Genomic DNA, 56,653 nt, shown 5'->3' with positions numbered 1-56,653 from the left:
AATGGTTTTTTTACGTATTCATCTGCTCCGCTTTGAAGCGCTGCTAATTCATCTTCACTTTCACTTTTCGCCGTAAGCATTAATACTTTTACGCTTGAATTCTTTTTTATTTCCTGACAGACAGTAATGCCACTATGTTTCGGCATCATCCAATCTAAAATAGCTAAATCAATTTTCTCATCATAAAATATTTGAAGTGCTTCCTCTCCATCTTTCGCTAATAACACTTCGAAGCCTTCTTTTTCAAAATAAGCTTTTAAAATCCTTAACATATCTTGTTCATCATCTGCAATTAATACTTTCATGAATGATCCTCCATTGCTTTTAAACAAAAACCAATTGTATTATACAACTTCTTTGTTACATAAATGTGACAGAAAAATATTTGAACTTTTTAAGGGTATAGTAAAGACGAGGTGTTGTATTATGATTAAAAAAATTGGGGTCATTACTCTTCTTTGTTTCTTATTATCGACAAACGTGTTCGCAAATAGTAATCAACAAATTGAAGTATTTGATTGCCAAAAAGAAATGGTCGTTCAAAAACAATCTTTAGATTCAGCTATTCAAAAAGAAGCTGTTCAATATGCTAAATCCATTACTGGCCCGTTCAAAAATTTAAATGTCGTTCCAAAAGATGGTCACATGATAAAAATCCCTTTATCTAAACCAGTTTCTATTACAAATCAATGGCTACAAACAACAATTGATGAAGTACTTATTCTTCTACCACTTAACGAAAAACCTTATATTATGCTTTACGACGATGAAAATAATCCACATTTCTATTATGTAAAAGGTGATCCGAAGGGATTATTGAAGAAAATGAATGTAAAAACATAATTGAATAAAAAAGAGATCTCATAAGCTTATCTTTAGAAGGTGAGGTCTCTTTTTATAGCATCATTTCGGTAAATGAAATTAAAATTCCACTTTACAAATATAGGAACTCGAGACTAACAAAATATTGTTTTGACAGCCTTTTCTATAATACTTTATAGTGACTAGATCCTTGATATAATTCCCCTTTCACAAATCCATTTGCAGTATAAAATGCATCGCCTTGCTTTGTATCTGTATGTAAAACAACTACTTTAAAATTCTTTTCCGCATAAAATAATAGTTGGTTTAATAACAACTTCCCTAGTCCTATACGACGATAATTCTTTAAAATATAAAATCTCCTTAATCGGCCAATCTTATTATTTTCTGTATAAGGATCCTCATTCAACCCTCCTATTCCAATTAACTTTTCCCCTTGAAAAATACCATATAAACATTCACCAGTTTTATTAAATGTGTTTATTTTATTTTCATATTCACTTATTAGTTTTATTAGGAAATTAAATCCTTCTTCTTTGCTTTCCTGAACAAGGTAATTGTGTTCGTATATCATTAAATCTTCAATTTGTTGAATATGTATATCTTTCAAATAAATTCCCCCTTAATATGAAAATACATAAAAATGCTCAAGAATTATTTATTCTGAGCATTTTTATGGTTATTATTTTATTCAATTCGTAGCATGCGTATTTTGCACTTTAGGTAAAATGCCCTTAAGCTCCATTAAATCATCTATTACTATATCCGCCTGAACAAGTTCATCTTCTTGTGCAAAATCAAAATTACATCCAATCGCAAATAAACCATTATCTTTGGCTGCGTTTATATCAGATAAACGATCCCCAACTACAGCTGCTTCTTTTATATCATATTTGTTCAAAATACTTTTTACTAAGTCGCTTTTATTAAGCGAGTTTATTTGTTCAATACTAAATGTTTCAGTAACCCATTGGTCTAAAGCATAATAAGATACGATTGCTCGTAAATATTCAGTTAAACCATTACTTGCAATATAAATTGAACAATTATTTTCTTTTATATATGTAAAAATCTCTTTTACATTCGGATATAAAGCACCTTTTCCACTCTTAATGTTTTCAATTAATCTTTCTAAAAAATATGCATCAGTTTGTTCTCTTACTTCAATAGAATGATTCGGTAATAAAGTTTCCCAAACTTTCGGTAAAGGCACACCCATGATTTCACGGTATTTTTCAATAGGTGTTACCGTATCCCATAATTGAAGGGTTCTTAAGTGATCAAATGTATCATCTAACGATAATTCTAAAATTTTATCTGTTTGAAATAACGTTCCATCCATATCAAAAATGAATGCTTGTAACATTTCATTCCCTCCTTTTGAACTATAAGTTTTACTCGATATATTTTTCAACATCTCAACGATAATTTCTGAACAATAGTTTGCGGCCGTTTTCGCGAAGTCATCATAAGAAATTTGTGCTTCATCGTCTGCACTGTCAGAAATACATCGTATTACGAGAAACGGTACTTCATTTATGTAAGCAACATGTCCTATTGCTGCACCTTCCATCTCTGTACAATGCGGTGCATATTCATCTATTAATTTCGCTTTTAGTTTTGAATCTTCAACAAAACATTCACCGCTTACGATTCTTCCTTCATGAACCCCAATATGTAAACTACTACTATTGCATGCAGTACGTGCTAACTCCATTAATTTCTTACTTGCGTGAAATTCCTCTTGGAACGGGAATAAGTTTTTCATTTGAGTCTTACTTACATCATGATGAGTTACGTTAGTTGAAATAACTACATCGCCAACTTTTACATCTGGATGTAGCCCGCCAGCAACACCGGTATTGATGATAGCATCTACATCAAATTTATGAATTAACGTTTGCGTACATGCGGCTGCATTAACTTTTCCTACACCACATCTTGTAACAATTATTTCTGTTCCCATGAATTCACCAATGTAAAAAGGCATTCCCGCAATTATTTGTTCTTCTTGTACAACTAATTTTTCTAAAAGTAAGTCTATTTCAATTTGCATTGCTCCGATAATTCCGATTCTGTTCATGAATGTACTCTCCTTTATTAATTACTCCCTTTAATTCTTTCAGACATAACCGACAATAAAAATTTCGGAAGTACGATTTGTCTCTTTAATCTTTTCGGCTGTGAGAGTAATCTATATAACCATTCAGTTCCTGTATCCCTCATAATTTTCGGTGCTCTTTTTACAGTACCAGATATTATATCGATCATACCTCCGATACCTATAGATAGTGGAATGTTTAATGTTTGTATGTTTTCATAGATGAATTCTTCTTGTTTCGGTGAACCTAGTCCTACTAACAGTAAGTGCGGCTTGAATTGCTTTATTTTCATTTTTACCTCTTCTATTTGCTCACCATTTACAAATCCATGCTGTCCTTTAAACTGTGCTCCTGGAAACTGCTCATTTAATTTTTCTAATGCCTTTTTATTACTTTCTGGAGCAGCTCCAAAAAGAAAGACGCGGTATCTATTATCGTTACAATATTTTATTAAATCGTGAGTGATATCTGCCCCTGTGACGCGTTCTTTCAGCGTTCCTTTTAATATTTTCGAGCCAATTATGACACCAATTCCATCCGCTGTTATTAAATCCGCAGATAGTAACATCTTTTTAAACTGTTTAGATTTAGCCGTACTTTCCTTTGCAGACATAACAATTTCAGGATTTGCAGTTACTACAAATCTTGGTTTCTCTTGTTTTTCATGTAGCCAACCTTTTAATAAACTTATAGCTTTTGCATATTCTAAAGTTGAAAAAGGTATTCCCTTTATAAGTTGGTGATCCACTATACTCTCCCCTTACATAAGTTGCAAATATTCATCAATATCTTTAGAAATTTGTTTAAAGGCTTTATCCCAAAATTCATAGCTCATTATATCTATTTCAAAATGTTTTTTCATAAGTTCTTCCACTGGAGCTTTTCCTGTTTCTCGTAAAAACTCTTTATATTTCAAGTGAAAAGTACTTTTCCTTTCTTTCGCTATTTCTAATAAACTAAAACTAACTAAATAGCCAAATGTGTATGGATAATTATAAAAAGGAACATCTGCTATATAAAATTGAATATATTTCACCCAAACAAACGGCTGATATTCTAATAATGCATTCCCGTATGCTTTTTTTTGCGCTGCTATAGATAATTTCTCAATTTCATCAGCACTTAAAGGACTTTCTTTACATTTCTCGTAAAAGTTCTTCTCAAATTCGTACGATGCTCGAATTGCCATTACATAATTAAAACAGTTTCTTATTTTCCAACTAAGCAATGACTTTTTCATATCTATACTATCTGTTGTTTGAATTAGATAATTTACAAGCACCGTTTCAAAGAAAATAGATGCTGATTCAGCTGTACTCATTGGCAAATAATCATCTAAAAAAGAAGAGGATTGTTCAAAACTCATATTATAAAAATGCCAAGCATGTCCTAGTTCGTGGGCAAGTACTCTTACACTATCGATACTTCCGTCGTAACGCATTGAGATTCGAGATTCTTTCTCACTGAAAAAAGGAGCACAAAATCCACCTGGTGATTTATTCTCTCTCGGCTCTGCATCTACCCAACCACTTACTATCGCATGACTTGCAAATTCTGCTAATTCTTCATCTATATTTTTTAATGCATCATATATGTTTTGTACTGCTACTGAAAAAGGAATAATAACCTCATTATTCTCCTTTACTGTCATAAGTTCATGCCATGTAATCGAAGCTCTGCCTTTCTTATACACATTTAAAGCACTAACTAATTTATCTAGATTTTCTTCTGTCGCATTCCATATTTGTAATAATACAGTTTCTGAAATACCATTCGCATGAAGGGACCTTGCTAAAATCTCTATATCTTCTAATTCATTACCCTTTGTATTACGCAATCTTCCTATTTGATTTAATACAGTAGCAAAAATTTCTTTCTCCTTATGTAAAGCACATGTTAATGACTCGAATACTTCTAGTCTTTCCTTTTCATTATCACTATTCATTGCAACATGATTTGCTTGTCCAAATGATAATTGCTTATTATTGTGCTCTATTTCTATCCTATTCCTTAATTGTATGTACATATTTTCCCACGCATTTAGTTCATCTTTTATTAGCCTAGTATTATCAGTAATTTCCACTTCACTTTGCTGCATGACTTGCTGCACTTCACTTTTTAATTCCTTTACTTTCACAGTCAATCTAGTATTATCCGATGCAACACTTTCTTCAGCCGATCGACAGTACAAATAGTATTCTGCTTTTTCAATAGCTTGTATAAGTTTTGAAAGAAGACCTATATCTTTTGTTACAAAATATTGTTCTTTCAACTCCAATATTGGTACTAGAATATCCCCCTTTGAATACAATCGATCTAAATCCCACGTAGCAACTTCATTCATTTTTATAGCCGCCTCCTATTTTTACAAATAGTTACAGATATTTCTCCCTACACAATTATATATGAAATAGAAAAATTTTCATATCTTTAAATATTTAGATTTCTATACAAACATTCTTATTTATGCCCTTTGCTTACACTACTGAAACGCACATAACATAAACAGATAAATGCTACTGCCACTGGAATCAATATTACTCCTCCAATAAAAGGATAAACTACTACGCAACATGTAAAAGCTACTATAGAAAAAAATTTACCTAACTTATTCTTTATTAATTTCATCCCAGCCGCAGTACCTACTATATATGTAACAATTCCTAACGAATTCGGTATTAATACAATTTTATCTATACTAATATGAAAAACGAAACTTATTAGCAAACCTATTATTGCAATACAACCTACAACTTTTACTGCATTTGTTGGTGTTTCTCTTTTTTTATTAATATATCCTAAATAAAGAGGTGCAATTTCTTCTCTCCCTAGTGAATAACCTAAGCGACCCATACTTGCAATAAAGGCATTTGTCGTCCCTAAACAAATGATAAAAGCTAAAAATCCAATTACCCATGCAAATTGGTCACCTAAAGTTTGCTTGATTACAAGCACGAGAGCTGTAGTATTATCAGCATTTATATGATAAGATTTCGTTCCAATTACTGATAATGCAATACCAACATATAAAACTCCAATAATAACAATTGCAAATCCCGTAGATAAAATAATATTTCTTTTTCTAGGTGTTTTAAATTCTGGAGCTAAACTTGCAATAGCTTCCCAGCCGAAAAAAGACCAAAAAATTAATAATGATGCCTCTAAAATTGGATTTATTTCTTGCATAGAAATATGTACATTTATATTCTTCATTTCAATATAAGATAGCGAACTAATAATAGTTACGATTAAAATAAAGAAAGTTAATACACCAATACATACTTGAAACCACCCACTCATTTTTAACCCATATAAATTAAAAACAATTGAAGTACTTAAAATAATAAGCGCTATAATGTAAGAAAAATATGATGATAAATTAAACACTCTCACTATATACATTCCACCAGTCATTGAGACTACGATTTGCCCAACGCTACCTGCAATAAAAAAACACCATCCTATAATAGCACCTATCTTTTTACCGAAAGCTTTTTCTGCAAAAGTAGCTATTCCACCAGCACTTGGATGCTCTATCGATAAAAATGCGAATGTGAATGCAAGTGGAATACTAAGTAATATCATAACAAGCCAAGAAACAATTGCATTCCCCTCTGCTACACTCGCTGTCATACCAGGTAATATAAGAATTCCTGATCCTAGAACCGCTCCGACGTATAAGGCTGTTCCCTTTTTAATAGAAATTGTTTCACCAAAATGATTAGACATTACATGCACCTCCATTTATATTTTAATTATAGAAAGTTATCATTCTATTCAATATACAAAAGTGTATGTAATTTAACATTAGATTTTATATTATGTATTTATTTCAGAAATTTAATTTCAATTTTGCAAAGGAGCATAATTCATGGATGAAATTGACAAGAAAATTACGTTATTACTACAAGAAGATGCGAGAATGACGATTACAGAAATGACTGAGCACTTACACCTCAGCCGCCCTAGTGTTACCGAAAGGCTAAAGAGATTACAAGATACTGGAATAATCGAGAAATATACTGCACGGATATCATTAGATGCAGTAGGAAAATCAATTCAAGCATTTTTAAGAATTGAAAATCTAAAGATTCCTTGTAAAAAATTTGAGGAGAAAATCTACGAAGAATATAGAATACTCGAATGTCATCGAGTAACAGGTGAAAGTAGCTATTATTTAAAGGTAGCGGTTCACTCTATGAAAGAATTAGAGGAATTAATTGATATCGTTATACCATTTGGAACTGTCAAAACTTCGATGATTTTATCTTCACCGATACCATATCGACCGATTATTACAGATTAATAAGAAAAAAGGATTGATCAAAAGATCAATCCTTTACTCGACTTCATTTAAGAAAAACAACGTTATAACACCCGGTCCTGTATGTGCTCCGATTGCTGCACCAATTGTATTTACAATAAATACTTCACAGCCAAATCTATCAGTAATTAATGCTTTTAAAGCTTCAGCTGTTTCTAAGTCATCACCATGAGTCATTGCGATGGTTTGACCTTTAAGGTCTTTTCCGCGCTCTTCCATAATATCTACAATTCGGCTTAGTACTTTCTTTTTTCCTCTTACCTTTTCAAGTGGTACAAGCTTTCCTTCTTCCACGTTTAAGATCGGCTTAATGTTTAGTAAACCACCGATAAATCCTGCGACTTTACTTAAACGTCCACCTCTCACTAAGTACTGTAAATCAGCTACAGTGAAGATATGTTCCATATGATTCATTAGAAAATCAACACGTTTTAAAATATCTTCTTTTGATGCACCGTTTTTCGCCATTTTAGCAGCTTCTAATACGACAAGCCCTTGACCGAGCGAGGCACATTTCGTATCGATAATTTCTAAATCTAAGTTAGCATATGTTTCTTTTACTTCCTCTTTAATGAGAACTGATGATTGATATGTACCAGACAGTTCAGATGAAAAAGCTAAATATATACAAGGATTACCTTCTTTTGCATAAGAAACAAATTTTTCTTGGAAAGTTTCAAGGGAAGGCAATGACGTTCTATAAACAGCGCCTTCTCTCATATTTTGCAATAATGTAACTGACTCTAATGTAACTCCATCTAAATACTCTGTTTCTGCTTCATCATAAACACGGAGTGGAATTAAATCAATATCATATGCTTGCAGCAATTCTACCGGTAAATCCGCCGCACTATCCGTAATGATTTTAACACCCATTTTTAAACCTCTATTCTGTTATAAATATTAAAAATATAAAATAAAAATAGTACTTTTAAATTATATACGTAAAACTTAAATGAAGAAAGGAAAACACTTTATATTGTATGCACTATTCTTCAAAACTTGAACTGTTAATGAAAGTAATGTCATTTAAACCACTTTTTTATTTTTATTTTTTCTATAACACGAATAATTTTGTGAGTTTTTGTATTTAATTCTTTAATTTTATTTAACCATTTAAAATCTATACTTTTTAAAATTTAAAAGCCAAATCCAATAATAAAGGAAATGGCTTTTAGATTTTTATACAATAACCAAACTTTATTTTCCATCAGATTGTTTGTATTATTATTTTGGCGATATTGAATATTAGTCCAGTTATGATAAATATTTATAGCCTGTACTACATTCTCCTATAAGAAACACTGTATCTAAAAAAGGGGTTAAACATTTTATAAAATATTTAATTTTACTAGTAAAGCTAATAAAATTTGGAGAAGAATTTGAACATTTACTGCTATGTCTGTATCCGTAGTCGTAACCGTAACATTTCTAGAATTTCTAATAACAGTTTCTTGTTTATTAACTTGTTTAATAGATGATTTTTGAAACAATTCTTGCGCTACACGGTCAGCTTTTTCACTATCTGCTATAGAAATACTTATTATAACCACGATAGCTGCTTGTAATGCCGCTTGAATAGATAACGCAGCTTTTGTATCTGTAGTAGTAACTTCTACATCTGCTGAATCGACAATTGTAATTGATTCTTCAGAAATTTGGTAAGTTTTACTTTCTTGCGCAGCTGTTTCTGAAACACTAGCATTTTTAAAAGATGGATGAGGATTTGAGTAATCTAATGCACTCCACTTTTTATTTTCATTTGAATGACATTTTTTGTCCATATGTTCACCCCCTTTCAATCTAAATAATTATTAACTTGTGATTGTATTTCTGAAACAATATTTTTAATTTGCTGCTTTTTTTCTGGTGATAAATCTTTTAACTTTTCTTCACTTATCCCATGCCTATTCAAAATATCTGAGAGTAAAAGGTCTATGATTATATTCTTTTGATCCTTATCAAATTTAAAGGAAGAAAATTTGTTTAAATCATCCATTTACAATATTCACTCCAATCAATTTTCTGCAAAGATTTTAAATAACTACAAGCATTATATGTTTTTTAATACAAATTGCTTGGACAAGTAACTGAATATTATCTTTTCAACGTTCTTACTAATAAAATAAAAAAGCTGGCTTCTAATAAGAAGTCAGCTTTCCTTCACTTCACATAAATATAAGTTTCATTTACTGTTAAATAATGTATTTAACCTTTACTCTTGTTTTCCACACTTACTTTCCCATTAATCTTGAATATTAGTTCAGTCATAATAAGAAGTCCAAGCTTGTACCACATATTACAACAAAAAACATTTACTTAGAGTAAACCCTTATCGCTAAATATAAACAAGTTAGAAACCTTATAAAATGTTTAATTTAACTAGTAAAGCTAATAAAATTTGAAGGAGAATTTGAATATTCACTGCAATATCTGTATCAGTAGTTGTTACGGTTACGTTTCTAGAATTTTTAATGATTGTTTTTTGTCTATTAATTTGTTTAATAGATGATTTTTGAAATAATTCTTGTGTTATTTTATCTGCTTTTTCACTATCTGCTATAGAAATACTTACTACAACCACAATAGCTGCTTGTAATGCCGCTTGGATAGATAGTGCAGCTTTTGTATCTGTAGTAGTAACTTGTACATCTGCTGAATCAACTATTTCAATATATTCCTCAGAAACTTGATCAATCTCATCTGTTTGTATAGCTTCTTCAAAAAAATTAGCATTTTTACTAAACGAATAAGAATTTAATGGTTCTGAATCCTGTTTTTTTGGTTCAGAATACCGATTTAATGGATCCCGTTTTTTCTTTCTTCTACAAACTTCACAATCACACATAAAACCACTCCTTTTAGTCTAAAAAGTTGGCAATATTAAAATATTGACTAACTACTAGCATCTTATGTATTTTCAAAAAATTTGTTTGGACAAGTAACTTAATCTTCTATTTTATTTCTACTTCTTTTTTAATAAAAGAAAGCTGCCTTCTAATAAGAAGACAGCTTTCTTTGTGACGAGTCTAGTCTAGATTTCATACAATATAATTGTTCCTTTCTTATAACCTGAGCTCGTCACTTTAGTTATAAAAATGTGAGTATATCCTATAACCTTTTTTAGGGATCATCCATAATTTATTTCATAAAAAGTGCTTTATTTTACTGAAAGGTGGTTGCGGAAACAACCTCCTTTTTATTCGGAACAAAATAAAAATTTTATATAAAAGGCCCATAATTAAATACACTTAACTTCATATGATATATTGCATCCTTTCTTTTTAGAATGAGTAGTCGTTACTGAAGGGCACTTTTCGAAGTGCTCTTATTTTTAAATCCCTTTTCTTTTTCAGGAGGTTTTTTTTGCTAAATTCTAATACGATTTTTATCACTCAGGCTGGTGATTATTATATTTCCTTACTAGTTCCAATAATATATTAGCTACACCAATTAAAATAAACCTATAAACTCTATACGCTTAAATAATAATGCGTTACCAAACACACGAACTAGTTTTACACTAAATTCACAAGGTTCTTATCCTCTTTTAGTTGAAGTTATCATTTGAATACCAGCAAATCCACAACTTCAACTAATAAATTTTGCAAATGTGCTATATCAAAGTTCTTTTGATATAGCATCTTATGTTTTATATAATAAAGATAGTGCTAGTATTCCGAAGGAGGATGTCTATGAGTATCCAAATGGCTACATCTAATGATTTAGAATGGATTAATAATCAATATGACTCAATAGGATTTGTACGAAGTGATTTAAAAAGAGATAAAGTTGCAATTATTACATACAACAATGAGTATGCAGGTATTGGACGATTAGTCCAAATAGATGAAGATACTCTAGAAATGGGTGGAATTTATATTCTTCCTCAATTTAGAGGGCTACAATTAGCTGGGGATCTTGTTTCATTTTTAGTAGAAACTGCGAAGAAATTACAAGTTCCAAATGTATATTGTCTTCCTTTTGAGGAATTAGAAAACTTTTATAAGAAATATGGCTATACTGAGGTCGATACTACGAAAGAAGTTGTTCATCCAATTATTCTACAAAAATATAATTGGTGTTTGGATCATTATGAAAAGCATGTTTTATTATTTAAGTTGTAAAGGTACCTAAAGTGAGTATATATAAATATTAATTATACTTTTCCGCATAGATAATAACCCTACTTTATTTGGTCTACATCAGCTTCTACAAGATATACTATTACTACTTACGCTATCTTTTTCCTTAACCTTACTTTTGTATAAAAGATTAGTTTGTTTAAAATTACCTTAAATCGTATTTAAATAAACTAATCAAAACGCGAATTCCTATATAATACAATTAAGTAATTAAAAGGAGCGTTATTTATGATAGATGTAGTAAGACTCGTTATCTTTACTGTAGTTGCAATTGGTGCCATTATTAACATATACATAGAATTAAAAAAACCTAAAAAAAGTATATTCTCAATCGTTTTTTTATCAGTACTCTTAATTGGATCCTCAGGGTTAATTAAAAATATTTTATCTCAACTTTTATAGTAGATTGATTAAAAATCAACCTCCCGTCAATAATGTAAGTAACATGATTGTATCTCTCCATTCCCCCTTTGGAGAGGAGCAGTTAGCTTTTGCTAACTGCTCTTTTATTTGAAAATACGATTTCATCTATTATCCACAAAATAAGTATCATATGCCTTATCAAAAACATATCCTAGTTTTTCAGCTAGTTTTGCAGATGTAGTATTCGCTGCATCCCAGTTTGGGTATATCTCTTTTTCTAAACAGTCCAAGATTAGTGCTGCACTAACTATAGTCGCTAACCCTTTTCTTCTATGATTGTGATCAGTCGCTACTTCAATTTCAATGCCATTATCATAAATGCTATATGATGATGCACCGCATACAACTTCTCCTTTATACAAAATACAATACCCTATACCTCGGTTTAGATAATCTTCTACTGATTGAAATTGACTTGTAAAATCTTTAGAGACTTTATGTAATGTAGGGTTATTTACGATATGTTCATCTATTCTTCTTAACTCGTATCCTTTTGGAAGCGCTGATATAAAAGATTGTAATTTTGAACGATTAAAAACTTCTGTATTACGTTTGAATTTATAGCGTAAAAACTTATCTATTTTTCTTCCGTAACATGTTTCTAAACGCTTTTTCCACTCTTCACTATTTACGATTACTAACATTCTATCAGGAATGTTACGTACTAATTCTTCTGTTTCTTTCGCATTTGAATCCCCAGCATAAAATGTGAAAATCCCTATCGTAACTTGCGCTACTGTTGGATTTTCAAGATTATTTACCCAAGCGGTACCCATATGTCCTTGTAAATAAGAAAGTAAAACAACGTTATTGAAATCTTCGAACATAGTAACTAATTTTTCTTTTGTATGTATATTCGCTTCATATATCATTTACATTCCTGCTTTCTTTAGAACTAATGCACTTCTACTCTTTTCTACATATAAGCAAACGTCTACTACATTCCATATAATTATAAATTATTCATAAATATAAAATTATTATAACATTTAATCAAAAAGCAAATGACTTTCTAGTGTATAGGTTTACGGATAATATACTTAATAATAATAATTCACAATCTATAATCTTTTATTATGTAAAAACCCTCAACATTAGTTTAAGGGTTCATTTAAATATATATGTTATAACTCATTCTTATAAACAAATGATTCTGTTGCCCCGTTTTTATATACTTTAGTCACTTGAACAACTGATGTGTACGTATTATCGTCATTCGATATCATCTTTCTCATCTCTTCTATCTCGGTATTACCAGCTCCACTCTCTATTTTCAAACAGTTCGAAATGTTGAGGTATCCACTCGATGCGAAAAGAATAATAAACGTAAGATCTGGGAAATTAATGAACAGTAGCCCAAACTTTAAAGGATTCTCCGCCGTATCAGATAGTACGAATCGGAAACTTAATAATTCAGGCACTTGAACAAAATCTTTAGAAACAATTGCTTCACCTATTATAGTAATTTGCTTTACTACATTTCCCATCTCATCTATAAACTTAGTACAACTAGGTGCATCAATTGTTTTTGCTTGCAGTGATAAATTCAATTCTGAATTGTGAAAGTCAAAAAAGAGTGTGCTTCCCTCTGTTAAACATTGCGGACAAACGTTTCCAAGTAGACTAAAATCCTCTTCAATAAATTTGACTTTCGTTTTACAACTACAAACTTTTCCTATTCGAATTGCATCAATCTTAGAGCAATCTACAAAAATAACCTCATCGTCCTCTTGTACGAAGGATACGACACCATTCTTCTTATTAAATGAAAGAAAATAAGATACAACAATTTCGTTTCCGGCAATTACAATACTCTCAACTTTTGTAAAAGACTCTAGACTTCGCAAAAATTCACAAATACTATTTTGGCAACATCGATCATTTCGTTTCGGCTCACAACCCACTTACACTCCATCCCTTCTCTATATGTTTTATCTCATACACATAATATGAGCGGGATATGAGAAAAGCTTGGACAATATAACTTTAACGTAGGAATATAGCTACCTACTCATCTCATTAATAATGAAATTACGCCAATAATGAGTAATAACGTATAAATTTCCCTATAAATACATATAACAATTTCATCTTTCATAAAAAAAACGTTATAATGAAGTGTAGCCTCTACGATTACGTTATAAAGGAGATTAAAACAATGGCTAAAATTAAAGTATACCAAGCAAAAGAAGAAAATATGGAAGCAGTAAAAAATATCATTGATGTTGAAGAACAAAATCCAACTGCTGAAAACTTACAAAATCTATACGCATGTGTATTAGATACTGAAGATATGGCATTGCCTGAATCATACATTGAAGAAGATATCTTAATTGATTCTATTGAAGTTATGGTTAACGCTTCTCAAAGCAAAATAAGAGACCTAGGTGCTTACGATGTAATCGAAGTTCAAAACAAAGGTAAGAAAACACAAATTTTATTATTAGCAGACGAAGAATACGAAATCATCGAAGGCTAATCTAAATCCGTACATACGAAAAAGCTCCTTTCCAATTGGAAGGGAGCTTTTTCATTACGCTTTAGATGTTTCGCTCTTTTTATTCTTTTGTTGTTTCTTAATTACCATGCGCTCATTTCCCATAAAGAAAATAAATATGAATGCTAAACCAGCTGGTACCAATGCCCACATAAATGTTTGGACAATTGAGCTAGAAAGAGCATCAATAATTTTATCTAATATTTGCGGTGGAATTTGAGATCTTGCCGCTTCTGATAGAATAGCTCTTGAATCTCCTAAAGCGTTTGTATTCATTCCTCCGCTCATACCCTTAAATGCTTCTTCTAATTGATCTTGGAAACCTGTTCTTTGGATCATTCCGAAGATTGTAATACCAAGCGTCATGCCTAATGAACGAATAAAGTTACTCGTTGAAGTCGCAGACCCTCGCTGTTCCATACCAAAGTTGTGGATAGCCGCCATACTTAGTACAGAGAATGAGAAACCAACCCCAAATCCGATAATAATCATATACACTGTTAATAATGCACGACTTGTTTCTGGCGTTAATGTACTTAATAAGAATAGTCCTATTAGCATAATAACAGCAGAAATAATCATAATGTTTCTGTAGCTAAGCTTCGTCGTTAAAAATCCACCTAATTGCGCTGTTACAACTGATCCTAACATCATCGGTAATAGTAGTAATCCTGAGTTTGTTGCGGTACCACCGTATACACCTTGAATGAATAACGGTATGTACACAGTTGCTGACATAAACGCAGCACCATAACATAATGCAATAATTGTACTCATTCCGAATAAGCGCTTCTTAAACATCTCAAATGATATGATTGGCTCTTCTACTTTTCGTTCAATAAAAATAAATGCAACAATTAAAATAGCGAATGCACCAAATAAACTTAAAATAAAGCTAGAATCCCAGTCATACTTTTGTCCGCCAAGCTCTAAAGCAAACATTAAACAAACTACTGCACCAACTAAAGTAATTGCACCAAACCAGTCAATTTTTTGCTTTCTATGAACTCGTGACTCTTTATAAAAGAATATAATAAAAATAAGTGCTAAAATGCCAAGCGGTAAGTTAATGTAAAATACCCAGTGCCAGCTAATATAATCTGTAATATACGCGCCAAGCAACGGTCCAAAAATACTCGATAAACCAAATACTGCTCCGAATAAACCGCCCATTTTCCCGCGCTTTTCAGGAGGGAAAATATCAAAAACGATAGTAAACGCGATCGGCACTAATGCCCCGCCGCCAATACCTTGAATGGCACGATAAATACCTAACTGTGTAATATTTTCAGCAGTACCACAAAGTGCCGAACCAATCATAAAAACGATTAAACCAAAAATAAAGAATCTCTTTCTACCATACATATCTGATAGTTTACCGAATATCGGCATGCCTGCCATTTCTGCGACCATATAGGCAGAAACGACCCATACAAAGTTTTCAAGACCTCCTAAGTCACCAACAATTGTTCCCATCGCTGTTACGACAATGGTATTATCCATTGATGCCATTAAAATACCTAGCAATAAGCCCGCCACAACAAAGCCGAGCTTATTATTCTTCTCAACCATAACCTTGCTCTCCCTCGTACTACTTATATTTGTTTATGTTCTTTAACGACTGCATTACCCTTTTGATTAAAACTAGTATGATATTCTACAACACTAATTTCACACCCAGGGCCAATTGTAACGTTGTTTCCTCTCACTACTTCAGCAATCGTATGTTCTAAATAAATATCATCTCCTTCCACAATTGAAGTTTGGAGGTTTCCAACATGACTAATAAAAGGAAGAAATCTCGCTTTTTTACGAATCGTAATGTTTTTACCACCAATTTCTCTTACCTTACTTCCTTCATAACGAAGTGAGATTTGAATATTTTCAGCATTAAGTAATCCATCACTTTCAAGACCACCAGTTAATGATAAATCTTCTACTTCAATATTTCCCCTCACATTTAAAGCACCTTTTACATCGACATAATCACCTGAAAACTTCCCCGCAATATCTATCATACCTCTAACTTTTGTTTTTTCAATATGTGCATCACCATGAATTTGTGTATTACCGTATACTTTTACATATTCTGCATCTACATTTCCTTGTACTTCACTATCTCCATACACAACATAATTTTTCACTTTCATATTACCCCGTACATCACTCGTGCCGTACGTTTTAAATTCATTACAGCTCATATCATTAGAAATCGTTCCTTCCCCGCGAATCTTCACTTTATTATAATCTCCGCCTGCTGAATTACCGGAACCATTTACTGTGAGACTATGTGGATGTTCCATATTGCTTTCTCCCTCCCATTAAACCTGCTTAATTTCTTTTACATTTGCGCTTTTATCAACAGTCAGAACACCTGTATATTCAATGAGTTCAATCTCACAGTTCGGTCCTACTGTAATATTGTTTCCTCTTACCGTTCTTATGTGAGCATAATCAATATCAATATTGTCACCTTCTAATAGTTCAGATTCTAACTGCAAGCCAAATACTGTTTTAAATAGCCTACTTAATGTACCTGATCTATGTCTTACTTTAATCGTTTGACCACCAATTTCTTTCGCGCGACATGTACCGTGAATATTAATATTTATTTCATCAGCACTTAATAATCCTCCAATTGTAAATTGTCCTTCTGAAGAAAAAGTATCCACTTCACAATTACCGTCAATTGTTGCTTGACCATTAACTTTGAATTCTTCACCTGTGACATTTCCACCTATCGTACCTTTTCCTGCAATTTTCAAACTGTTTGCCTTTACATTTTGCGTAATTGTAGCTTTTCCATCAATTCGCATCGTTTCAGCATGAACTGTGCCATCAACTTTACCAGATCCGCTAATTCGTGCTCTGCTACTTTTCAAGTCGCCAGTAACTGTACCGTAACCGTTACATTCAAATTGCTCACATTCAACATTTCCATTCACAGTTCCTTTTCCGTTTAATTGCACTTTATGAAACTCGCCGCCATTCGATGAACCGTAACCATTTATAATCAAATTATCTGTACGCATACTTTCTCCTCCACTACAACAATTTAGTTTTTAATGCTTCGGTATATTTCATAATCGCTTCGCGTAAAACGATTTTGGTGCCTTTTTCAAAAATTAAGTCGTCCACGTTTGAAACTAAGAAACATGTAGAAACCCCTAACTTTCGGACAATAATTAAGTCACACGTTTTATGTTTCATTGCTTCATAATTTCCACTTAAAACTTGCAAGACCATTTTTCCTTCTTCTAAACTAATCTCTCCCGATTGTAGTAATTCTTCTAACATGTACACATAAAGAATATCTACAAATTGAAACTCCGCTGTTTTATTCGTTTGTTCTATGAAAAATTGTAAAACTGGTTCTGATGCAATCCCCTTACGTAAAATGTCTTCCTTTGTTAAAAGAATTTCCCTCACACTCGGCGAAAACATATTGGCCAGTTCATCAAGTGATAGATCCTCTTTCATCGTTTGAATTTTATCAATACGCTCTAATATCTTTTCTTTCGGAAAAAATGTTTCCTGACCCGTGAATGTAGACTTTCGTACAAACCAATCTTCCGGTATTAAATTTTTTCTTTTCCACCTATATAATTGTCCGTATGAAATACCAGTAAGTTCTAATAAATCTTTTTTTGAAATTAAATCTGTACTCAACTGTATAACACTCCTTCCTGATAACAATGTAACATAACACTGTTACGCTGTAAATAGACTTTTATCACGAGTAGCGTAACAATGTGTAAAACAACCCTGTTTCACACAAAAAAACAGGGTTCTCACACATCTTATAAAATGCGTAAAAACCCTTATATATCAACATGTAAACCATATTTCATAAAAATCAATCCACCCTTGTGAATTAATCATTATATTTTGTACTTTTTCATGAGAAGTTACTTGTTGTTTGTTACGGTATAAAGGAATTATATGAATTTGACGTAACAAAGTGTCTTCAATATCGCGTAACAGTGTAACTCTTTTCTCTACTTGTTCTTGTTTAAAATAAGAGGACAATGATTCATGAAAGTCCAGGCTACCTTGCCCATGAATAAAACTGTTTTTTGTAAGAAACATATATAGTAAACTATCTTCTATTCGTTCGCTAATTGTTGCGCTATCATGCATCATGTCCGCCTTTTGTATCGTACTTATTTCTAACAGCTCTTCTATTTTAAGAAAATTATTTTCTACACGAACCCCGTACTTCGCACACTCTTTTTGTATCCATTGTGCATCTTCAACGTGATCTCGTCCTGTAAATGTATAAAGTTGTAGCACTTCATTATGATACGTACTTCTCTTAATTAAACTTTCGATATCTTCCTCAATTTCTACTATGCTTTCATTTGCTAATATTAGTTTCTTTGCCACTTCTCCACGTTCTCCGCCGAGTTCTTGAACGATTTTATCGCCATGAATAATTTTATATAGCGCTTTCCGAAAAAGTTCATCTTGCATTGGCCCTTCTTTTACAAGATTACATGTTACATATGTCACGTTCGATTCAAGCCGTGAAAGTTCTTTATTGAGATTTTCTTTATCTTTATACTGCGCCTTTACTAACACGTCATAAGTATTTACATTTTGCTCCACATTCAATAGTTCAATTCGGTCAAGAAAAGGTCTTTCACGATAATATAAATCATGTACTTCTAATGCAAATAAATGTGTATTCTTCTCTCGTAATATAAAAGGCCCTGTACCTATGAAGTTTCCTGCTTCATCTTCAATTACGATAGAACACTGTTCTGCGCTTAGCGTATGTAAAAACATCCTATTTACCGTATGTAATTGAATTTCAACAACAAATTCATCCACTGCACGGAAACTTTCAACATGTTGCAACATCCATGCGTGTGGGTTGTTTTCAGCTTTCATAAATCGATTCAATGAATGTATAACATGATGTGCAGTAAGTCGTTTTCCATTATGAAGACGAACACCTTTTCGCAAATAAAAAGTCCATACCTTTTCAGCATCATTATATTCCCATTGAAAAGCAAGCCTTGGTTCTATAAAATTTGTTTCCTCATTTACATATACGAGTGTATCAAAAAGATGTTTAACCATATGACATTCTGAGCGCATCGTAGCGTAAACCGGATCTAAAGCGATGTCCAGGTTCATTTGTACTTGCAAACGAAGTACGTCTTTTCTTCCTTCAGATGTCCGTTCTATTTGATGACCAAATATAGAATCTACCCAAGTTTCATACTCTTTCTTTATTGATGGAAATTGTGAGCTGTAGCGTTCTACAAATGAGATTCCACTTTTCACATCTCCTTTTTTCGTTAATTCTTTTCCTCTTTCTAAAATTAGTGGAACTGGTTGCTTTTGAAATATTAATTTAGAACGATTCCCTCTCCCACGACCTGGAAACCAAGTGATCCAATGTAACTCTTCTAATTTTTTTATAATTAATTTACTATTACGCTCTGTACAAAATAATGTTTCTGCTATCATTTGTACGGTTACTTCTAATCGTTCTCCTTCTCGTCTCCCTTTACCGTAGACACACCATAGTTCAATATATTGATCTAAAATAAACATCATACTCCCCCTAAAAGGTGAAAAATAACCCCTTTTATTTCTACCCTTTTTCTCTTTCTCCTTTCATCTTATCATTTCAATATAGAAAGGAGGAATTAATATTGACCAATCTCTTACTACGTTATAACAAACCAATTATTATAAGAATGTGCGGCGAATTATTAACCCGAACAACAGAATCCATGTTAGCCATCATTATGATTATTTACGTTGATAAAATGTTAAACGGTAATATCATAATAACTATGCTAATTTTCGGATTACAACCACTTTCAGACATTGTATTTACACTTATTGCTGGGGGAGTTACTGATAAATATGGACGAAAAAAAATTATGTTACTCGGCTTATTACTACAAGGTATTGCAATTGGTAGCTTCGTCTTTGCTCAATCTGTTTTTATATTTGCATTATTATACGTCATAAATGGGGTTGGCCGCTCCTTATATATTCCCGCTCAACGGGCACAAATTGCTGATTTAACAAAACAAGGACAGCAAGCGGAAATCTTCTCTCTTCTGCAAACGATGGGAGCAATAGGTACTCTAATCGGTCCTTTAATTGGTACTATTTTTTATAAGACTCACCCTGAATATGTATTTATAGTGCAAAGCATTACACTTATAGCATATGCAGTCGTTGTTTGGACGCAGCTTCCAGAAACTGCTCCGGCAATGACAACACCAACACAAAAGCTTGAAATATCATCTCCAAAGCAATTTGTACACAAACATTACGCCGTATTTGGACTAATGATTACTACAATTCCTATTAGCTTTTTTTATGCACAAACTGAAACAAATTATCTTATTTTCGTGAAACATACACTTCCGGATTTCGATCGCATACTCGTTTTTATTACAACATGCAAAGCTCTTATGGAAATCACTCTACAAGTTTTCCTTGTAAAATGGTCTGAACAATTTTCTATGGCGAAAATCATACTTATTGCTTACACCTGCTTTACGATAGCTGCAATTGGCTATGGATTTTCAGCAACAATCTTGTCATTATTTTTCACATTACTCTTTTTAGTCATTGGAGAAAGTGTTGCTTTCAACCATTTGCTTCGATTCGTTTCAGAAATCGCTCCTACAGATAAACGTGGATTGTATTTTTCAATTTACGGGTTACATTGGGATGTATCTCGAACGTGCGGTCCTGTTATCGGTGCGGTTTTATTAAGTAAACTAAACGGTAGTATGCTATTTTATATTTGTGCTTGTTTCTTAACAATTGGAGGCATTATTCAAGTTCTTTTTGTTCGAAATTTAGAGCGTAAGAAAAAAAGAAAAGATATTCAAAAAGATGTTTTAGAGCATCCCCATCATATTTTATAAAAGGAAGTTTCTTATTTACACAAAAAAAAGATGTCACATGGTCATCGATTTCGACTTTTGTGACATCCTTTTTATTATCCTACCCTGCCATTTTATTAATACTATCCTCAGGTGAAAATACCGAAATATGATTTACCTTACCAGTCGATTTTGGAATAATGAATTTTAACTCAAACTGATTGTTTACTTTATATACATATATTTTATCTTCACCATTTCCTTTAACTGAAGTTGGTTTTCCTAATGCTTTTTCTATTTCTTGTAATGTAATTGATTTTAGTTCTGCATGATAGGAGCGTACATCAAAAACTTGTGATCCTTTATTAAAACCGAAGGAAACATTTTTATTTGTATAGGTAGCGTACATTCCATTTCCTGCTTGTTCCGTTTTATCTGCTTTCCCCCACGCTTTTTCTATTTCTTCAATATCTCCTGTATGCGCTGCAAACGGAGCGTTAGGTACTTTTCCTTCTTTCGATAGTTCAAACAATTCTTTAACGTGGTTAATTGATTTTTGATTGATTACTGTATCTTTCGAGCGTGAATCTGTACCTGATTTTGTTGATCCTTCATTATTTGATTTTGCATCAGATTCTTTCTTTTCTTCAGCAGAATTATTATGTTCATTTTTACTATTTTCTGATGTTCGGCTTGTTTCCTTTTGTTCATCGGTCCCTTTACATGCTGCTAATGCAAATAGGCACATAAAAGCGAGAAATAACATAGCTATCTTTACATACACTCTCATATATTTCAGCCTCCTATTGTAATCCTATTCATTTTGATAGCCAATCCATTACGCTACTTTTCAAATTATATTTGTTCCAAAAAGTAAATGCTTCACTTTCTCCTAGTGCTTGTACAACATCCTCTACAAAAGCTGTTCCTAAAAAATAACCAAGTCGGTTGTATCCAAAGTATTGTCCGCCAGATAACCGGAACCACTCTTTCTCTTTTTCGAACGTCCATCCTTCTATGTAATCTGCCAAAAAACGTTTCTTTATATGTTCTTCATTTTCTATATAGCATTGTAACCATCGTTCACCTTCATTGTTATATGAGTAATACACTGATTCATTTAAACCTTTCACAATTTGCTTTGATACATATGTTGCAACACCTTCACGATACAAATTAACTGCCGCATCGGTCCACTCCGCTTTCTCCCAATCCATTCCATTATTTTGTAACATAACATTATGATATATATGCCCTATTTCGTGAGCAACAATAACACGAAGATGCTTCAAATCTGGAGATAATTTTTCTACCGCAAAAAATATATCTCCAATGATCGCCCTCTCTACGAATGCATTAGATCCAAAAGCTCCAACAAATATGTGGAATTTCATATTTACATCAAAGCTATATTTATTACGATATTCATTCGTTATCTCTTGAATAATAGTCGGTAATGTTTCTGCAATGATACAAATATCTTCTATTTTTGCGGGATATTGTTTTATGGCATTAGAAAGACCTTCATTCGTATTAGGACAATGATACTTAAAGTATTCTTCAAATATCTCTGGATGCGAAGTGAAATATTGATTGAGGACTGCTAATTCTACGTCGTTGCTTTCCCATAATTTTAAAAAACTTGGAATTGTATTGTTTATCATTTTTCCCCATCTCCCTATATATCCCTTCTCGCCAATTACACTACAATCCTGCCTTAAAAATAGAAAAAGCAACAAAGAAAAATGAGCTTTCTTTGTTGCTTTTTCTGTTTAGTCAAACCATCTATCACCATCAGAAATCCATTTACCATTATGTAAATCATAACATTCATTATCATCATGAAAACTAACGTAAGAAGGTAATGTAACATTCATACCACCAGCTTTATTCCAGCAAGTCGCAAACCATTCTACTATAGTCTTCGTTTCAATTTCAGATAACTTCTCATCATTTTTTTCGTAAAAATCCCAAAATTCATCAGATTCTTCATCACTGAACGTATAATATGTAATGTCATCCATTACATTATAGCTACCAGAAAAAATTCCTTTATCAGTCCCTTCATAAAAAACTTCATTCGCTTCTCCATCCATTGAAAACATAACGATAGACAATTCAAATGACTGAACAAAAACAGTAAAATCTAATAAATCTATTTCTTTATAATAATTAAGCTGTGTTGTTACTTTTAACCTTTCGATCAAATCAGAGGATTTTGCTTCTAATCCTTTTATTAAAGAATTTTTATAGTTCTCAATCGTAAACAAATACTTCACTTCCTATTCATATCATATGTTTATCAAGATATATAAAAATTATAGCAAAGGTTTTGTATATTTTGCTTGAGAAAATGAAAAAAGCTGCCCAAAAAGGACAGCTTTACATATGTATTTTTACACTTCGATTGACTTTCCATCTTCAACAATATGATAAAGTAAGTGAGCTAAATGATGGATTGGACCATACTCTTCCTCTTCTTCATCTGTTTCACCTTGGAATTCAAGATCGTTTAAATATAATGCTAAGAATTGATAGTATAGTTTTAAATCAAATCCGTAGCACGCAGTTGGCTCTTCATGATCCCCTTCATATTGTAGCATTAAGTATTGATCATTTCCTTCTGCATCTTCTGCATCAAAGAATACGAAGAATCCAACGTTTGTATCTAAATCAAATAGATGACGAGTACCTTTTTCTGTTGCTTTGTTGAAGTCCTCTTCACTTAATTTATGTACTGTTGTCGCTTTCGCATTATCTTCTTGATGGAAATTTACTGTAAATGTTTTCAATGCTGACACCTCCTGATTGTATAATACTAGCATAACATATAAAAAGGACTGCTTACAAATGTAAACAGTCCTTATATTCATTTTCGCATTGCTCGCAATAAGAAGCTTACGATGAAGATTAAAATAATCGCACCAATTAAAGCTGGAATAATTGCATATCCGCCTATTACTGGGCCGAAACTACCAAGTAATTTCCCACCAATCCAAGAACCAATAATACCAGCAATAATATTACCAATTACACCGCCTGGTACATCTCTGCCAGTAATTAAACTAGCTAACCATCCTAATATACCACCAACGATTAAAGACCAAATCATATGATAACCTCCTTTATATTTCACCAATCAAAATATAATTAGAAACAATTGCTTACCATTAGTTATGCTACATTTTTCATAAGTTATTCATACAGCTCAACTATTAGATTATTTCAAAATAATGAACAACTAGTTTTTGGATTAGTGGTGGAAACCCTTCATATTTCTCCTATTATGGGCAATCAGGCTTCAATATTGTACGCATAAACTCTTCTTTAAATGCAGGATAGTTAAAACCAACCGCAATTCTTTGTATTGGCCGATCATCAAACCTTGTTGGCTCAGCTATTTTTCTAAAGTCAGCCACACTTTCTCCTCTTGTTACGTCATTTGTCGTACTAATCCAAACTGCAGATTTTTTATATTCAAAAATATCATCATTTATAAATGAAATGAACGGAAGTAAATCGTGAATCGGGCTTCCAGCAATACCAGGGTATTCTTTTTTATAAAAATTCTCATAATAAAAATCAATCATTGGTTTAATAAGCTTTGCCTGCCCTGTTCCTTCTTTATTAATAATACCCACCATTTCAGGCGTAATTAGGGCCTGTTGCGTTACATTTAATGGATAAATAGTCGCATTCTTTGCGTACTTCATTACAATATTTGCAGCAATTGGATCTCCATAAAAATTTGCTTCCGATACAGGAGTAACGTTACCAGGAAATAAAAACGCACCGCCCATAATATAATACGAACATATTTTATCCATTACATTTGGATATAATAAAAATAATGTTGCCAATGTTGTTAATCGTCCTGTCGCTACGATAATAATATCTTCTGGACAAGGCTCAATTAATTTAATTAATTCACAAAAATTTTCCCGTTTACAAATCCTCATTTCAGGTGGAATAATGGGGCCTAGGCCGTGCTCTCCATGAATTTCAGGAAAAAACAAAGGTTCTTCAGCTGTCATCGGTCTTGCTGCACCCTCAATGATCTTTACTTCTGTAGCATAGTATCTTTCTAAAAAGTACACATTTTCTGTTACGATTTCTCGCGATACATTTCCATATTCAGCAACAATACCTATAATATCTAATTTACATGTTTTATTTGCATAAATTAACGCCACAGCATCGTCAATACCAAAGTCTCCAAAAAAGATGATTTTCTTATTAACTATCCTCACCCCTCTTCAGCATAATCTACTATTATTATTATGTAAAAAAGACAAGGCTGTGAAACAGTGCAAACTAAAAAAGCCGCCTATTTATTGGCGACTTCAATCTTTTTATAAGATAAATATGCTAGTACATTCTTACTTGAATCGTATTTTGGATTATTTCCTTTTCTCGGTTCTCTCATATGTGTTTTTTCAAATCCAGGAATATCTGGCATTTTCTCCATAAATTCAAGCATTTCTTCTTCAGTTCCTTCAATACGTACGCGAATCATTATTACTTTTCCTCTATTCTCATTTTCTCAGTACTAAGTATATCGTACTTTGAAAAGACTGCAAGAAATTTATCTTTTTAATGTCGCACTTTTTCTACATATAAACAATGCCATTTCAGTATAAAACGATATAATTTTATTATTTTCATATTGAATGTTAAAGAATTCTTGCATTTCAAGTGATGTTTTCATCATACATTCTGTTAACTTCTCTCGTTTTTGCAAAGGTACATTCATCATATCGCACCACCAGTCAAATTCAAATTTCTTGTCAAAGGTAAGACATGACTGCATTTGCAAATTATTTTTTTCTAACAAGGTAATCCATTCTGTTTTTTTCAACGCTCGTTCATGACTCGGATCCCGTTTTTTTTCTATAAAATTATAAAATGTATCGTATTCATTATTTTCCGGTGAAACATTATCTATTAAAATAAACAATCCATTATCTTCTAACGTCCGATTTACTTCATAAACAAACTGATCTGGATTCGTAAAATGATGTGCTGCAATTCGGCATGTTATCACATCAAATGAACGATCAGAAAACGGTAAACTTTCAGCATTTCCAGCGACAAAAGATACATTTTCATGTCCATTACTTATAATAAAGTTTTTCGCATTCTCTAACATTTTTTCTGTTAAGTCTAAGGCAACTACTTCTTGAAACAATGGAGCTAATACATTCGCAACATGTCCTCCGCCAGTAGCAATATCAAGAAGACGATTATTATGACGAGACTCAACTTGTTGAACTACATATTGTAAATCCTGTCCTTTAGCATGAATTTTACTTTTTACATACTTCTCCGCATTATTACCAAACTGTTGTTTCACAAGCTCTTCTTTATTCATTTTATCATCTTCTTTCTATTGTTATTGACATATAGAATTCATATAATAATTAAAGTTCTCTTTATGTATTTTCAAATCCTCTTTTCAGCTCACTTCTTATCATGCTGTCCTACATCATATCTATTTTCCGTTTTAATATTAACCAAAAAAGGTTACGGGAACTAGTCCCCTAACCTAACTAAATATCCATTACATTTTTACTTTTTCATCTACATCTATATAGTATAAATCCTCTTTCAACTTCATAATAATGTCTACTTCGTTATAAGTAGCCTCACGAGCATGTAAACCAAATTGATCCATGCCAATCCATATCCATCCAGGTGTATGATATAGAACATCTATGTTAAAATAATCTAATTTAGCAAGCTCCGATTTAATAAATTTATCTTTATTAGCGATTTGTTTATTTATTAAACCATATTCTTTTCCATTTTCCAATAGCGATATAATCTTCCCTACAATCGGATGTTCACGAACAATAAAGTGATATTCCTTTTCCTCTATCTTTACAACAATCAAACAAGAATTAGATAAATTAGTCCCTAAATTCGACATAGTTATTTATTCACCCCCTTTATTCGATTTATAAACATAATAACAAATGAATATTCAAATAAAATTAATATAATGTAAAAAATAAAAAAGCTGACTTCCCTTTAGAAATCAGCCTTTATAGTTTGATCATCTATATACTTTTACAAACTATTATAATGTTTCTTTTTCCTCATCCTTTCCAGAAACTAAATTCCCAATAGCATCTGCTGTTACTTCCACCACAAATTCACAAATACCTGCTACCACTTCTCCAATCACTTCATCCATTTTTTTACCCCCTTATTTTATGTAACCTATTTGTAGTATAGAAGAGATTGGTTATTTTTAACTATCGGAAAACGTGACAACAACATTACAGTTTTGTAAGCTTTTTTATTTTGTTTCACTTCAATCCTTTGAAACTTCAAGTATGATTCACATACTTATAGGCCATCATAATATTAAGTAAATACTAATTTCGCTAGAGGAGGCGTGTAAAATTTACTACGTAAAATTAATTAAAGGTCAATCATTCTATGCTTTTGATCATCGTTTCTTAATGTCTGAAGAAGAAGAGGTTTCCGAGAAAGTTTATAATTACTTACGTCGCAATGAATTTTTCGAAGTACGTAAAGAAGAATATTCAGCCTAAGTACAAAAGCACCAAGAAAACCATCACTGTATTGTGATATTTTCTTGATGCTTTTTTGTGAATTACTCCTTTTCAACAATTAATGTCGACTCTATTAAAATATTCTATTATTTGTCCAAGCTATTTCATTGCTATTTTCATACTTTAGTATATGAGGAGGTGACGAATATGACTCATATCATTGATTACCAAGCTACTCAACCTATAAGTAAAACGGGTGAAACCACTTTTGCAATCCCAGCTTCTCCAAATAAAGCAATTCTAGCAAATTTGAAAGTAAGAATTTCAAGTAGAGATTCACGTAATAATCGAGTAGAATTAATCGCTACAATTGGTGTAGAAGGTATATCTGGAACTTCACAAGTTTTATTCCGAATTTTCCGTGATAACTTCGAAATTTTCAATGCACAAGCAGGTATTGAATCTACAGATTCTGAGCAATTCTACACTCAAACATTTCAAGCTATAGATCAAAATGTTAGCAGTGGAACACACCAATATTCATTAACTGTAGAAAACCTTACTAGTGGTGCAAGCGCAGAAGTTGTTGGTCCTCTATCTTTTAGCGCTTTAGCTATTGGACAAGAGCGTAAATGCTGCTAAGTGAATCTAATGTTTAATTTTGCAATTGAGAAAAGCGAGACATAGTTATATGTTCTTGCTTTTTTTATTTTTTTGATATTTATCCCTACTATTCGTTATGTTTTAATCATTTAGTATTTACATTTTAATTTACATTTTAATTTGCTTATTTTATCAATTAACGAATCGATTTTTTGACAAATCAAAAAGATTGAAATCCGCTGATGAAACACGTAATATAGACTCTGACTCTTAAAAAGTTCGTTACTAATAATACATAAAATAAGGAGGTTTTATATACGAGTTTTTCATTTTAAAAGACGGAGAGGTTTTATATTATGTGGCGTAATAAAAATGTTTGGATTGTATTAATCGGGGAGTTTATTGCTGGTTTAGGGTTATGGCTTGGTATTCTTGGTAACCTTGAATTTATGCAAAAATATGTCCCTTCTGATTTTATGAAATCAGTTATATTATTTATCGGATTATTAGCAGGTGTTCTCGTAGGGCCTATGGCTGGTCGCATTATTGATCAGTATGAAAAGAAAAAAGTTCTTCTTTACGCCGGGTTTGGTCGTGTTATTAGTGTTATTTTTATGTTTTTCGCTATCCAATTTGAAAGTATTGCCTTTATGATTGCATTTATGGTTGCTCTTCAAATTTCAGCAGCATTTTATTTCCCTGCATTACAATCTGTAATCCCACTCATCGTACGCGAGCATGAATTATTACAAATGAACGGTGTACATATGAATGTAGGTACAATCGCTCGTATTGCAGGTACTTCACTAGGTGGAATTCTTTTAGTTGTAATGAGTTTACAGTATATGTATGCCTTCTCAATGGCAGCGTACGCTTTATTATTCCTCTCAACTTTCTTCCTACAATTCGAAGATAAGAAATCAACAACACCAAGTAAACAAGCGGCAAAAGATAATAGCTTTATGGAAGTATTTCGTATTTTAAAAGGAATTCCGATTGCTTTCACAGCACTTATATTAAGTATTATCCCTCTATTATTTATAGCCGGATTTAATTTAATGGTAATCAATATTAGCGAAATGCAACATGATCCAACGATTAAAGGCTTTATATATACAATTGAAGGTATCGCATTTATGTTAGGTGCCTTCGTTATTAAACGTTTATCTGACCATTTCAAACCTGAAAAATTATTATATTTCTTCGCAGTTTGTACCGCTTTTGCACATCTATCATTGTTCTTTAGCGATATAAAATGGATGTCTCTTACATCATTTGGTTTATTTGGTTTTAGTGTCGGTTGCTTCTTCCCTATTATGTCGACAATTTTCCAAACGAAAGTGGAAAAAAGCTATCACGGCCGTCTATTCTCATTCCGTAATATGTTTGAAAGAGTTATGTTCCAAATCGTTTTACTCGGTACTGGTTTCTTCTTAGATACGATTGGTTTACAGTACATGGTCTTAATTTTCGGTGTCATTTCATTATTAATCATTTTCATTTCATTATCTAAACAGAAACAATATGAAAAACAGCCTTCGCAATCTGCGAATTTATAACATAAACAAAAAGCATGGATTTAGTAGTACTAGATTAACCCATGCTTTTTGTTATATATAATTTTATTTAATACACTTATTGAAATTATTTAAAGGAGTACCTATTTTACTTTCGAATATAATATATAAATAAGGTATATAGGAGGCGCAAAATGTCTGATGGCATTCAGTTATTTATTATCCTTTTTGTTGTATTCGTTATGTTTAGCATCATTAACTTTTTAGCAATTTCCCTATCTCAACATAGCTTTAAAAGAAGAGTTGTGGCAGGCTTCATATTTTTACTGCTAACGCCTATTATTTTTTTGACAATTACGGCACTCACTTCTATATTGGATAACGCTGGTTTTGGAGCAATTAACCTAACCTCTTCTATTGTAAATGTATACATTTTAAACGGCATTGTCATTCTTCTCTCCGCTTCATTTACCCTCAAAAAACAAAATATAAGATAACACACTATGCATGAATCGGGATTACATTCGATTCATGCCTTTTTATTTTAAAAACTCTACCTACTCCAATTTTTATCCCACTTTAATGGGCAGTAAGACCCCCACTGATTAAAGTTTCACTTTATATGAAATTAAATAATTCTTTATAAAAATTTAAACTTTATTTATTACAATATTCGTATCGCATTCGCACGTTTATCGAAAATGAAAAGAAAGGAGTACAAAATGAAAAAGGTTCTATTCATTATTACATTATTCATTATACTACTCAGTGGATGTAGCAATAATGACATATACGGTACTTGGGAAGTCATTGATAACAAAAACGGTCTTTGTCCTGTATCGTATAAATTTGAAACAGTTGTAAAAGAAGAAAAGAAAGAAAAAATTATTCAATATTTAGTAGAGATGCAAACAACAAAGAAAAAAGAAGATTTATACAAAGGCTCATTTGTTAAGGATTCTAATGTATATCACATTGATTATGGTAACTCATTTACATCGGATCAAACTTTAAAGGTTGTGGATGGCAAATTAAGCGTATACTTTTATGCAGTTGAAAAATTATGTACATATAAAAAGAAATGATTGCTCTTCATTTAAAACGCAGAAAATATTTTCTGCGTTATTTTTATCCTTCCTCTAAATTTGTCAATCGTTTTAATTTTCGTAAAAAAATGATAAAATGTACTCATGTGTTTTCAGAATAATTAAAAACGCAGAAAGAAAACACTGTTTTTAGGAGGGGTTTTGATGACTTACACGTTAGCAACTAGAATGAAAGCATTCCAATCTTCTATATTTAGTGAATTAGGGGCTTATAAAAAAGAAAAAATTGCAGCAGGTCACAAAATGATTGATTTAAGTATCGGGAATCCTGATATGCCACCTGCTGACTTTGTAAGAGAAGAAATGGTACATACAGCCAATCAAAAAGAAAGCTATGGATACACATTAAGTGGTATTCAAGAATTTCACGAAGCTGTAACTGAATATTACAACAACACTCATAATGTTATATTAAATGCCGATAAAGAAGTTTTATTATTAATGGGGTCACAGGACGGACTCGTTCATTTACCTATGGTTTATGCGAATCCGGGAGATATTATATTAGTTCCTGATCCAGGATATACAGCTTATGAAACAGGAATTCAAATGGCTGGAGCAACATCTTACTACATGCCTTTAAAGAAAGATAATGATTTCTTACCTGACTTAGAGCTAATTCCTGAAGAAATTGCAGATAAAGCGAAGATGATGATTTTAAACTTCCCAGGGAATCCAGTTCCAGCAATGGCTCATGAAGATTTCTTTAAAGAGGTAATTGCATTCGCGAAAAAGCATAACATTATTGTTGTCCATGATTTTGCTTATGCTGAATTTTATTTTGATGGTAATAAACCAATTAGCTTCCTCTCTGTGCCTGGTGCTAAAGAAGTTGGCGTAGAAATTAACTCTTTGTCAAAAAGTTATAGTTTGGCAGGTAGTCGTATTGGATATATGATTGGAAATGAAGAAATTGTTCGTGCACTTACTCAGTTTAAATCCAATACAGATTACGGAGTGTTTTTACCAATTCAAAAAGCGGCATGTGCTGCACTAAAAAATGGTGCTGCTTTTTGTGAGAAAAACCGCTGTATTTATCAAGAACGTAGAGATACTTTAATCGATGGGTTCAAAACATTTGGCTGGAATGTCGATAAACCAGCTGGTAGTATGTTCGTTTGGGCTGAAATTCCGAACGGCTGGACTTCTATAGATTTCGCATATGCATTAATGGATCGTGCGAATGTCGTTGTTACGCCAGGTCATGCATTTGGACCTCACGGAGAAGGCTTTGTACGTATTGCACTCGTTCAAGATAAAAAAGTGCTACAACAAGTGGTTGAAAACATTAGAAATAGTGGTATTTTTTCTCTTGAAAAAGTAAATGAATTAGTTAAAAATTAATGGTAACTCCCCTGTTTAACTGTAGCAGGGGTATTATTTATTGGAGGTATTTTCATATGCACATTGAAGACACTCTTCCTCATCGTTATCCATTTTTAATGGTTGATAAAGTAACAAATGTAAAACATGGTGAATCCGTTACGGGATATAAACTCATTACAAATAATGAATGGTTTATAAATGATAGTCAAAAACATATGCCTCATATGTTAATTGTAGAAGCACTTGCTCAGCTTAGTGCATTTGTACATACGAGTGACTCTGAAGGACTAGGCTTTCTCTCCTCTTTAGATGGGGTTGTATTCCAAGGAAAAGCATATCCCGGTGATAAACTTGATTTACATTATGAGCTATCTCGCAATCGCCGAGGTTTTATTCTAGGTAAAGGCACCGCAACTGTTAATAATCAGCCGATTGTAACGATAGAAAAACTATTAATATATCAAGCTGATTAGAGTGTTCCTTACATTAGTTGAGAGTATGATTTAACACGAAAGCATATTACGTAGTTAGGAGCAGGTAAATGGAAAGTACGATCGGTATCGATGCTGGAGGAACATTAACGAAAATTGCTTATTTGAACGAAAAAATGCAATTAGCTTTTGAAAAGTTTTATTCAAATGAACAAAATAAAATAATAAATTGGCTTAAGCAAAACACTGGTAAAAAACAAATATGTATTACAGGTGGTAAAGCAAAACAATTACAGCAACTACTTTCACCCTCATATAAAATAGTAGAACTAAACGAATTTGAAGCTACTCTTATAGGCGTCCGCTACATGTTAAAAGAAGAGAAATATGCTGTAAACAACTTTATTTTAACAAATATCGGCACAGGTACTTCTATTCATTACGTTTATAATGACAAATATATTCGAGCTGGTGGAACTGGTGTTGGCGGTGGTACTATTATGGGACTTTCAAAATTATTAACAAATCTAGATCATTTTGAAGATGTGATCCCTTTAACAAAAGTAGGTTCTAGAAAAGAATTAGATATTACAGTTGGTGATATTTATGGCGGTATTCTCTCCCCTATTGATAATAGTTTAACTGCAAGCAATTTTGGTAAAGCCGCTACTATAGAATCAAATTATAATAGCTCAGATATACTTGCTACTGTACAAGGACTCGTCGGTGAAGTCGTTACTGCATTAAGCCTTCAATTCGCCGAAACAAAAAACATTGACCATATTATTTATATTGGTTCGACTCTATGTAATAACATACATCTTCAAAATATTATTAGTAGCTACACAAAATATCAAAATAAAATACCTATTTTTTTACAAGATGGTGGTAATAGCGGTGCGATTGGAGCTTTACTTCATGTTACGAATAAAAAAAGCTGACTTTTGTCAGCTTTTTGAAATGCGGATTTTATACGCTAAAACAGTCTCTACATGTGAGATTTTATCTTTGTTACTGTAAAAATCAACTAGTTCCCCAGCTAGAGGTGATTGTTGACGTAAAATTCGTTAGCTGTAGTAAAAAAACTATTTTCTTACCTTTTTTTAATAAAATTTCAATAATTCATTTATAAATACACTAACTCAATTATCAATTTACTACAGCTTTTTTGCGTAATATACAGAAAGGAAGTTAAATTCTATATGTAATAATATTGGGAAAACAATTGATAGTGTGGAATCCGTAATCATACCATGTATTATTCCCCCTAAAAATGCGAACAGCATAAATTTTATACTAGTCTGATTAAATTTGTAATATTGTAAGTGAGATACAGCAAATAGAAAGGAAGATATTAGAATTGGTAGCGTAACTGGTATGTAAGCTATTTCAAAATTAGAGAGGATCGGGAATGCGTTGTTAAGTATTGGTATAATCATCCCTCTAAAAATTACTTCTTCAAAAATAGGATACATAATTACAAAGTTTAAGATATTCTTTTTCCCAATTGGATTATATCCTGAGTATCGTGAAATGACAATATTCGTTATCAAAGCAATCAAGATTAATACAACAATTGATTCATAGTGAATTGGTAAACGGAATACATAATTATCTACATAAAAATAACTAATTATCGTCAGTATTGTCCCCCATATATAAATAATCTCATTTTCTATCTTGCGGTACAACGTTTTTCCAATAATAATGCCAACTGTAATATCAACAATTTTATATGAAAAAGCTAATAAAACAGCAAGTACTAACGCAATAAAGTAGCTCATATCGACTCATTACCTCCTCTCAAAAAGAACTATTTTCAGTTCATGTATTTGATTTACCACATTACCATACATTTCTTTCATTCACCATAAAATTTTACCATATAGTGGTGATTTTGAGAGGGAAAATTAGTTACATAGCATATAATGATTTCATAAAAACAAAGACTTCTCAATAGAGAAGTCTTTGTTTTTACACTGTATGATTACTATTCCCCCGCAAAACTTTCCTAAACTTTATAAAACAAGCAATTCTCCAAGGAATAATATACGAGACAGCAATAACATAAAATAATAAACCAATTGTTTGTTGATCTAAGTCTACAATATATTTCCTTGAACCATACCTTAAAACGACAAGTGCAATAAAAGTAATTAAGAAAGCAGCACTTTTTTTCGTATAAATATTCCCATCATCTCTTCGTTCATAATTTGTTAATACTATAAGCGGCACAGCGAAAAGTACCCCAATGAATACCGCTATAACTACTTGTAATATAGCTGGATGTACGGGACCAAAAAACCATACAACACCTGGTGTTAAAAATAATAATGGCCATAAAATACGTTTTCCTGATCCCTTTATTGGCTTATGCATGGAACGATAACGACGCCAGAATATTAATAGTGCAATGCCTAAAAAGACTGTAATGAGTGAAGATGTGTCTCCCATTTCCTATCCTTCTCTCTATAGTAATCTAATAATATTTCAAATCGTTTTTTCAAATGATACTTTACGAATAAATATACTACTAGTTATGATATAAAGAACAGTTAATCCAATTGAAATAACAGTAAAATACGGTATATCTACTAAAGATCCATCACTCGTAAATAATAAACCGGTTACCCCCGCTTCTCCATAAAGTACACTATTTGTTGATAAGAAAAGGGTCCCACCAATCATAAGACCGATCCACTGAAATCGTTGTTTAAAAACTACTACCACTTGAAAGAAACATGCTGTTGTAACATAAAATAAAAATTGCAAAATAAATTGTTGCACCGATTGCTCCCAAAAACTAACATTTACTAAATTATATTTTATATCTTGTAAAAGCATAACTTGAAGAAATGAAAATAATGCAGATTGCAATACGATATAACAAATTGCCCCGATAAAATATTGTATTCTCGTTACACCGAATGAAATAGCTAAACGAAAAAGCTCATCTTGAATGATGAAAACACTCCCTACTATAAATAACATAATTGCTATTGAAGGATTATTTATAATTTCGGGTAAATAACCAATGTTCACTCCATTTAAATGAGCAGCATTTAAAGCCCCTTTTATTAATAAAGCTACAATCCAAAATATTAAAATTGCTTTATAATGAAAATTAATATGTAACTTTAACTGCTTCATTAATATCGTCATTTCACTTCACCACCAGTTATGTGAATAAATAATTTTTGTAATGTTATTCCATCAACTACTAATCCTAATTTTTCAATAGAGTCATAATCTTCATTAGACAATTCTTCCCATATAACAGCAATACCCTTATTTCCATAAACTTCTCGATTTAATACTTTTTTATTGATCAAGAACTCGTCCACTTTATCCTTTTGGCCTGAAATAATCTGAACTTGTTGTAATAAATCTTCCACCAATGATTGAACAACTAATCTTCCTTCTTTTATGATTATCACATCTTCAATCACATGAGTTACTTCTTCTACTAAATGTGTGGATAATATAATAGTTCGTGGATACTCACCGTAATCTTCTAGGAGTAGACTATAAAATAATTCACGATGCGCTGCGTCTAAACCTGTAGTTGGTTCATCAAAAATTGTAATTGGTGCCCTGCTTGCTAATCCTTGAATAATTCCAACAACTGTTTGCATACCGTGTGATAGCTTATGATATTTCATTTTCGTATTAAGCTGAAATTTATCAGCGAGTTTTTCAGCATACTTTCCATCCCAGTTTTTATAAAACATGCTACACATCTTAAAAATATCTTTTACTTTATAACTGAAATGTGCTTCTTCTTTCACTCTAACAAAACAAATATTTTGCATTGCTTTACTATTTTCAAAAACATTTTCACCAAATATTGATATGCTACCACTACTTGAAATAATTTGGCCTGCAAGTAAATTTAATAGTGTCGTTTTTCCCGCTCCGTTTCTACCGAGCAAACCATATATTTTATGCTCTTCCAATGAAATCGTTACTTCATTTACTGCTACTTTCTTTTTATATTTTTTCGTTATATCTTTCGTCTCAAGAGCAATCATTCCTCTTTCCCCTCCCTCGTAATTTTTTGAATCATATCCATCAATTCATCTTTGGATATTTCTAATACTTTTGCTTCTTCCCACACTTTCGGTAAATATTCGGTCATAAAAGTATTTTGTCTTTTTTTTAGTACGACTTCTTTCGCTCCTTTTGCAACAAACATTCCGATCCCTCTCTTTTTATATAGAATCCCTTCGTCAACTAATACATTTACCCCTTTAGCTGCAGTAGCTGGATTAATTTGTAACATCTTCGCAAATTGATTTGTTGATGGAACTTGTTCTTCTTCAAGCAATATGTCTTTTAAAATATCAGATTCAATCGTTTCTGCAATTTGTAAGTATATTAATTTATTTTGCTCCAGAGTAGGTTTCACAATTTCACCACCTTAGTTCGGTTCATAGGTTCATTACTTATGTAATTAACCATATCACATAAATATATTCATTTCCATAAATTTCTTTTACAAAAAAAGAGAGTCATTCGTTTAAGAATGGCTCTCTTTCTAAAATTTCGAAGTTTCAACTCTTGTTCTCAAATTCTTTTCATTTATACCATTTTGACAAAAGTTAAATGGTTGTCCTTTTATTGACTTTGTACGATCTACTATTTGCCCTAAATGATAACTTGTGTGCTCCACTAAATGTAATAAACTATGAAGTTCAATATGTCTTTTTTCTTCCCATGCTTGTATATATGCTTTTCCCCATCCATCAAATACCTTTTCAACGTACTGTAGCAAAACTTCAGTATGTTGTCGCTTTGTTGGAAAATACTCCTCGATTCCCTTTTCAAAAACTATATTTGGATTTTTATAACGACTAGTATTTCTCTGCATATGTTCACAAATATGCAGTACGATTCCACCAATTGAATTAACAGACTCCCCTTGTTTCCATAAATCATCTTCACTAACGAACTGAATTGCCTGTACTAACTTAGGTAAATAATGAGCCTGCATTCTATGATAAGAAATTTTGTATACTAACTCCATCTTTGTCCCTCCAATTATTTCGACCACTTTACTGGATATTTAACAAATAAAGATTTTCGGAAATCTTTATCATTCACAAGCCTATTAATTTTTTCGTTATTATCATTAAGGAACTTTACTACTTTCTTTTTATCCCATATATTATCTTCTTTTGGAAAATCATTAAAATTTTCATACAAGATTGGTAGTATTTCTTCTCTTTTCATCGTAAACTTTTTATTTTCTACTTGGAAATCAAAAGCTTTTGCATTTGGTACTAAAATCGCTAGATAAATAGCATTAAAGAGAAAATTCTTCTTTATTGTATCCTTACCATCAAACCAATACGTCTCAACCATGTCTTCTGTAAGAGGGCCACTCCCTTTTGCACCATAGTTCACCTTTATACTTTCATTCTCTATACTTACACTTTGAAATGTTTCACCACCGGGTAAATGATTAACAATTGCAACTACATCTGAGTTATTCCCAACGTATGTCCCCGCATATTTCTTAAACTCACCAGGTTCAACATCGGATATTTCTTTTATTCTTTCTCCTCTAGAACAAGCAGTAATACATAAAAAAATTGTTAGCATAACAACTACATTACGATGCATATATTTCATTTAGCATCCCCCATTTTTATCGATATTTCGTTAATTACAATACACCTTCTCAAAACCCTTTAAAATATACGCATTTTAATCAAAATTAAAAATTTTCATTTTTTATGTTTACAATTATCCATTAATTGTATATACTTACTAACGTAAGAAAAATATTCTAAAAGGAGGTCGAAGGAAATGATGAAATTACAATTACATGCTTTAACTTTAGCGTTAACTGCACCTGTGTTTTCTGGACAATTAAATATGAATTCGACCACCCTAATGGAGAATTGAAAATCGTACATTATTTCGATTAATTCATAAATTCGCCACAGGAGGTCGTATACTTTCCTGTGGCTTTTTCACGCCTGGCCATAGGAGAACTATATCTTCCTGTGGCTTTTTTGTGCGATTTTTTAGTCTCTTACATTATTTTTTAAAGAAAGGAGCAACATTCGATGACTATTAGCGTATTGTTTTTAAGTATTACGATTCAAAGAAATAAAATTTCTAAAGATGAAATGTTTCATAATGAGCAAATAGAAAAAGCTATGAATGATGTTAAGGAGCGCCAAGCACTTTATTGTGATCACATGTAATTCCTTTTCGAAAGGAGGAATTCATTTATGACTTTTCATATTTTCTTTTTTACGACTGTACTTCAGAAAAACACTTTAACTGAAGCTGAGATCCATCGTAAACAACAAATAAAACAACTGACTGATAAAATGACTGACATTAAAAGTTCATATTATACGCATATGTATTAAAAATATATTTTTAAGGAGAACTACCTTCATGAAATTTAAAGCATTCTTTTTAACTATCACCATTCAAAAACGTAAACTTTCTCACAACGAAATTTTACGTGAACAACACATTCAATCCATTATGGACGAAGTAAAAGAGCGTCAAGCTTCTTATTACAGCCGTCTTTTCTAATAAACTTATAAAGGGGTTTTATCTAATGAAATTTAAAGCATTCTTTTTAACTATCACCATTCAAAAACGTAAACTTTCACAGAAAGAGATTTTGCGTGAGCAACACATTCAAACTATTATGGACGAAGTAAAAGAACGTCAAGCTTCTTATTACAGCCGTCTTTTCTAATAAACTTATAAAGGGGTTTTATCTAATGAAATTTAAAGTATTCTTTTTAACGATCACAATTCAAAAAACTAAGTTCTCGGACAGTGAAATATTGCATGACCATCAAATTAATAAAGCTATGGAAGATGTAAAAGAACGTCAAAGTCACTACTGTAGCCATCTATAATTCCTTTCGAAAGGAGGAATGTATCATGAAGTTTCATCTTTTCTTCTTAACAATTACAATCCAGAAAGAAATTTTTTCTGAAGATGAATTAAAACAAGAGCAACAATACAAAAAGATTATGGACGAAATTCGAGATCGTAGAAGCAAATACTACACTCACCTATAATCCTTTAAAATATAAAACTTGAAAGGAGTCGATTATGATGTTGATAGCACGTTGTAAGGAAATGATTTGGATAGTTCAGAGGGATTCCACATAGTTTTATTGGAGCTATATCATACAACTTTAACGTTATATTTGATATGTAATAAATACACAATAAAATTGTATTTGTACAATTTTTAAATTTGATTAATAAACAAAAAGATACACCACTTAAAAAGCGGTGTATCTTTCTCAACATATACTATTTTCGATTACTTCGTTTCGTCTTAAACAATCTCACTAAGTTCGATACAACTGTTTTCGTTACTGCATACACTGGCACCGCCAAGATCATTCCGATAATTCCCGCAAAGTTACCTACCCCTAAAATTAAAATAATAATTGTTAACGGATGGATATTTAATTTTGAACTCATAATACGCGGTGAAATGATGTTACTTTCAAACTGTTGTACAATTGTTACGATAATAATTACGTACAACGCTTGCATCGGAGATACAAACAAACCTACAATAACAGCTGGTGCTGCACCGATAAATGGACCTAAGTTAGGAATTATATTTGTAAATGCAGCTATAATTCCTAAAACAAAAGCGTACGGTAAATCGATAATTAAATAACCGATAAAAGTAAAAGCACCTACAAATATACAAACAAGCGCTTGCCCTTGAATATATGCAGATAATGTTTCGTTCGTTTCCTTAATGATACGAAGCCCTTCTTCACGGTATGACTCTGGTAATAAACTTACTGCTTTTCCTGGAAACGCATGTCCATCTTTAAACATATAAAATAAAATGAACGGTACTGTAAAAATAACTAATGCGACGTTCGTTATGATACCAAATAAAGCCGTTGCACTCGACGTAATTGTGTTTGGTATATCCTTTAAATATTCAATTGCATTTTTTTCAATTGTTTCAATGGAAACATAGTTTTGTGTAGATAACCATTCAAACAATCTATGATGGGATAAATCTTGTATGTATAGTTTTCCCTCTTTTATATAGCCTGGCATATTTTTCACTAAATCCATTAGCTGTTGTGAGATCGTTGGAACAACTACCCCAACGCCAACTGCAGTTAATGTTATGATAAAAAGATATAACAGTAAAATCGCTAAATTTCTAGGTACTTTTTTCTCCTCTAAAAAGACTAACACCGGATTAAATATGAAGTATAAAAATAACGCGATTAAGATTGGGAAAAACAGCGTTGATATGAAGATACCAATCGGTTGAAATAGAAACGATATTTTTGTGCAAATAAATATGATCGCTACAACCATTAGCACTTCTAATGTCCAAAAGTGCACTTTCGATTTCAAAAAAACGTCCTCCTTTAAACTAGCACTTCTCTTCATTGTACCAAAATAAGTAACAATTTCACATAATATTTTCCTTTACAATATTCCAAAATGCCAATAAATACACTACAATGAGATTACATACAAATTTGCAGGTAAAGGTGATAAAAATGACACAATGCATCATTTGCAGAAAAGATACGAAAGAACTTAGTGAACAATATGTCATCCCAGAAATATTATGTGGATATTATTTCACAAACTCAATTTGTGATACTTGTCATGAACAAATGACAACAAATATTGATCGCCCCTTAATTCGGCATAAATTAAGTCAGTTCAAGATTGAGCACATGAAAAAACAGATTGACTCCCCACTCTATACGAATGAGCATGGTGAGGAACTTGCAGCGGCTGAGACGGATGTTGTTGAAGTAAGTGACGAAATACTTTATTCCAATGCATTAATTATGAAACTATGTAAAAAGCACGATATTTCACTACATAATGAAATTTGGAAAGAAGAACGTGTAACGAAAGTAGCTAGCTCTATTCAACGTGAATTACTTTTAGATAACCGTAAGTATAAAATGAGTGTATTAAAAATGGCTTATACTTTCGCTGTACAAGCAGTCGATGGCTATTTTGAAGATCAAGATGCGATTGATATTTCTAGCATCCTATCAAATGCCGACTTCATGGAATTAAAAGAAAAGAGCATTGTTCGTGATTTAAGCAAAAGTTCTTTATGGAATACATTAAATACAAATAGCGAAAACCACTACTTTATTTTATTAAGTGATAAAGATGGCCTCTTCTGTTTCATTCGTCTATTTGATATTTTTGATGTTGTCGTTCATTTATCAGAAAAGAGATATGAACTTCCTTCACCAATTGTCGGCGTTAATGATGTAAATAAGCAAGAATTTTACGTTCAAACTTTAAAACAGTATATGGACGGGCTCTTTAAAGAAAAATCACCTTTTATTTAATTAGAAACAGAACATACGGTCTCCTTTCTTGATGAAAAGACACTGTGTTATAATAAGTATGAAAAGAACAATACAATCACATAAACCAATTATAAATTGTATATAAATAAAAAAGACTAGTGTGCGGCTACACACTAGTCCACGTAACTTAGCAGATTGGATTGTTCATTTATCCTATTTGTTTCTTACAAACAAAACAACCCACATTCTATTGGCATAGGTGGGTTGTTATTTTTTGAGCTTGTCTATTAAAACGACGACGAATGTTAACAATGCAACGAGAAACAGTCCACCTTGCAGTAACAACGCTATTTCACTCACTTATTATCACCCCCCTCCTAATTGGAGAAGTGATAATTGAACAACCAACCGCACCTTAAGTTACTATTTAATTTTACCATATTTTCTGATAGTTTACGATGAAAACCCGCAAGTGATTTACTTGCGAGTTTTTTACCACGTATTAACAGGCAGTAAACAAAATGAAGCAAAACATAGGTGAAACTGCCTCTAAATACCCGATTGGTGAAAGCTAATAATCCTTTGGGACAATTCACCCAAAGGATGAAAGCTTCACTTTATTTCTCACTATTTTTTTAATGCATATGCATCAGCTATCATTTCACCAACAATTTTATTTTCTTGCTTCTTATCTTCCTTCAATAAAGGAAATAACAGTTCTGCCACTTCATATGCCTCTTCTAAATGTGGATATCCTGATAAAACAAATGTATCAATTCCTAAAGCTTCATATTCTTTTATTCTATTTGCTACTGTATGCGGATCTCCAACAAGCGCAGTACCTGCACCACCTCTTACAAGCCCGATGCCAGCCCATAAATTAGGACTTATCTCTAACGACTCCCGTGTACCTTTATTTAAATGGGTCATTCGTTTTTGACCAACTGAATCATATCTTGCAAATGTCTTTTGAGCAAGCTCAATTGTCTCATTATCTACATATTGAATTAAACGTTCTGCCTCTTCCCACGCTTCTTCTTCTGTTTCTCTTACAATTACGTGTAATCTAATGCCAAATTGAACCGTACGCCCCTTTTCTTCCGCAAGTTTTCTTACTTCATCTATTTTCTCTTTCACTTGCTTTGGTGGCTCGCCCCACGTTAAATATACATCACTATGTTCTGCTGCAACTTCCTTTCCTGCAGCGGATGATCCTCCAAAATATATAGGAGGGTATGGCGTTTGAACTGGTGGGAACACAACTTTACTATCTGTAACTTTAATATGTTTTCCTTCTAATGAAATGGTCTCACCTTGCAAAGTCGATTTCCAAACTTTTAAGAATTCATCAGCTGCTTCATATCTTTCATCATGTTCAAGATATAATCCATCTCCTTGTAATTCAACTGGATCTCCTCCAGCTACTACATTAATAAGTAACCTCCCGTCTGAAATTCTATCAAATGTAGAAGCCATCCTCGCTGCAACTGTCGGTGACATTAGTCCTGGTCGAACTGCTACTAAAAACTTTAATTTCTCTGTCTCAGCTGCAAGTGCCGATGCAAGTACCCATGGATCTTCACAACCTTGACCAGTTGGAAGTAACACACCTGAATATCCTAAATAATCGGCTGCCTGTGCAACTTGTTTATAATAACCATACTCAGCTGCTCTTCCTCGTTTTGTCGTTCCTAAATATCGACCATCTCCATACGCCGGAATAAACCATAATAATTCCATACCTTTACACACCCCTTATTTATTTTGAAACGTACACTAAAATACTCTATATAAATTACCCCTAATAATTTATATATTAATTTCCTATCTCTCCTTTAAAATTATCTCGCCATCTTAAAAACTTCACTTCTAGTAAACGAACAAGTGAATCAGAAAACTTCCCAACGAATGCAAAGATAATAATACCGACAAATACAATATCTGTATTTGAAAATTGCCTTGCATCCATAATCATATAGCCAATACCTTCTGTAGATCCCATAAGTTCTGCTACTACTAAACTCACCCATGCTACTCCTAATGATAATCTTGCCCCAAGTAATAAATTTGGCAATGCTGCCGGTAAAATTAGTTTCGTAATTAATTTTCTTTTACTAAACTCTAACACTCTCGCAACATCAAATAACTTTGAATCTACACCTCGTATTCCTAGAAACGCGTTTACATATAAAGGAAAAAATGCACCATCTGCAATTAATAACACTTTCGATGTTTCACCAAAACCGAACCATAATACGAAAAGCGGTGCAACAGCTAAGTGAGGCACGGTTCTTAACATTTGTACTGACGGATCTAAATATTGCTCGCTTCTCGTTGAAAACCCAACAATCGTTCCTAATATAATTCCTAGACTCCCACCAATAAAGAAACCAGCCGCAGCCCTGAATACACTGATACTTAGATGACCGTATAACTCTCCTGTTTTTATAAGTTCTTGAAAAGCTAGAAATATATCTAATGGCGTTGGTAAAACTGTTTTAGAGACTAAATCGAATACGCCAGCTAACTGCCAAATAATTAATACGACAATTGGTATCGTAATCGCTCTTACTAACACTTTTACATTTGTCTTTCGCAATTTTTTTACATTGCTTTTGCCAATCGTTATACTCGCCCTTTTCACAACAGCCTTCGTATTTTCCAATTTACAAAACCTCTTTTCATTTCGTCTTTATTGCTTTTTCTACGAAAGAATTATCTACAACTTTATCTGTTTTGATTTCTTTCTTTATAGAACCGAGCTTATATTGAAAATCTGCTGTCTGTTGCTGTTCTGCAACTATTTCTTTCGTTACCGGAACTAAGATGGGTTTGTCGTGATTAAACACTTCTTTTACAATATCTGCATCTATTTTTTTTGCAGAAGTGTATATTTTTATTGCTTCATCCAAGTTTTCATCTTGCCATACACGTGCTTTTTCATATACTTTAAGGAATTTCTCCACTAATTCTGGATGCTCTTTCGCAAATTTTGTTCTCGCAATTAAAAACTCTGGGGAAGATACGTTTAATTGTTCACCATCTGTAATCACCTTCGCTCCTTTATTTACCGTATGTAACGATATGAAAGGATCCCAAATTGCCCATGCATCTACTGATCCTGATTCAAATGCTGGCTGCGCTTCATCTGGTTGTAACTGAATGACATTTACATCTTTTGCATTGATACCTTCTTTATCAAGCGCTCGATACAATAAATTAAATGCGCTACTTCCTTTTGCTACTGCGATTTTTTTACCTTTTAAATCTTTTATACTCGTAATCTTGCTATCCTTTTGTACAAGAATCCCTGTTCCTTTTCTCGCATAACTTGTATTAGCAATTTCGGTAAATTCAATACCAGCTGCTTGCGCGGAAATAACTGGAGAGTTGCCAACTTCACCAAAGTCTAATCGATTTGATGCGATTGCCTCAAAATAAGGAGGTCCGCTTTGGAACTCTGTCCATTTCACCTTAACTCCTTCTTTTTTAAACTCCTCTTCAAACCATCCCTTTTTCTGTGCCAATAAAAGTGGGCTTAATCCTTGCTGAATACCAATTTGTACTGTTACATCTTCCTTCTTACTACTTGCTGTTCTTTTTTCACATCCGAATAAAAATAAAGAAATAGCTAATGCAAAAGAAAGAATTTTGATTTTTTTATACATATACTCACCCTTTCCCTATATACTTGTTTGAATTAGTCCCCCGCGTTCAAACTGCTGTAATACTTTCTTTCGAATTTCTTGGAATGACTCCGAAGTTTTACTACGCGGATAAGGTAAATTATTTTCAATCACTTTATGTATTTTTCCAGGCTTTGCACTCATGATGACAATTCTGTTTGAAAGATATATTGCTTCGTCTATATCATGTGTAACAAATATCATTGTCGTCTTTTTTTGTTCCCAAATGTTGAGCAGTACTTCTTGCAAATGACTTCGGGTAAATGCATCCAGTGCTCCAAATGGCTCATCAAGTAACAATACATTTGGATCTCTTAGCAACGCTCTTGCAATGGCAACACGTTGTGACATCCCGCCTGATATTTCTTTCGGATATGACTTTTCAAAACCGTCTAGCCGAACAATTTCAACCCATTCCTTTACCTTATCCTTCACATACTTATCTTTTAATGACAAATCAGCCGCAATATTTTCTTCCACTGTAAGCCACGGAAACAATCGATGCTCTTGAAATATAAATCCTTGCTTCTTACTCGGTTTTGTTATACGCTCCCCGTCAATAATGATTTCTCCTTCAAAATCGCTGTCTAAGCCTGCAATAATTTTTAATAGTGTACTTTTTCCGCAACCACTCGGACCAATTACTGTAACAAAATCACCTTTCTCTAATTGAAAATTAATATTCTCTAATACTTGAACAGTACGAGTTTGTTTCGAAAAATATTTTGATACTCCATCAATTGAAACAGTCACTTCTTCGCCTCCTTGAAATGATTCATCTAAATGAACAGATTCAGTATTTATGCAATAAAAAAACCAAAGGCATTTTATCAATAGATAAAATGCCTTTGGTTTCTCCAATCAGCAATACGTAATAGAATTAAGTACATATTATACAAATATTTCCGATAAGTCAACTGGGTTTTGTTAAAAAAATACATATGGTTCGTTTGAACATCCTTATTGTCATTTATTTTTTATGGTTCTTAATCCACTGTAACCAATAAGAAAACTCACATGCCAAATGCATTTGGTGCGATTTAATAAGGCTATTAGGACAAAGTGCTGGAAACTCTACAACTAGACTTACTTCTATACCAGTATCTGTATCTTTGAATTGATGTCGAACTCCACCAATAGTAGTACCGTCTTTCATACGTGCAACACCTGTTGATTGGTATTGATAAGACTTATCTCTAGGTGTCTTCAATCCCGTTTCGTCACCAAAAACAATAAAAAATTGAACTGGAAATGGAGAATTACCAGTTGTTTCGATAACTTCTAATTCATTTTCCCCAAACGGTCTTAGTACATAGTGATCAGGACAAGCTGACAAGTTCACCTGATTATTTTCACGTGATTGTTCAAGCATAAAACTGTCAATCCCATTTATCGCTTCTTCTGCTGTAATCCCATCTAAATAGATACTTGTTTTCGAAAAATTCCGTCTATTACCAGATAAAACTGTAGCGATACGCATACCCATTTCACTTAATTTAAGTTTAGACTTCAACTTATCATACATTTCATCGTATGAATAATTTAATTTTAGTTCCGTTAGTTTTTTTATCATATCGTCTGTATCATTTAATTCTTGCTCTTTATGTCCTAATGTATTTAAAACTTTTTTAATACGTTCTCTTTTCCATTTTGTAAGTTGTTCATTCGAAATATTGTTTCCATCGATCATAATCTTCATATACATTCTCCTTCTCTTTGATCATATCGCAGTGTATTTAATACTAAATTAACCATTTCTTGCTTCGTATCTAAATTCAAATTCACCTCTGAATGAGCAACACTGCTAAGACCGTATAAAATAAAACCTGAAGCTAGTAATGAGTTATCAGTATTAAAAATCCCCGTTTTCATCCCTTCTTCAATCACTTGTCGAATTAATGGCTGAATTCGCGTGAATAATTTCTGTTCCAGTTGAAAATGTTGTTCTGTCTGAAAAGAGCTCACATTTTTATAAGGCGCTAATTTTTCAATAAATGTCCAAAATATATTTAGAGAATCTTCCATCTTTTGCATGACAGACCGTTCATTTGAAATTAGTACTTCTTCGATTAACTCCATATTTTTCACAATAAAATCATTTAACACTTCATCAACAAAGTTATCTTTAGACTTGAAGTAATAATAAAATAAGCCTGTTGCTACACCTGCATGATTCACAACATCTTTTATGCCAAATCCTTTCATACCATTTTTCATATATAGTTCAAAGCCAATATCCATTAACTCTTGTCGTCTTATATCTGGTTCTTTTGATATTCTTTTCATAGGTCATCTCCTACTAATTTTGTCCTCGACTGAATCTAATTCAATCATAAACGACTGAACTATATTCAGTCAATATTAATTTCCACAAAAAAGAGTAATCCCAAGAAATATACATCTAACCTTAGACTTATCAAAAAAGTTAGATTATATAACTTGAGACTACTCAATTTCATTAAACACGTATTCTATTTTCAAATCGATTACAATTTAGTTTAACCTCACTCTTTCTGTTTCTACAATCATTTGAGGAAGCGTCTTTTGAATTATTTCCTCTAATACATGAAGAGCTTCATTCACATAACCATCCTCAAACCTCTCTAAAGGCTCAGGCAACTCATCCTCATCTAAAATAAAATATTCTCCACTTGGAAGTACCAAAATATCAATAATTAAGTCTTCAAATGACACTAGTTCATCTGTTATTTGCGTATTTTTTACAACATTAAAATAAGAGCCTACATACATTCCATTCTTATCTCTCCATATGTATAAATTGTACGGACGATTTTCCCAGTAGTATGCAATGGTGTAACTTCCTTTTGGGATTGTTAAACTCGCACGATGTGCAGTCATTGTAAATGAATACTGAACCTCATGAAATAACACGATACTTTGCAACTGCTTTTCAAGTAATAAGCAAGTGTGATCTACCGTTGTCGAGTCATATCGTATTTTTCTTTCTATAATTTCACTTTTGGATGTTAGTAATTTATTCATTCTTTGTTTCCCCTTATGCTATTTCTAGCTTTATTATATCGGTTTATATAGTCATAAAGAAGTATTTGGTCTCCAAGTACACAATAAAACTCCCTCTTATTTTAGAAGGAGTTTTTCACTGTCCATGCTTCATATTTTTTCACTTCTAATGGAAGCTCATTTGTTTTCAGCCACTCTACTGCACTACATACAAGTGGAGATGAATTGTCTTCTGTAATGCTTTCTATAGAAACCCATCTCGCTCCTAAAGAATCTTGACCTTCAAATTGTTTTGGTACTATGATTTTCCCTGCACTCTTTTCAACATCATACAAAACTGCAATATGGTGTACATGTGTATAATCTTTAAACTTTGAAAGGTATTGAAAATTAACCGTACCTACTTGCTTTATAACCTTTACTTCTAATCCAGTTTCTTCTTTATATTCCCTATGGAGTGCCGATAACAACGACTCCTCTTCATTTAAGCTCCCACCAGGTAGATCATATCTGTTCTTATATGGACCTTTAATTTTATCTATTACTAATATGTTATTGTTTTCGATACAAATGCCATACACACCAAACGCACGATGAAAATTAGTAGCATTATTCATATTTTAACTTCTCCGTTACCCTATCATAAAAGTTCCGTTCTTCATCAACATTTAAATGGACACGACTTACTGTTTTAGAAAATCCATATAACAATTGTACTTTCGCCGGCTCTTTAAGTATAATTTCAAATGTTGGCGGTTCCTTTATAAATTCCATCACCGTTGCGTCAAGAACCTCTTTCTCTTTCTTTAAAAGTTCTCCTTTATAGAATGTAATCTTATCAATTTGTGTAAAAGGTATAATGATTTTCTTTCCTAATCCGATTTGAATGATTATCTTTTCTTCCTTAACAATAATTGGATTTTTACGCATTGCTTGTATTTCAGCTAAAAAATAAAACATTGCATATACGTTTATAATAAGTAACACCCATGCTACAACTGGATTCCATTGATGAAACAAATAATGAAAGCCGATACTTTCTATTAAGGTCGCATGGATGATCATAATATATACACCTATTGCACCATTCTTTTTGTGATATGAGTATACGTATTCACCTTCTGGTACTTTTTCACGCCACGATAAAAATGCATAATAAATTAGCTTACACTCTGTTACAATGATATCTATTAATTTATTTCTTTTCATAGTGGCGTCAAACGCAGCATCAACTGCATAAGAAAATGAAGAATACTCACTTTTATATTCTTTATATTTTTTTATTATGTTAGGAAGCTTTCTAACAATTTTATATAGAAGGAATAACTCTACACATACAAAAGCAATTTCTCCTGCAACTATACTATAAGAAACGTATGAAAAAGCTTGTAAATAGTCGCTTGGAATAATAAATCTTGCAAATATATAACCAGCTATTACGACAGGGAATATATACGTTAACGAGTATCTTTTTCGAATAATAAAGAAATACGTAATGACCGGAATTACAAACATACAATCTAATAATGACCCAAGAACAACTTCTTTCGGAGTAGCTGGTACAATCGGAAGAGCATACAATAAATAGTTTGATAATAAGATTAAAGATACGAGTCCAATCCATATACCTTTTCGCCTTCGCGAAAGTGTGACACTCATACTTTCACTCCTCTATTTAAAAACCTCGTTTAAATGGTCTTTATAAAATGAAATAGCCCGTTCAAACTCTTTAACTTCTTCTACTTTTACGACTGTTTCAAGTAATAATTTCATCGCGGATTCATGATCGTTTACGTTATATTTCGCTAATGACAAAAATACTTTCATCACATCATTATCTGGAAACTGCTGCAAACCTGTTTCTAAAACAGTAATTGCTTTATCATACTCGCCTATACAACGATATGTACTACCAAGACCGATATATGCGCCGCAAAGTGACTCCCCTTCAAGACCGTTTGCAATAGCCTGTTCATAATACGGCATAGCTTCTGTTTCAAGACCCATTACATCATGTATCCAGGCACATTGATAAAGTACTTCTGCATCCCTCGTAAAGTTTGTTAATCCGATGAGTATCTCTTTAGACTGCGCATATTTCTTTTCTTTCCGGAGTTTAATAGCTTGCTTTAATAAATGTTCCATAGAATTCACTCCTCACCAATTATTCTATGTATCCATATTGAATGGTTAACGTTTGTGTAAAAGTAAAATTCCCATAAATTAAAGTTTCGCTTACCAATATATACTATGCGGATTCACTCTTATCCAAATACTTAAAATTATAAAACAGTAACGCGATTACATAGTACTTCTAACCTTTTGACAATTTCTTTCGCTGTTTCATCTTTTCCATTACATAACTGCCATTTACCGTCTTGTCCAATTACGTAGTGCATTGCTCCGCGCGAATATAAAGAATGTGGTGAATTTGCAATCATTACACTCGCCTTCGCTTCTTCCATTCTATTTTTCGCTCTTTCAAACAGTTCTTCTTCATTTACGTCACTTTCAAGTTTAAAGCCAACGAGTACAGTTTCTGGATCCCACTCTTTTATTTGTTTTAATACTTTCGGTGCCTTTTGAAAATGTATAATTGGCGCTATATCACTTGAGATTTTTCCATTCATATCAAGAACATTGCCCTCTTGATCACAGATCTTGTCCACAATCCAATCAGATCCAGCCGCTGCCATAATAACCGCATCGACTTTTTCATGCGTAATGATACTCTTCATTTTATCTTGTAAATCAACAATTCCTTCAAATGGGTGTAATTCTAATTGATTGTTTATATCATTCGGTTTCTCCGCAAAATAACCATGTAAATATATAACATAGGCCCCTTTACTTATAAGTTCTTCGGCGATTATCCTTCCAATTGTTCCTTTTGCCATATTCGTATGACCACGAACTTGATCCCATTTTTCTAAACAACCACCGCTTGTAATTAATACCTTTTTCCCCTTCATTGTAACCATCCCTTACTAATTTTTCTTACGAAACCATTCTGTTCCAAAATCAACTATATCACGTTGTTTCATAAGACGGCACTTTGCGTTTCCTATTTTCCCTATTTTTACAGTTCCTTTTTGCTCAAATTCCACACCAATTTCTACAAATTTGTCAGAATCGTAATCCATATCAACAAATTCTTTCCACACTCTTTCACCATTTTCTATAATGGGTGCCCCTACTTTTATTAACTCACATGCACCAGAACGTACTTCTGATAAATGTACAGAAGTATTGGAATCATATCCAACACCAATTAATAATATGTATCCGTCTAAATCGTATATTTTTCTTAATGGAGATTCTTCTCCTAAACTCATTGATAGTGACTGATTCATCGTTATTTCTGCTGCATGTCTTCCCCATGCAGCAAAACTTCCTAATGGATGGTTACTACGTACTACATTCGGATATGTACGAAAACATTCAACTACTTTTCCCATTGCCCTTGTTGGCGTTATATGTGGCTCAAATGCTGGGACGTTATCCCGAATAATTTGCCACCATTCTTCAGGTACAGGTGGTCTTGACCAATGTTTCGGATCAGATAAATCCGAAGATTGAGTTGGCATAATAATCGTTCCCTCTTCTGTAATAACTTTCATTAATGCTTCTACTACTGCAACTGCGCCTCCAGATACCCAGCCTATGGAACTTAACGAAGAATGTACAATAACTGTCATTCCTTTTTCTAATCCTAATTTTCTTAAATCATTTGTAATTGTTTTAATTGTATTTGGCAATGGCGTACTTGCCACTATTTCATTCATTTTCACGATTGTTCCCCCATTTTGTTTTAAACTACTACATACATATATTATCATATTTTTCTTAATTTTTAACTTAATCATTTTTATCTACGCAAAAAATGGTAATATATTGATTTTATATAACAAAAAAGGCAACATGAAGGTGTTACATCACAGCAATAAAAACAATATATTTAAACGAAAGAGCCCACCAAAAATGATGAGCTCTTTGTTCCATTTATCCTTCAATTGTAACTCCAGTAAACATCGATAAGTTACCCGTTATTTTTTCGCCTACACGTAAAAATAACCCTGCGGCTCTCCCGCTAATACAGTGTGAACCAATTAATAGTTTACCAGTATACGGACCATCCCATGTGTCAATTGTATAGTCAGGCATTTCTATGTATTGCTGATATATTTTCTGCTGTTCAAAGTAATACTCTGTTTTATCTTCAGCTAATAGTTCATTATTTTCAAATATAGATACCCCTCCGCCTTCACGGCCGTATAAAGGTTTAGAAACATAGGATTCATTTCTTTCTATAAATGGTTTATTTGTAAAATATGTTGGTAGGAAGTATTTTTGAATGGTCTCTCGCTCTTCGTCCCCAAAGAAAACTTCATCTTCATAAAGCTGCCAAATTAATGCGAGCACACTTTTATTTTGCATAAGGAAAGCAGCTGGTGGATTAATGATTTCCACTCTACCTTGCGCAATATGATCTAAAAACTGGAGTCCAATTCTTTTCCCGTTTTTATCAGCATCTGAAACTAAATATTCAATTGGATATAGTCTATATAAATAATGAATTCGTTCACCATTTTGCGTATAAATACCATCATCTGCAACGACGATATCCTGTATACCTATATAATCCGTTGACTGATTTAAGCAATAACTTCTTAAAAATTGAACCGTTTGATGGTCTTCATCATGCCAATCATAACTCGTAAAATAAATCGTTTCTCTAGGATCTATACTATAGTCATGTTTAATTTGTTCCCACGCCTGCACAATATGCTCTTCTATATGATTTGGGTGATTTACATCGTGATAACGGCATAATACTTCATTTGCGACCGATGGCTCTAAATAACCTGTTGGTGTATCACAATTTACTTCTATTAACTTTATATCTTCACCATTTACGATAAAGTCAAATCTCGTAAAATATGAAAACAAACCAGTGTGTTTCATTCTCGCAATTTCCCACGTTTCAGCAGGAAATCCTAGTGTTTGAAAATCTTCTGTCGTATTTACAATATATTGATACGTTCTATATAACACGTACATAATTTCTTCTGTCGCTTTTGAAATAGCAGTATAAGTTTTTACTGGCATACGATACATACCTGTTGCCATGTATTGATTCCATTCTTCCTTCTCTAATAGACTCGGCCACGTAAATCCATTCCGACCAGCCTCTTCCGCAAGTGAAAACCATACTTTCATATACTCTTTCTGCTCTTGTTCTGTATACATAATCCTATTATCCTTTCGTGTTATGATCCGGCCGGTGCTTTTGCGTTCCCAATTCCACTTGAACCTGAATTCACTTTTGGCGTTTGAGTCGTAGATGATTTTGGCGCATTTGTATCTGGTGTTACTTTATTTGAGCTATTTGGCTGTTGTTTATTTAAATCTACTTTATTGGAAGAATTACTATTGCTACTGTTAGTTCCGCCGTAGTATCCTCCGCCACCGCTGCCTCCAGTTCTACTTTGGTCTTTTTCACGATATGGAATAATATTATTTGCATACGGTTTCTTCATTATATTTGGTTTTGCTGTATAATTCATATTTGAAGTTCTGCTTGCTAATAAATATCCTGCTACGAATGGAAGTATTGGTAAATGTGAATTTTCATGATACGATGAAAATGATGGATTCATTTCCTTACATAACTCATCATTTTCTACATTTTCATTAGTAGGCGTTTTATCATCGCAATTTAATGTTTCTTGTTCATTTCCCTGTTTTGCACCATCTGTTTTAACAGCAGTACTTTCTTGTTGAGCAGTATCTTCTTCATAATCGCCACATCCAGTTAATAAAAAAGATGATACCCCTATTGAAGTAGCAATTTTTATAAATTTACTTTTATCCATTCTCATGTGTTATACACCTAATTTCCATTATCTATATTTTTCCAGATACCTTTATTATATAATGTAAATGTTACTTTTTTCAAACTAAACACAATATGTATTTGCATATTTTCGTACTATTTTTCCAAATAACAATGAAACCTTTCAATCCCCGGATATTTTTCTCCTAAACTTTTAATCTGAAAACCAATTTTCTTATAAAATTTTACTGCCTCAGCGTCTGTCTCTGCCTCTAGATACGTCAATTGATACATTCTTACTATTTCCTTTATCATTTGCACCGCTATTCCTTTATGACGATATTGCGGTACCACTGCTATGTGGCATATTCTAGCTTTATTTGCTCCGATTATTTCCATACCTATGCAAGCCTTTTCCTCATATCTATGCAAAGTCCCTTTATTGCTTTCATAAAATAAAACTGCTTTCTTTTTGCTAGTTTCACTTGGGCCGACTGCATACAGTAGTACATTTAATATGGGATCTTTCTCAATTTGTTCAACACATTGCAAATTCATATCATCATTCCTTTCTATGAAAAAAGATTAGCTCTTTATATAAAGAGCTAATCTCATTACGCAGTTATTTTTTCTTCTTTCTTCACAACGACCGCTACATAACTATGTAGTATCATTCCGATAATAACGAGGCTCATACCAATCCAAGATAAAGATGACGGAATTGGTGCAGATAACAGGATAAGTTCTCCCACTAGCGCAAATAAAACCTCACCGGACTGAGTCGCTTCCACTGTTGCTAGTTTTTGCGGGTCATCTTTTACAAGATCTGTCGCAAAGAAGAATAATACCGTTGCGATTAAGCCAGAACTAACTGCTACAATAAAACATTGAAAAACTTGGCTACTTGACGGTAGTCCGCCTGTTGATACTTCATAACCAGATAGTAAAAACCAAAATGGTAAACTGGCTAATGTCATACCGAGAACTCGCTGGAATACATCTAACTCCCCTTTACAAACTTGCATCATTTTACGATTTCCAAGAGGATACGCAAACGCTGCAATAAGTACAGGAACGACACATAAAACAGTTTCACGAATTCCTAATGAAGAAGCATGTTCTACTTGCATAAGTACAACACCGCATAAAATAATACCCGACATAACTAATTCCTTCATTGGGAGTTTTTTATGTAATGGATCTACCGCAAAAAATGGTGTTAATAAAATCCCTGCGACGATTGTAATTTGCCATGTTGATGCAACGAGCCAACCAGGTCCAAAAGCTCCGGCAAAACTAAGTGGTGCATAGAAGAGACCAAATCCAACGATACTCCAAACTAACCATTCTTTCGGATTGTTTTTCATATATTGAAAGAGTTGCTTTAAGTTTCCTCTATACATGACAATAAGTAAAAGCATTGGAACCATAAAGTAGTACCGTAATGATGCACTCCAAATCCAGCTTCCACCTTCTAAGTCCATCGCCCGGTTTAAAACGAAAGTAAAGGCAAAGAAAAATGATGCCAATATCCCTACTGCTATAGCTTTCATTATAAAACCCCTTGTTCAGTTTCTTCTTACTACTATACAACAATTTAAATATAATTAAAATTCGAATTTTTCATCTCGCGTGTATCTAGCTCTATATAGCTTTCTTAACTGACTAATATGAGCTTGATGGTACCGATTATGGTCAGCTATGTGCCATATCCCCCACCTTATAGTCGCATTTTCTCCCTTTTCATAAAAAACCTCTCGTGTTAAATCATTTTCTGTTAGTTTCATACATTCCTCATAAAACATATGTTGCACAACTTCATAATCTTGCATTAATTGTTGCAACGTCTGTTTTCTTAAACTTGGCAGCTCTCCTGCTTCATTTAACATAGGTCCATATATATTTTCAAGTGCGAGCGGAATTGCTTCTCCTTTTAATCGGTAAACCCAATGTAAATCGACAACTGCTAAATGTTGAAGTAGTTGTCCAATACTATTTTCATTATTTTCTGTCCCTTTAAATGACAGTTCTTTCTTATCAGTACCTTCTACTAACTTTTGCAGTCGTTTAAATGTATCCGTAACCGTCGCATACAAAATCGCTACTTGCGGGTTCATATTTCTTTGCAAACGTAGATCTTTCATATGAAAC

General features: G+C 32.6%; 73 protein-coding genes (1 of these 73 only partly in view). 21 read left to right on the top strand and 52 right to left on the bottom strand.

Annotation, left to right across the window (positions count from 1 at the left end; genetic code table 11):
• A protein-coding gene (locus tag ACTFRS_RS04060; RefSeq protein WP_139865866.1) for a response regulator transcription factor crosses the window boundary here: on the bottom strand, window positions 1–305 show its 5' end (the start). Its footprint begins 343 nt before the window's first position; only the first 305 of its 648 coding nucleotides appear in the window; it begins with the start codon at window positions 303–305; the stop codon falls past the left edge of the window.
• Between the two features lie 121 nt (window positions 306–426).
• Between ACTFRS_RS04060 and ACTFRS_RS04055 the strand changes: the two genes are divergently transcribed.
• The gene (locus ACTFRS_RS04055; protein WP_042514963.1) at window positions 427–843 is read left to right on the top strand and encodes a hypothetical protein; all 417 of its coding nucleotides are present in this window, start codon (window positions 427–429) and stop codon (window positions 841–843) included.
• A 142-nt stretch (window positions 844–985) separates the two neighbouring features.
• Here the strand turns inward: ACTFRS_RS04055 and ACTFRS_RS04050 are convergent, their stop codons facing one another.
• From ACTFRS_RS04050 to ACTFRS_RS04030, 5 genes are all read right to left on the bottom strand, one after another.
• Window positions 986–1,432 carry a GNAT family N-acetyltransferase gene (locus tag ACTFRS_RS04050; protein WP_139865867.1) on the bottom strand — a complete coding sequence of 149 codons (447 nt, stop codon included), beginning with the start codon at window positions 1,430–1,432 and terminating at the stop codon, window positions 986–988.
• Between the two features lie 81 nt (window positions 1,433–1,513).
• Window positions 1,514–2,905: a 5'-methylthioadenosine/adenosylhomocysteine nucleosidase gene (locus tag ACTFRS_RS04045; protein ID WP_139865868.1), complete on the bottom strand. Its 1,392-nt coding sequence runs from the start codon at window positions 2,903–2,905 to the stop codon at window positions 1,514–1,516.
• A gap of 17 nt (window positions 2,906–2,922) precedes the next feature.
• Window positions 2,923–3,672, bottom strand: a complete 750-nt coding sequence (locus ACTFRS_RS04040) for a WecB/TagA/CpsF family glycosyltransferase (RefSeq protein ID WP_139865869.1) — start codon at window positions 3,670–3,672, stop codon at window positions 2,923–2,925.
• A 12-nt stretch (window positions 3,673–3,684) separates the two neighbouring features.
• Window positions 3,685–5,268 (bottom strand): M3 family metallopeptidase, encoded by a 1,584-nt coding sequence (locus ACTFRS_RS04035; protein ID WP_139865870.1) that lies wholly within the window; start codon window positions 5,266–5,268, stop codon window positions 3,685–3,687.
• Window positions 5,269–5,384: 116 nt separating this feature from the next.
• Window positions 5,385–6,653 carry an APC family permease gene (locus tag ACTFRS_RS04030; protein WP_139865871.1) on the bottom strand — a complete coding sequence of 423 codons (1,269 nt, stop codon included), beginning with the start codon at window positions 6,651–6,653 and terminating at the stop codon, window positions 5,385–5,387.
• A 142-nt stretch (window positions 6,654–6,795) separates the two neighbouring features.
• Between ACTFRS_RS04030 and ACTFRS_RS04025 the strand changes: the two genes are divergently transcribed.
• On the top strand, window positions 6,796–7,230 hold the full coding sequence (locus ACTFRS_RS04025; RefSeq protein ID WP_000343327.1) for an Lrp/AsnC family transcriptional regulator: 435 nt from the start codon (window positions 6,796–6,798) through the stop codon (window positions 7,228–7,230).
• Between the two features lie 33 nt (window positions 7,231–7,263).
• Here ACTFRS_RS04025 and ACTFRS_RS04020 read toward each other — a convergent pair whose 3' ends face one another.
• From ACTFRS_RS04020 to ACTFRS_RS04005, 4 genes are all read right to left on the bottom strand, one after another.
• The gene (locus ACTFRS_RS04020; RefSeq protein ID WP_440024195.1) at window positions 7,264–8,124 is read right to left on the bottom strand and encodes a DegV family protein; all 861 of its coding nucleotides are present in this window, start codon (window positions 8,122–8,124) and stop codon (window positions 7,264–7,266) included.
• Window positions 8,125–8,579: 455 nt separating this feature from the next.
• Window positions 8,580–9,032, bottom strand: a complete 453-nt coding sequence (locus tag ACTFRS_RS04015; RefSeq protein ID WP_139865873.1) for a spore coat protein — start codon at window positions 9,030–9,032, stop codon at window positions 8,580–8,582.
• Window positions 9,033–9,046: 14 nt separating this feature from the next.
• The gene (locus ACTFRS_RS04010) at window positions 9,047–9,247 is read right to left on the bottom strand and encodes a hypothetical protein (protein WP_000342255.1); all 201 of its coding nucleotides are present in this window, start codon (window positions 9,245–9,247) and stop codon (window positions 9,047–9,049) included.
• Between the two features lie 363 nt (window positions 9,248–9,610).
• Complete coding sequence (locus ACTFRS_RS04005) at window positions 9,611–10,096, bottom strand: spore coat protein (RefSeq protein ID WP_139865874.1); 486 nt, start codon at window positions 10,094–10,096, stop codon at window positions 9,611–9,613.
• 847 nt (window positions 10,097–10,943) lie between these two features.
• Here ACTFRS_RS04005 and ACTFRS_RS04000 point away from each other — a divergent pair.
• Window positions 10,944–11,375 (top strand): GNAT family N-acetyltransferase, encoded by a 432-nt coding sequence (locus tag ACTFRS_RS04000; RefSeq protein ID WP_000027222.1) that lies wholly within the window; start codon window positions 10,944–10,946, stop codon window positions 11,373–11,375.
• Between the two features lie 246 nt (window positions 11,376–11,621).
• The gene (locus ACTFRS_RS03995; RefSeq protein WP_046647385.1) at window positions 11,622–11,795 is read left to right on the top strand and encodes a hypothetical protein; all 174 of its coding nucleotides are present in this window, start codon (window positions 11,622–11,624) and stop codon (window positions 11,793–11,795) included.
• A gap of 122 nt (window positions 11,796–11,917) precedes the next feature.
• On the opposite strand, the gene ACTFRS_RS03990 is transcribed toward ACTFRS_RS03995, so the two are convergent.
• Both ACTFRS_RS03990 and ACTFRS_RS03985 read right to left on the bottom strand, forming a co-directional pair.
• Window positions 11,918–12,688 carry a GNAT family N-acetyltransferase gene (locus ACTFRS_RS03990; protein WP_440024199.1) on the bottom strand — a complete coding sequence of 257 codons (771 nt, stop codon included), beginning with the start codon at window positions 12,686–12,688 and terminating at the stop codon, window positions 11,918–11,920.
• Between the two features lie 252 nt (window positions 12,689–12,940).
• Entirely contained in the window at window positions 12,941–13,720 is a 780-nt protein-coding gene (locus ACTFRS_RS03985; protein WP_440024201.1) for a BC_2878 family exosporium-associated protein, read from the bottom strand.
• Between the two features lie 254 nt (window positions 13,721–13,974).
• Between ACTFRS_RS03985 and ACTFRS_RS03980 the strand changes: the two genes are divergently transcribed.
• Window positions 13,975–14,295 (top strand): hypothetical protein, encoded by a 321-nt coding sequence (locus tag ACTFRS_RS03980; RefSeq protein ID WP_001062732.1) that lies wholly within the window; start codon window positions 13,975–13,977, stop codon window positions 14,293–14,295.
• 54 nt (window positions 14,296–14,349) lie between these two features.
• Here the strand turns inward: ACTFRS_RS03980 and ACTFRS_RS03975 are convergent, their stop codons facing one another.
• The 5 genes from ACTFRS_RS03975 to ACTFRS_RS03955 all read right to left on the bottom strand — a co-directional run bounded on the left by ACTFRS_RS03975 (window position 14,350) and on the right by ACTFRS_RS03955 (window position 19,878).
• Window positions 14,350–15,885 carry an MDR family MFS transporter gene (locus tag ACTFRS_RS03975; protein WP_440024203.1) on the bottom strand — a complete coding sequence of 512 codons (1,536 nt, stop codon included), beginning with the start codon at window positions 15,883–15,885 and terminating at the stop codon, window positions 14,350–14,352.
• Between the two features lie 23 nt (window positions 15,886–15,908).
• Window positions 15,909–16,616, bottom strand: coding sequence for a cytoplasmic protein (locus tag ACTFRS_RS03970; protein ID WP_242293338.1), 708 nt, complete (start codon window positions 16,614–16,616; stop codon window positions 15,909–15,911).
• Window positions 16,617–16,634: 18 nt separating this feature from the next.
• Window positions 16,635–17,345, bottom strand: a complete 711-nt coding sequence (locus ACTFRS_RS03965; RefSeq protein ID WP_242293337.1) for a bactofilin family protein — start codon at window positions 17,343–17,345, stop codon at window positions 16,635–16,637.
• A gap of 13 nt (window positions 17,346–17,358) precedes the next feature.
• A complete protein-coding gene (locus ACTFRS_RS03960) occupies window positions 17,359–17,982 on the bottom strand; it encodes a YhbD family protein (protein ID WP_139865879.1) in 624 nt (207 codons plus the stop codon).
• A gap of 159 nt (window positions 17,983–18,141) precedes the next feature.
• Window positions 18,142–19,878, bottom strand: coding sequence for an ABC transporter substrate-binding protein (locus ACTFRS_RS03955; protein WP_440024205.1), 1,737 nt, complete (start codon window positions 19,876–19,878; stop codon window positions 18,142–18,144).
• Between the two features lie 101 nt (window positions 19,879–19,979).
• Between ACTFRS_RS03955 and ACTFRS_RS03950 the strand changes: the two genes are divergently transcribed.
• A complete protein-coding gene (locus tag ACTFRS_RS03950; protein ID WP_440024207.1) occupies window positions 19,980–21,218 on the top strand; it encodes an MDR family MFS transporter in 1,239 nt (412 codons plus the stop codon).
• Between the two features lie 79 nt (window positions 21,219–21,297).
• Here ACTFRS_RS03950 and ACTFRS_RS03945 read toward each other — a convergent pair whose 3' ends face one another.
• From ACTFRS_RS03945 to ACTFRS_RS03905, 9 genes are all read right to left on the bottom strand, one after another.
• Entirely contained in the window at window positions 21,298–21,966 is a 669-nt protein-coding gene (locus ACTFRS_RS03945) for a YjgB family protein (protein ID WP_139865882.1), read from the bottom strand.
• A 28-nt stretch (window positions 21,967–21,994) separates the two neighbouring features.
• The gene (locus tag ACTFRS_RS03940; RefSeq protein ID WP_242294873.1) at window positions 21,995–22,840 is read right to left on the bottom strand and encodes a DUF5700 domain-containing putative Zn-dependent protease; all 846 of its coding nucleotides are present in this window, start codon (window positions 22,838–22,840) and stop codon (window positions 21,995–21,997) included.
• Window positions 22,841–22,948: 108 nt separating this feature from the next.
• Complete coding sequence (locus tag ACTFRS_RS03935) at window positions 22,949–23,446, bottom strand: hypothetical protein (protein WP_277933174.1); 498 nt, start codon at window positions 23,444–23,446, stop codon at window positions 22,949–22,951.
• A 126-nt stretch (window positions 23,447–23,572) separates the two neighbouring features.
• On the bottom strand, window positions 23,573–23,968 hold the full coding sequence (locus tag ACTFRS_RS03930; protein ID WP_000847587.1) for a hypothetical protein: 396 nt from the start codon (window positions 23,966–23,968) through the stop codon (window positions 23,573–23,575).
• Window positions 23,969–24,045: 77 nt separating this feature from the next.
• Window positions 24,046–24,288 carry a GlsB/YeaQ/YmgE family stress response membrane protein gene (locus ACTFRS_RS03925; protein ID WP_000638307.1) on the bottom strand — a complete coding sequence of 81 codons (243 nt, stop codon included), beginning with the start codon at window positions 24,286–24,288 and terminating at the stop codon, window positions 24,046–24,048.
• Between the two features lie 172 nt (window positions 24,289–24,460).
• Window positions 24,461–25,426, bottom strand: a complete 966-nt coding sequence (locus ACTFRS_RS03920) for a nucleoside hydrolase (protein ID WP_139865885.1) — start codon at window positions 25,424–25,426, stop codon at window positions 24,461–24,463.
• Between the two features lie 77 nt (window positions 25,427–25,503).
• The gene (locus ACTFRS_RS03915) at window positions 25,504–25,692 is read right to left on the bottom strand and encodes a DUF3970 family protein (protein ID WP_000621879.1); all 189 of its coding nucleotides are present in this window, start codon (window positions 25,690–25,692) and stop codon (window positions 25,504–25,506) included.
• 69 nt (window positions 25,693–25,761) lie between these two features.
• A complete protein-coding gene (locus tag ACTFRS_RS03910) occupies window positions 25,762–26,547 on the bottom strand; it encodes a class I SAM-dependent methyltransferase (protein WP_242294871.1) in 786 nt (261 codons plus the stop codon).
• Between the two features lie 189 nt (window positions 26,548–26,736).
• Entirely contained in the window at window positions 26,737–27,105 is a 369-nt protein-coding gene (locus ACTFRS_RS03905) for a hypothetical protein (protein ID WP_139865887.1), read from the bottom strand.
• A 478-nt stretch (window positions 27,106–27,583) separates the two neighbouring features.
• Between ACTFRS_RS03905 and ACTFRS_RS03900 the strand changes: the two genes are divergently transcribed.
• From ACTFRS_RS03900 to coaW, 8 genes are all read left to right on the top strand, one after another.
• Entirely contained in the window at window positions 27,584–27,736 is a 153-nt protein-coding gene (locus ACTFRS_RS03900; RefSeq protein WP_071680000.1) for a YqbF domain-containing protein, read from the top strand.
• A gap of 168 nt (window positions 27,737–27,904) precedes the next feature.
• Window positions 27,905–28,339 carry an exosporium protein ExsC gene (gene exsC, locus ACTFRS_RS03895; protein ID WP_061182655.1) on the top strand — a complete coding sequence of 145 codons (435 nt, stop codon included), beginning with the start codon at window positions 27,905–27,907 and terminating at the stop codon, window positions 28,337–28,339.
• A gap of 317 nt (window positions 28,340–28,656) precedes the next feature.
• Window positions 28,657–29,859, top strand: a complete 1,203-nt coding sequence (locus ACTFRS_RS03890) for an MFS transporter (RefSeq protein ID WP_000269246.1) — start codon at window positions 28,657–28,659, stop codon at window positions 29,857–29,859.
• A 152-nt stretch (window positions 29,860–30,011) separates the two neighbouring features.
• The gene (locus ACTFRS_RS03885) at window positions 30,012–30,314 is read left to right on the top strand and encodes a hypothetical protein (RefSeq protein WP_440024212.1); all 303 of its coding nucleotides are present in this window, start codon (window positions 30,012–30,014) and stop codon (window positions 30,312–30,314) included.
• Between the two features lie 225 nt (window positions 30,315–30,539).
• A complete protein-coding gene (locus tag ACTFRS_RS03880) occupies window positions 30,540–30,902 on the top strand; it encodes a hypothetical protein (RefSeq protein ID WP_242294869.1) in 363 nt (120 codons plus the stop codon).
• Between the two features lie 165 nt (window positions 30,903–31,067).
• Window positions 31,068–32,267 (top strand): LL-diaminopimelate aminotransferase, encoded by a 1,200-nt coding sequence (locus tag ACTFRS_RS03875; RefSeq protein WP_139865891.1) that lies wholly within the window; start codon window positions 31,068–31,070, stop codon window positions 32,265–32,267.
• 56 nt (window positions 32,268–32,323) lie between these two features.
• Entirely contained in the window at window positions 32,324–32,722 is a 399-nt protein-coding gene (locus ACTFRS_RS03870) for a 3-hydroxyacyl-ACP dehydratase FabZ family protein (RefSeq protein ID WP_139865892.1), read from the top strand.
• Window positions 32,723–32,790: 68 nt separating this feature from the next.
• Window positions 32,791–33,621 (top strand): type II pantothenate kinase, encoded by an 831-nt coding sequence (gene coaW / locus ACTFRS_RS03865; protein ID WP_139865893.1) that lies wholly within the window; start codon window positions 32,791–32,793, stop codon window positions 33,619–33,621.
• Between the two features lie 216 nt (window positions 33,622–33,837).
• Here the strand turns inward: coaW and ACTFRS_RS03860 are convergent, their stop codons facing one another.
• From ACTFRS_RS03860 to ACTFRS_RS03830, 7 genes are all read right to left on the bottom strand, one after another.
• Window positions 33,838–34,464, bottom strand: a complete 627-nt coding sequence (locus tag ACTFRS_RS03860) for a CPBP family intramembrane glutamic endopeptidase (protein WP_242294956.1) — start codon at window positions 34,462–34,464, stop codon at window positions 33,838–33,840.
• 190 nt (window positions 34,465–34,654) lie between these two features.
• On the bottom strand, window positions 34,655–35,134 hold the full coding sequence (locus tag ACTFRS_RS03855; protein WP_431084665.1) for a CcdC family protein: 480 nt from the start codon (window positions 35,132–35,134) through the stop codon (window positions 34,655–34,657).
• Between the two features lie 36 nt (window positions 35,135–35,170).
• Entirely contained in the window at window positions 35,171–35,842 is a 672-nt protein-coding gene (locus ACTFRS_RS03850; RefSeq protein WP_431084666.1) for a DUF4052 family protein, read from the bottom strand.
• Entirely contained in the window at window positions 35,839–36,711 is an 873-nt protein-coding gene (locus ACTFRS_RS03845) for an ATP-binding cassette domain-containing protein (protein WP_139865897.1), read from the bottom strand. Before ACTFRS_RS03845 ends, ACTFRS_RS03850 begins: the two co-directional genes overlap by 4 nt.
• Window positions 36,708–37,088 (bottom strand): GntR family transcriptional regulator, encoded by a 381-nt coding sequence (locus ACTFRS_RS03840; protein WP_139865898.1) that lies wholly within the window; start codon window positions 37,086–37,088, stop codon window positions 36,708–36,710. The genes ACTFRS_RS03845 and ACTFRS_RS03840 overlap by 4 nt, the downstream gene beginning before the upstream one ends.
• A 129-nt stretch (window positions 37,089–37,217) precedes the next feature.
• Window positions 37,218–37,706: a DinB family protein gene (locus ACTFRS_RS03835; protein WP_139865899.1), complete on the bottom strand. Its 489-nt coding sequence runs from the start codon at window positions 37,704–37,706 to the stop codon at window positions 37,218–37,220.
• A gap of 14 nt (window positions 37,707–37,720) precedes the next feature.
• Window positions 37,721–38,314, bottom strand: coding sequence for a DUF4825 domain-containing protein (locus ACTFRS_RS03830; protein ID WP_431084667.1), 594 nt, complete (start codon window positions 38,312–38,314; stop codon window positions 37,721–37,723).
• Between the two features lie 440 nt (window positions 38,315–38,754).
• On the opposite strand from ACTFRS_RS03830, the gene ACTFRS_RS03825 reads away from it, so the two are divergent.
• The 6 genes from ACTFRS_RS03825 to ACTFRS_RS03800 are packed head-to-tail and all read left to right on the top strand — an operon-like array spanning window position 38,755 to window position 39,739.
• The gene (locus tag ACTFRS_RS03825; RefSeq protein ID WP_000156179.1) at window positions 38,755–38,895 is read left to right on the top strand and encodes a YrzI family small protein; all 141 of its coding nucleotides are present in this window, start codon (window positions 38,755–38,757) and stop codon (window positions 38,893–38,895) included.
• A 27-nt stretch (window positions 38,896–38,922) separates the two neighbouring features.
• Complete coding sequence (locus tag ACTFRS_RS03820; protein WP_000142732.1) at window positions 38,923–39,066, top strand: YrzI family small protein; 144 nt, start codon at window positions 38,923–38,925, stop codon at window positions 39,064–39,066.
• Between the two features lie 28 nt (window positions 39,067–39,094).
• Window positions 39,095–39,238, top strand: coding sequence for a YrzI family small protein (locus ACTFRS_RS03815; RefSeq protein ID WP_000668957.1), 144 nt, complete (start codon window positions 39,095–39,097; stop codon window positions 39,236–39,238).
• 25 nt (window positions 39,239–39,263) lie between these two features.
• Entirely contained in the window at window positions 39,264–39,407 is a 144-nt protein-coding gene (locus ACTFRS_RS03810; RefSeq protein WP_000668966.1) for a YrzI family small protein, read from the top strand.
• 25 nt (window positions 39,408–39,432) lie between these two features.
• Entirely contained in the window at window positions 39,433–39,573 is a 141-nt protein-coding gene (locus tag ACTFRS_RS03805) for a YrzI family small protein (protein WP_000669812.1), read from the top strand.
• 25 nt (window positions 39,574–39,598) lie between these two features.
• A complete protein-coding gene (locus ACTFRS_RS03800; RefSeq protein ID WP_000668488.1) occupies window positions 39,599–39,739 on the top strand; it encodes a YrzI family small protein in 141 nt (46 codons plus the stop codon).
• 241 nt (window positions 39,740–39,980) lie between these two features.
• Here the strand turns inward: ACTFRS_RS03800 and ACTFRS_RS03795 are convergent, their stop codons facing one another.
• The gene (locus tag ACTFRS_RS03795) at window positions 39,981–41,066 is read right to left on the bottom strand and encodes an AI-2E family transporter (protein ID WP_000837888.1); all 1,086 of its coding nucleotides are present in this window, start codon (window positions 41,064–41,066) and stop codon (window positions 39,981–39,983) included.
• A gap of 149 nt (window positions 41,067–41,215) precedes the next feature.
• Here ACTFRS_RS03795 and ACTFRS_RS03790 point away from each other — a divergent pair, with 149 nt between their 5' ends.
• On the top strand, window positions 41,216–42,037 hold the full coding sequence (locus ACTFRS_RS03790) for an HNH endonuclease (RefSeq protein ID WP_139865902.1): 822 nt from the start codon (window positions 41,216–41,218) through the stop codon (window positions 42,035–42,037).
• Between the two features lie 228 nt (window positions 42,038–42,265).
• On the opposite strand, the gene ACTFRS_RS03785 is transcribed toward ACTFRS_RS03790, so the two are convergent.
• From ACTFRS_RS03785 to ACTFRS_RS03700, 18 genes are all read right to left on the bottom strand, one after another.
• Entirely contained in the window at window positions 42,266–42,358 is a 93-nt protein-coding gene (locus ACTFRS_RS03785; RefSeq protein WP_001289320.1) for a putative holin-like toxin, read from the bottom strand.
• A 267-nt stretch (window positions 42,359–42,625) separates the two neighbouring features.
• Window positions 42,626–43,738, bottom strand: coding sequence for an FMNH2-dependent alkanesulfonate monooxygenase (ssuD, locus tag ACTFRS_RS03780; RefSeq protein WP_242294198.1), 1,113 nt, complete (start codon window positions 43,736–43,738; stop codon window positions 42,626–42,628).
• 76 nt (window positions 43,739–43,814) lie between these two features.
• A complete protein-coding gene (locus tag ACTFRS_RS03775) occupies window positions 43,815–44,663 on the bottom strand; it encodes an ABC transporter permease (RefSeq protein WP_139865904.1) in 849 nt (282 codons plus the stop codon).
• A 16-nt stretch (window positions 44,664–44,679) separates the two neighbouring features.
• Window positions 44,680–45,666: an aliphatic sulfonate ABC transporter substrate-binding protein gene (locus ACTFRS_RS03770; RefSeq protein WP_431084668.1), complete on the bottom strand. Its 987-nt coding sequence runs from the start codon at window positions 45,664–45,666 to the stop codon at window positions 44,680–44,682.
• Window positions 45,667–45,681: 15 nt separating this feature from the next.
• A complete protein-coding gene (locus ACTFRS_RS03765) occupies window positions 45,682–46,437 on the bottom strand; it encodes an ABC transporter ATP-binding protein (RefSeq protein ID WP_208735706.1) in 756 nt (251 codons plus the stop codon).
• 217 nt (window positions 46,438–46,654) lie between these two features.
• A complete protein-coding gene (locus ACTFRS_RS03760) occupies window positions 46,655–47,383 on the bottom strand; it encodes a hypothetical protein (protein WP_431084669.1) in 729 nt (242 codons plus the stop codon).
• On the bottom strand, window positions 47,380–47,970 hold the full coding sequence (locus ACTFRS_RS03755; protein ID WP_000822614.1) for a TetR/AcrR family transcriptional regulator: 591 nt from the start codon (window positions 47,968–47,970) through the stop codon (window positions 47,380–47,382). The genes ACTFRS_RS03760 and ACTFRS_RS03755 overlap by 4 nt, the downstream gene beginning before the upstream one ends.
• 207 nt (window positions 47,971–48,177) lie before the next feature.
• Window positions 48,178–48,687: a DUF402 domain-containing protein gene (locus ACTFRS_RS03750; protein ID WP_431084670.1), complete on the bottom strand. Its 510-nt coding sequence runs from the start codon at window positions 48,685–48,687 to the stop codon at window positions 48,178–48,180.
• A 101-nt stretch (window positions 48,688–48,788) separates the two neighbouring features.
• Window positions 48,789–49,283 carry an NUDIX hydrolase gene (locus ACTFRS_RS03745; protein WP_431084671.1) on the bottom strand — a complete coding sequence of 165 codons (495 nt, stop codon included), beginning with the start codon at window positions 49,281–49,283 and terminating at the stop codon, window positions 48,789–48,791.
• Window positions 49,276–50,325, bottom strand: coding sequence for a hypothetical protein (locus tag ACTFRS_RS03740; protein WP_431084672.1), 1,050 nt, complete (start codon window positions 50,323–50,325; stop codon window positions 49,276–49,278). Before ACTFRS_RS03740 ends, ACTFRS_RS03745 begins: the two co-directional genes overlap by 8 nt.
• Before the next feature lie 12 nt (window positions 50,326–50,337).
• Window positions 50,338–50,811: a tetratricopeptide repeat protein gene (locus ACTFRS_RS03735; RefSeq protein ID WP_000400626.1), complete on the bottom strand. Its 474-nt coding sequence runs from the start codon at window positions 50,809–50,811 to the stop codon at window positions 50,338–50,340.
• 137 nt (window positions 50,812–50,948) lie between these two features.
• Window positions 50,949–51,638, bottom strand: coding sequence for a phosphopantothenoylcysteine decarboxylase domain-containing protein (locus tag ACTFRS_RS03730; protein WP_431084673.1), 690 nt, complete (start codon window positions 51,636–51,638; stop codon window positions 50,949–50,951).
• A 15-nt stretch (window positions 51,639–51,653) separates the two neighbouring features.
• A complete protein-coding gene (aacC, locus tag ACTFRS_RS03725; protein ID WP_431084689.1) occupies window positions 51,654–52,451 on the bottom strand; it encodes a BA2930 family N-acetyltransferase in 798 nt (265 codons plus the stop codon).
• A 217-nt stretch (window positions 52,452–52,668) separates the two neighbouring features.
• A complete protein-coding gene (locus tag ACTFRS_RS03720) occupies window positions 52,669–53,916 on the bottom strand; it encodes a glutathionylspermidine synthase family protein (protein ID WP_139865913.1) in 1,248 nt (415 codons plus the stop codon).
• A 20-nt stretch (window positions 53,917–53,936) separates the two neighbouring features.
• Complete coding sequence (locus tag ACTFRS_RS03715; protein WP_270699749.1) at window positions 53,937–54,548, bottom strand: hypothetical protein; 612 nt, start codon at window positions 54,546–54,548, stop codon at window positions 53,937–53,939.
• Between the two features lie 110 nt (window positions 54,549–54,658).
• Window positions 54,659–55,060, bottom strand: coding sequence for a GNAT family N-acetyltransferase (locus tag ACTFRS_RS03710; RefSeq protein WP_139865915.1), 402 nt, complete (start codon window positions 55,058–55,060; stop codon window positions 54,659–54,661).
• A 56-nt stretch (window positions 55,061–55,116) separates the two neighbouring features.
• Window positions 55,117–56,055 (bottom strand): DMT family transporter, encoded by a 939-nt coding sequence (locus ACTFRS_RS03705; RefSeq protein ID WP_000643664.1) that lies wholly within the window; start codon window positions 56,053–56,055, stop codon window positions 55,117–55,119.
• A gap of 54 nt (window positions 56,056–56,109) precedes the next feature.
• Window positions 56,110–56,646 (bottom strand): DinB family protein, encoded by a 537-nt coding sequence (locus ACTFRS_RS03700; RefSeq protein WP_431084674.1) that lies wholly within the window; start codon window positions 56,644–56,646, stop codon window positions 56,110–56,112.
• Window positions 56,647–56,653 lie beyond the last annotated feature (7 nt).

Source organism: Bacillus cereus group sp. MYBK139-1 (genome assembly GCF_051916915.1).
Lineage (GTDB): Bacteria > Bacillota > Bacilli > Bacillales > Bacillaceae_G > Bacillus_A > Bacillus_A pacificus.
Note: the sequence above shows the minus strand (reverse complement) of the source record. Positions and strands in the feature narration are given on the sequence as shown.

Excerpts from the sequence above, each read along its gene's own strand:
- ACTFRS_RS03720 (WP_139865913.1), bottom strand. The coding sequence starts at position 53,916 with ATGTATACAGAACAAGAGCAGAAAGAGTATATGAAAGTATGGTTTTCA.
- ACTFRS_RS04025 (WP_000343327.1), top strand. The coding sequence starts at position 6,796 with ATGGATGAAATTGACAAGAAAATTACGTTATTACTACAAGAAGATGCG.
- ACTFRS_RS03995 (WP_046647385.1), top strand. The coding sequence starts at position 11,622 with ATGATAGATGTAGTAAGACTCGTTATCTTTACTGTAGTTGCAATTGGT.
- exsC (WP_061182655.1), top strand. The coding sequence starts at position 27,905 with ATGACTCATATCATTGATTACCAAGCTACTCAACCTATAAGTAAAACG.
- ACTFRS_RS03810 (WP_000668966.1), top strand. The coding sequence starts at position 39,264 with ATGAAATTTAAAGCATTCTTTTTAACTATCACCATTCAAAAACGTAAA.
- ACTFRS_RS03970 (WP_242293338.1), bottom strand. The coding sequence starts at position 16,616 with ATGGAACATCCACATAGTCTCACAGTAAATGGTTCCGGTAATTCAGCA.
- ACTFRS_RS03750 (WP_431084670.1), bottom strand. The coding sequence starts at position 48,687 with ATGAATAAATTACTAACATCCAAAAGTGAAATTATAGAAAGAAAAATA.
- ACTFRS_RS03925 (WP_000638307.1), bottom strand. The coding sequence starts at position 24,288 with ATGATTTGGTCTTTAATCGTTGGTGGTATATTAGGATGGTTAGCTAGT.
- ACTFRS_RS04055 (WP_042514963.1), top strand. The coding sequence starts at position 427 with ATGATTAAAAAAATTGGGGTCATTACTCTTCTTTGTTTCTTATTATCG.
- ACTFRS_RS03755 (WP_000822614.1), bottom strand. The coding sequence starts at position 47,970 with ATGAAAAGAATATCAAAAGAACCAGATATAAGACGACAAGAGTTAATG.
- ACTFRS_RS03890 (WP_000269246.1), top strand. The coding sequence starts at position 28,657 with ATGTGGCGTAATAAAAATGTTTGGATTGTATTAATCGGGGAGTTTATT.
- ACTFRS_RS03830 (WP_431084667.1), bottom strand. The coding sequence starts at position 38,314 with ATGAAATATATGCATCGTAATGTAGTTGTTATGCTAACAATTTTTTTA.
- ACTFRS_RS03965 (WP_242293337.1), bottom strand. The coding sequence starts at position 17,345 with ATGCGTACAGATAATTTGATTATAAATGGTTACGGTTCATCGAATGGC.
- ACTFRS_RS04035 (WP_139865870.1), bottom strand. The coding sequence starts at position 5,268 with ATGAATGAAGTTGCTACGTGGGATTTAGATCGATTGTATTCAAAGGGG.
- ACTFRS_RS04010 (WP_000342255.1), bottom strand. The coding sequence starts at position 9,247 with ATGGATGATTTAAACAAATTTTCTTCCTTTAAATTTGATAAGGATCAA.
- ACTFRS_RS04020 (WP_440024195.1), bottom strand. The coding sequence starts at position 8,124 with ATGGGTGTTAAAATCATTACGGATAGTGCGGCGGATTTACCGGTAGAA.
- ACTFRS_RS03870 (WP_139865892.1), top strand. The coding sequence starts at position 32,324 with ATGCACATTGAAGACACTCTTCCTCATCGTTATCCATTTTTAATGGTT.
- ACTFRS_RS03845 (WP_139865897.1), bottom strand. The coding sequence starts at position 36,711 with ATGATTGCTCTTGAGACGAAAGATATAACGAAAAAATATAAAAAGAAA.
- ACTFRS_RS03820 (WP_000142732.1), top strand. The coding sequence starts at position 38,923 with ATGACTTTTCATATTTTCTTTTTTACGACTGTACTTCAGAAAAACACT.
- ACTFRS_RS03760 (WP_431084669.1), bottom strand. The coding sequence starts at position 47,383 with ATGAAGATTATGATCGATGGAAACAATATTTCGAATGAACAACTTACA.
- ACTFRS_RS04005 (WP_139865874.1), bottom strand. The coding sequence starts at position 10,096 with ATGTGTGATTGTGAAGTTTGTAGAAGAAAGAAAAAACGGGATCCATTA.
- ACTFRS_RS03715 (WP_270699749.1), bottom strand. The coding sequence starts at position 54,548 with ATGAGAATGGATAAAAGTAAATTTATAAAAATTGCTACTTCAATAGGG.
- ACTFRS_RS03990 (WP_440024199.1), bottom strand. The coding sequence starts at position 12,688 with ATGATATATGAAGCGAATATACATACAAAAGAAAAATTAGTTACTATG.
- ACTFRS_RS03740 (WP_431084672.1), bottom strand. The coding sequence starts at position 50,325 with ATGAGTGTCACACTTTCGCGAAGGCGAAAAGGTATATGGATTGGACTC.
- ACTFRS_RS03860 (WP_242294956.1), bottom strand. The coding sequence starts at position 34,464 with ATGAGCTACTTTATTGCGTTAGTACTTGCTGTTTTATTAGCTTTTTCA.
- ACTFRS_RS03940 (WP_242294873.1), bottom strand. The coding sequence starts at position 22,840 with ATGATAAACAATACAATTCCAAGTTTTTTAAAATTATGGGAAAGCAAC.
- ACTFRS_RS03915 (WP_000621879.1), bottom strand. The coding sequence starts at position 25,692 with ATGATTCGCGTACGTATTGAAGGAACTGAAGAAGAAATGCTTGAATTT.
- ACTFRS_RS03730 (WP_431084673.1), bottom strand. The coding sequence starts at position 51,638 with ATGAAGGGGAAAAAGGTATTAATTACAAGCGGTGGTTGTTTAGAAAAA.
- ACTFRS_RS03905 (WP_139865887.1), bottom strand. The coding sequence starts at position 27,105 with ATGTCGAATTTAGGGACTAATTTATCTAATTCTTGTTTGATTGTTGTA.
- ACTFRS_RS04000 (WP_000027222.1), top strand. The coding sequence starts at position 10,944 with ATGAGTATCCAAATGGCTACATCTAATGATTTAGAATGGATTAATAAT.
- ACTFRS_RS03700 (WP_431084674.1), bottom strand. The coding sequence starts at position 56,646 with ATGAAAGATCTACGTTTGCAAAGAAATATGAACCCGCAAGTAGCGATT.
- ACTFRS_RS03885 (WP_440024212.1), top strand. The coding sequence starts at position 30,012 with ATGTCTGATGGCATTCAGTTATTTATTATCCTTTTTGTTGTATTCGTT.
- ACTFRS_RS03880 (WP_242294869.1), top strand. The coding sequence starts at position 30,540 with ATGAAAAAGGTTCTATTCATTATTACATTATTCATTATACTACTCAGT.
- ACTFRS_RS03805 (WP_000669812.1), top strand. The coding sequence starts at position 39,433 with ATGAAATTTAAAGTATTCTTTTTAACGATCACAATTCAAAAAACTAAG.
- ACTFRS_RS03955 (WP_440024205.1), bottom strand. The coding sequence starts at position 19,878 with ATGTTTATTTTAGATCAATATATTGAACTATGGTGTGTCTACGGTAAA.
- coaW (WP_139865893.1), top strand. The coding sequence starts at position 32,791 with ATGGAAAGTACGATCGGTATCGATGCTGGAGGAACATTAACGAAAATT.
- ACTFRS_RS03735 (WP_000400626.1), bottom strand. The coding sequence starts at position 50,811 with ATGGAACATTTATTAAAGCAAGCTATTAAACTCCGGAAAGAAAAGAAA.
- ACTFRS_RS03825 (WP_000156179.1), top strand. The coding sequence starts at position 38,755 with ATGACTATTAGCGTATTGTTTTTAAGTATTACGATTCAAAGAAATAAA.
- ACTFRS_RS03705 (WP_000643664.1), bottom strand. The coding sequence starts at position 56,055 with ATGAAAGCTATAGCAGTAGGGATATTGGCATCATTTTTCTTTGCCTTT.
- ACTFRS_RS03980 (WP_001062732.1), top strand. The coding sequence starts at position 13,975 with ATGGCTAAAATTAAAGTATACCAAGCAAAAGAAGAAAATATGGAAGCA.
- ACTFRS_RS03910 (WP_242294871.1), bottom strand. The coding sequence starts at position 26,547 with ATGAATAAAGAAGAGCTTGTGAAACAACAGTTTGGTAATAATGCGGAG.
- ACTFRS_RS04030 (WP_139865871.1), bottom strand. The coding sequence starts at position 6,653 with ATGTCTAATCATTTTGGTGAAACAATTTCTATTAAAAAGGGAACAGCC.
- ACTFRS_RS03945 (WP_139865882.1), bottom strand. The coding sequence starts at position 21,966 with ATGAGAGTGTATGTAAAGATAGCTATGTTATTTCTCGCTTTTATGTGC.
- ACTFRS_RS03875 (WP_139865891.1), top strand. The coding sequence starts at position 31,068 with ATGACTTACACGTTAGCAACTAGAATGAAAGCATTCCAATCTTCTATA.
- ssuD (WP_242294198.1), bottom strand. The coding sequence starts at position 43,738 with ATGGAATTATTATGGTTTATTCCGGCGTATGGAGATGGTCGATATTTA.
- ACTFRS_RS03770 (WP_431084668.1), bottom strand. The coding sequence starts at position 45,666 with ATGTATAAAAAAATCAAAATTCTTTCTTTTGCATTAGCTATTTCTTTA.
- aacC (WP_431084689.1), bottom strand. The coding sequence starts at position 52,451 with ATGAATGAAATAGTGGCAAGTACGCCATTGCCAAATACAATTAAAACA.
- ACTFRS_RS03790 (WP_139865902.1), top strand. The coding sequence starts at position 41,216 with ATGACACAATGCATCATTTGCAGAAAAGATACGAAAGAACTTAGTGAA.
- ACTFRS_RS03835 (WP_139865899.1), bottom strand. The coding sequence starts at position 37,706 with ATGGAGTTAGTATACAAAATTTCTTATCATAGAATGCAGGCTCATTAT.
- ACTFRS_RS03745 (WP_431084671.1), bottom strand. The coding sequence starts at position 49,283 with ATGAATAATGCTACTAATTTTCATCGTGCGTTTGGTGTGTATGGCATT.
- ACTFRS_RS03850 (WP_431084666.1), bottom strand. The coding sequence starts at position 35,842 with ATGACGATATTAATGAAGCAGTTAAAGTTACATATTAATTTTCATTAT.
- ACTFRS_RS03800 (WP_000668488.1), top strand. The coding sequence starts at position 39,599 with ATGAAGTTTCATCTTTTCTTCTTAACAATTACAATCCAGAAAGAAATT.
- ACTFRS_RS03855 (WP_431084665.1), bottom strand. The coding sequence starts at position 35,134 with ATGGGAGACACATCTTCACTCATTACAGTCTTTTTAGGCATTGCACTA.
- ACTFRS_RS03975 (WP_440024203.1), bottom strand. The coding sequence starts at position 15,885 with ATGGTTGAGAAGAATAATAAGCTCGGCTTTGTTGTGGCGGGCTTATTG.
- ACTFRS_RS03815 (WP_000668957.1), top strand. The coding sequence starts at position 39,095 with ATGAAATTTAAAGCATTCTTTTTAACTATCACCATTCAAAAACGTAAA.
- ACTFRS_RS03710 (WP_139865915.1), bottom strand. The coding sequence starts at position 55,060 with ATGAATTTGCAATGTGTTGAACAAATTGAGAAAGATCCCATATTAAAT.
- ACTFRS_RS04015 (WP_139865873.1), bottom strand. The coding sequence starts at position 9,032 with ATGGACAAAAAATGTCATTCAAATGAAAATAAAAAGTGGAGTGCATTA.
- ACTFRS_RS04045 (WP_139865868.1), bottom strand. The coding sequence starts at position 2,905 with ATGAACAGAATCGGAATTATCGGAGCAATGCAAATTGAAATAGACTTA.